The organism is Actinoplanes rectilineatus (assembly GCF_000962825.1).
Taxonomy (GTDB): Bacteria; Actinomycetota; Actinomycetes; order Mycobacteriales; family Micromonosporaceae; genus Actinoplanes; species Actinoplanes rectilineatus.
Genome location: NZ_JZKF01000057.1, coordinates 1 through 57,671, shown reverse-complemented (window position 1 = coordinate 57,671; position 57,671 = coordinate 1). Strand labels below are relative to the sequence as shown.

Genomic DNA, 57,671 nt, shown 5'->3' with positions numbered 1-57,671 from the left:
ACGCCCGGTACCTGGTACTCGGCGAGCACCTCCAGGATCTCCGGGGTGTACTCCGACGACGGCCCGTCGTCGAAGGTCAGCACGATCTGCTTGTCGCCCGGGCTGACCGTGGCCGTGGAGTCCCCGTCGGTCTGGATGATCGGCCCGCCGCTGAGCGCCGCGTCCGGCACCTGATCGACGTCGCTTGTCGACTCGACCGCGCCGTCCTGGGCGAACTCGCCCTGCACCACACCGTTGACGACGAGGATCCCGGCGAACAGCAGCAGCACCACACCGAGCACGATCCAGCGCGGCCGGGGCACGGGAATCCGCCGCCGTACGGGTGCGTCGACGGACACCTGACTCTCCCTCGCCGATGGGTGCTCATCGTCACCATCGGCCGCGCCCCGGCTTCGCTGAGTCAGCGAAAAGGCCTGTTCGGGAGTGCGATAGTGCCTGGGTGCGCCCGATACACCGCCGGTTCGCCGGCACCGCGTCCGTCGTGCTCCTGCTCGCCGCGACGGCGTGCAGCGGCAGTAGCGGCGACTCCGGAACGACCGCGGCCACCAGCACCCCGCAGACGACGTCGTCGGCGAGCCAGTCGATGCCGAGGGTCGCGCCGTACATCGACATCGTGAGCGGCACGGTCGACATCGCGGAGGCCGCCGAGAAGAGCGGCCAGGCCGACTACACGCTGGCGTTCCTGCTCGCCGACAGCTCCGGCGAGTGCACCCCCACGTGGGGCGGCACCAAGAGCCTGGAGGACGACACCGTCCAGTCCGAGATCGAGAAGATCAAGGCGGCGAACGGCGACGTGATCGTCTCCACCGGCGGGGCGACCGGTACCTATCTGGAGAACGTCTGCACCGCCGAGAAGCTGGCCGAGGCCTACTCCTCCGCCCTCGACGCGGCCGGCAGCAACTATCTCGACGTGGACATCGAGCAGACGGTCACCCCCGGCACGGTGACCGCGGCCCTGAAGACCCTGCAGACCGACCGGGGCGCCGCGGTCTCGCTGACCGTGCCGGTGGGCGGGAGTGTGCTCGGCCTCACCGACACGACGATCGCCCTGCTGCAGAGCGCGAAGGACGCCGGCCTGGAGATCACCGTCAACGCGATGACGATGAACTTCTCTCAGGAGAGCTCCTGGGGTGACGACATGGTCAGTGCCACCCGGGCGGTCCAGGCCGACCTGGCCGACATCTGGACCGACGCCGACGACGAGGAGCTCTGGGCGATGCTGGGAGTGACCCCGATGATCGGCGTCAACGACACCGGTCCGGTGACCCGGGCGTCCGACGCGCAGACCCTGCTCGACTTCGCCGGGGACAAGAACCTGGGATACGTCCGGTTCTGGTCGGTCAATCGCGACAACGGCGGTTGCACCGACGGCACGGTGCAGAGCACCTGCAGCGGCCTGACCCAGTCCGACTACGAATTCACGAAACTGTTCACGAATTTCGACGGATAAATGGTTCAGGAAGACGTGGTGGAACTGGAGGCCGACGCCGTGGCGGTCGCCGTCGCGGTGGTCGACAGCGAGGCCTTCGTGGTGAGGCCGGCGTCCGCGGCCTGCACCACACTGGCGCCGACCACGCCGATGTACAGGGCCGCGAACAGGGCGACGAAGAAGCCGACGACCGCCAGCAGACGCTTGCGACGGCCGGTCCCGTCGACGAAGACCTGAACGCCGGCGACCTCTTCGGACATGGTGGCACTGCGGATCATCTGTTGATTCCCTTCGCGACGCCGCGCACGGATCCCCTACGGATATGCGCGACTCCCACGACATTAGGAATCGACCCTACGAATCTCCTTAGCGAACTCCGCACGGAGCCTGTGTGGTCGCGGGATCACGGAAGGTCACCACGGATGATCCGGGCCAGGTACGACTCGCTGTGCATCTCGTGCGGTTCGTACTTGAAACGCAGCTTGTGGGCGAACGAGCCGTCCAGGATCGTCCGGTAGGCCACCGGGTCGTACGGCTGCAACATCACCGACTGCAACGCGTGCGGCGGCCGGGAACCCCGGCGCAGGCCCGCGTCCCACTCGGCACGGAACCGCTCGTCGAGGTGGTGCAGCATCTCGAACACGTGGTGCATCAGGAAGTAGTCGATCAGTTCGCCGCGCCGCTCCCACCAGAGGAAGCAGGCAGCCCGCCACAGATGCACCGGATAGCTGCCGGGACGGGCCGCCAGGAACCAGCTGGAGATGTACGGCCCGGTGTAGTTGAAGGCGAACAGGCTGCTCCGCTCCAGCGCCGCCGTGACGTGCGGCCGCAGCGGCTCGGTGACCAGGCAGGTGCTGTCCACCCAGACGCCGCCGAACTTCTCCAGCAGCAGCAACCGCAGCAGGTCGGAGAAGTGCGTCCGGTCGCCGCCGAGCGCCTCCGGCAGACCGTCGGGGACGTCCACGTAGCTGCCGACGTTCGCGTCGCTGAGCTCGTGCACCCGGCTGTCCGGGTTGCGGTCCCGCAGCGCCGCCAGGCAGGCCCGCACCACCGGCGGGGCACTGTCGAAACCCTGCCCCCAGTACACGAAGATCGGCTGGTCGAAGCCGCTGGTCACCGGCCGGGCCAGGCGCTGATCGGCCTGCCTGCGGATCTGGTCCAGGTGCTCGGCGACGAACAGGCCCAGTTCGCGGCGGGCGCCGTAGCACTTGACGTCCATGCCCAGCACCGCCGGACCGTCGAAGGGCAGACCGGTGTCGTACGCCAGCGCGGCCGCCGTGGCCCGCCGGCTGTCGTCGCGCCGCTTCAACTTGTCGTAGGCGAACGCCAGGGCGTACCCCCGTTCGACCGCGTCCGGCCGTTTCGCCACCGCGCCGCGCAGCAGTTTCTCGGCGGCCGGCCAGCGGTGCTCGGCCAGGGCGATCCGGCCCAGCTCGTACGCGGCCGCGCCGTCCGGATCGCCGTCGCGGGTCACCCGCCGCAGCGCGCGGATCCCGGCGTCCTGGTCGCCCAGGGCCAGCGCCACCCGGGCCGCGGTGATCCGGTCCCCGGGTACCAGCGACCGCAGCAGGGCCGCCTCCTCGGCCGCGCCGGAGGCCGCCAGGCGTACCGCCTCCGCCCCGATCGCGGCCGGGTCCGCCGACGGCCGGGTCCGGAGCCGCCGGGTCGACGGCGACGCGTCCGGTTCGCCGTTCCACGCGTACGTGTGGAAGAAATCGTCCGGTGTGGAGCCGTCGAAATGCTCGGCCGTCACCGCGGTCTCGATGAGCGAGTAGTCGTAGAAGTGCACGACGCCGCCGCCCTGGGCCATCCCGGCGACGAGCCGGATCCCGGCGCCGCGGGCCTGTTCCGGCACCGTGAAGGTGACGCTGATCCGGTGGTGGCCGCACTCGTTGCGGGCCGGCGCCGACCGGGCCAGGATCCGCGTCGTGCCGTCGGCGACGGCGACCGGCGTCAGGCTCAGAGCCGCCGGGTGCAGTGCGCCGGTCAGCGGCTCGGCCAGGTGGACCGAGACGCTCGCGGTGTAGGTGCGGCCGGGTCGCATGCCGAGCCGGAACTCGCCGGAGGCGGTGCGCCCGCCCGGCGCGATGTGTGTGTCGTTGCCGGTGGACACGCCCTCGACCCGGGCTCCGGTGGTGCCGGGCCGGCCGGGCACCTCGGTGAAATCGCAGGAGCAGTGCGGGCTCACGAACACCCCGCCGGTCTCGAGCGGCCGGTCCGGTGCGCCCCGGAATCCGGGGTCGGGCACCAGGTTGACCAGGGCCGGCGCGACCGGCGGCGCCGGCGGGTGCAGGCGTCCGGTCACGGCCGTCCGCACCCGGGCCAGCCGGGACCGGAGCGTGGCGATCGGCGTCATCGGGTCCTCCACAAGACACGTTAAGGGAATTTCGGTGGTTTACCGGTCAGATCGGGAGGACTACTGCGGATGGTCGGCCGGAGACACAGGTGACGCTCATCCGGTACCGGCTCAACCGCCCGGCGAAGACCACCGACGGCGCCAGCGACGGCCCCGGATCGACGCGTTGCACGGTGAACCCGGAGGCCGGTTCCCAGGCCAGCAGTTCGGCTCCGCCGTCCGCGCAGCGGGCCAGTACCGAACCGCCGGGTGAACTCAGGACGGTGCCCTCCGGCGCCGGGGAGGTGGGCGTGACGCTGACCGTGACGCTCGGTTCGGGCGCCACCGAGGAGACACCGGCCGACGGTTCCGGCGGCAGCGCTCCGGACGACTCGGCGGGCTCCGGGATCGGCACCGCCGCGAACGACGGGAACCCCGAGGCTCCGGCGGCTGCCGACGGCGTCCGGCCGGGACGGGTCGCGGCCTCGGTGGGCCGGCTGCCGACCGGAGCGACGGCCTCGGTCTCCCGCACCCACGGGGACACCACCGGCGGCGCGGCGATCCCCGGCTCGGCACCGGATCTCCCACCGCCACCGGCCATGAGCAGGGGAAGGGCGGCGATCAGGGCCGCGGTCAGGGCGCCGGCCAAAAGTTTGGCACGCTTCGATCGCAGGGGTACGCGCAAGGCCCGCCAACCGGAACCGGCCCGTCCCGTGGTGGCCGCGCCGCCGCCGGGCGCCGTGGCGGGCGCTCCGCGTGCCCGTCCCGTGGCGGCCCCGCCCTCGGACCGGCCCCGGACCGACGCCATGCTCTCCCGGACCAGGGCCACGTCGTCGGCGCCCTCACCCGTCACGGCCACCCCGTCGACCGGCGGCGGGAAGAGGGGCGCCGTCGGATCGGCGACCGGCTGCTCCGCCTCGGGATCCGGGACGGTCGCCGCCCGGGATCCGCGGTCGTCACCGCGTACCCCCGGTGCCCGGAAAGCGCTCGCGGCCTCGGCCGCGTCACCCAGCAGGCCCGCCACCTCGTCCGCGCCCGGCCGGTCGGTGGGTTCCTTGGCCAGGCAGCGGGCCACCAGGTCGACCACCTCGGACGGCACACCGGGCAGCCGGGGCAGCGGCGCCGGCTCGATGTGGACGTGGGCGGTGAGCATCTGCGTGGTGGTCTCGACCGTCCACGGGGAGGTCCCGGCCAGCAGCCGGTAGAGCAGCACCCCGAGCGCGTAGACGTCGGAGGCGGGCTCGATCGTGCCGCCGGTGAGACGTTCCGGTGCGAGGTACGCCGGCGTTCCGAGCAGCGCGTCCTCCGGCGACGCCGGGCCGGCCACCGCCGCGATGCCGAAGTCCACCACCTTGGCGCCGGCCGGGGTGACCATGACATTGGCGAGTTTGATATCGCGGTGCACGAGTCCGTCGTCGTGTGCGGCGGCCAGCGCGGAGGCGATCTCGCCGCAGATCCGGAACACCGTCCGCGGCGGTATCCGGCCGCGCGCGACCCGTTGTTGCAATGTCGGCCCGTTGATCAATTCCATGACGACATAGGGAACCGTCCGGCCGTGTTCCGACGACTCCCCGAAGTCGTAGACCTGCGCGATGTTGGGATGCGAGAGGGTCGCCGCCGCCCGCGCCTCGTGCAGGATCCGGGCCCGGAAACGCGGGTCACCCACATATCTCCCGGCCAGTAGCTTCACCGCGACCGGCCGGTTGAGCACCTCGTCGACCGCCCGCCACACCACCGCCATGCCGCCCCGGCCGAGTTCCTTCTCCAACCGGTACCGGCCGCCGAGTTTCCGCTCCTCCTCCACTTGAGGCAGTCTGCCGAAAGCCGCGCCGATTCGCACATCCGAGAACACTCGAACGACATTCACCTCTCACATTTCATGTCCCTTTTCTACGCCATTCGATGAATTGACACGACCGCCCTTCATGATCGATTCAAGGAGCCCGGCGATCGCCTGCCCGCCTTGATCACCGGGTGCCGCGGGGAACCCCGTGCCGCCCGGCCGTAGGGTCTGCCCATGACGGAAAGCTGGCGGCACCTCCCCGCACCCGCCCGGCCGGTGGCGGCCTCGACCACAGCCGCCGTCACGGCGCTCCGGAAGGGTGACACCGCGGCCTTCGCCGCCGCGGGCGAACGGCTGGCCGGGCTCGACCCCACGCAGACCGGCCTGATCCTGGGCACCGTGGTCCGGCTGCTGCTCGAGGACGGTCACCCGGACGGGCTCACCGCCGACGACGTGCGGGCCACCCTGGCCGGATGCGTGCGCTCCTGGCCGGACGCCGACCCGCAGGTGACGCTCTGGCTGTTGGCCGGCGCGCTGGGCGTGCTGGACGAGGACGGCGCCGCGGCCCCGAAGCCGGACGCGCTGGTCCACAACGCGATCTTCCTGATCACCGATCTGCTCACCGGGCGTCCGGTGGCGCCGTGGCTTACCGCCGCGCTCGGCGAGATCGAGCACACACAACTCAACGATTAAAACTTTGCAGTCTCTGCAAGTTTCTGCGTAGCCTCCTGGAGTGACCCCGGAGAACACGCAACGCCCCGGCGTGCGCGAAACCAAGCGCAGGCAGACCCGCCTGGCCCTGATCGGCGCCGCCCTGCGCCTCGCCGACACCCACGGCGCCGACCGGGTGACCGTCGACGCCATCAGCGCCGACGCCGGGGTCTCGCCGCGCACGTTCTTCAACTACTTCGCCACCAGGGACGACGCCCTCGTCGGCGACCCCCTGGAGGGCTGCCCCAACCCCGGCGAGGAACTCCGTGCCGTACCCGCCGACAGGTCCGTACCGGACGCCCTGCTGGAGGTCTTCACCCCCGGCCTGGCCCGGATCGAAGAGGACCGGGACCTCTGGCTGCTGCGGATGCGGGTCTTCGAGAAGAACCCGCAACTGCTCCCGCTGCTCGCCGCCGCCGGCATGACCGCCGAGCAGGAGATGGCCGACGCCATCGGGCAACGCACCGGCACCGGCCCGGACTCGGCGTACCCGGCCGTCGTCGCCGCGGCCGCCGGCGCCGCCCTACGGGTCGCGCTGTGCCGCTGGGCCGCGCCCGACAACACCGCATCCTTCCTCGACCACTTCCGCGAAGCCGTCGGCGTGCTCGCCGCCGGCCTCTCCCACCCTCCTTCCGAGAAAGCGCAGTCATGACAGCCACCGCACCCCCCGACAAACCCGAGACCGCCGGCCGGATGACGCAACGCGAGGTGGTGCAGGCTCTCTCCGGCCTGCTGATCGGCATGTTCGTGAGCATCCTCGCCTCCACCGTGGTGGCGAACGCGCTGCCCCGGATCATCGCCGACCTCAACGGCAGTCAGTCGGTCTACACCTGGATCGTCACCGCCGAACTCCTCGCCATGACGGCCACCGTCCCGCTCTGGGGCAAGATGGCCGACCTCTACAGCAAGAAGCTGCTGATCCAGCTCTCCCTCGGCCTGTTCGTGGCCGGCTCGCTGGTCGCCGGCTTCACCCCGAACGTGGAGATCCTGCTGGTCAGCCGGGTCATCCAGGGCGTCGGCGCGGGTGGCATGACCGCTCTGTCGATGATCGTGATGGCCGCGATGATCCCGCCCCGCGAACTCGGCCGGTACTCCGGCATGTTCGGCGCGGTCTTCGGCGTCGGCACCATCGCCGGACCGCTGATCGGCGGCGTCCTGGTGGACACCTCCTGGCTGGGCTGGCGCTGGTGCTTCCTGGTCGGCGTGCCGTTCTCGCTGATCGCCATCGCGCTGCTGCAGAAGACCCTGCACCTGCCTGTGGTCAAGCGCGAGGTGAAGATCGACTGGCTGGGCGCGCTGCTCATCACCGGCGGCGTCAGCACCCTGCTGATCTGGTCCACGCTGGCCGGTGACAAGTTCGACTGGGCGTCCTGGCAGACCGCCGCCATGGTGGCCGGTGGCCTGGCCCTGCTCGCGCTCGCGGTGTGGGCCGAATCCAAGGCCGCCGAGCCGATCATCCCGCTCGGCATCTTCCGGCACCGCACGGTCACCCTGACCATCGTCGCCAGCATCCTGGTCGGCGTGGCGATGTTCGGCGGGACCGTGTTCCTGTCGCAGTACTTCCAGATCTCGCTCGGCAAGACGCCGACCGTCGCCGGTCTGATGGGTCTGCCGATGGTCTTCGGCCTGCTCGTCTCCTCCACGGTGGCCGGCGCCCTGATCACCAAGTACGGCCGGTGGAAGGCCTACCTGGTGGCCGGCGCGGTGGTGATGACCACCGGAATGCTGCTGCTCAGCACGATCGGCGCGGACACGAGCGTGGTGCTGCTCTCGGTGTACATGGCGGTGCTCGGCATCGGCGTCGGCCTGCTGATGCAGAACCTGGTGCTGGCCGCGCAGAACGAGGTGCCCGCCACCGAACTGGGCGCCACCACCTCGGCGCTGACGTTCTTCCGCAGCATGGGCGGTTCCATCGGGGTCAGCGCGCTCGGCGCGGTCCTCTCCCACCGGGTCAGCACGCTGTTCGCCGAGCGGTTCGGCACGCCCGACTCGGGCGGCTCCACCGAGGTCCCGGACATCAGCACGCTGCCGCCCGAGGTGCTCACGGTGGTCCAGGACATCTACGGCACCGCCACGTCCGACCTGTTCCTGGTCGGGGCGCCGATCGCGTTCCTCGCGGTGATCGCGGTGCTGTTCATCAAGGAGAAGCCGCTCTCCGAGCTGTCCGGCGAGGAGCGTGCCGCGCGGGAGCAGGCCGCGGCCTCCGCACACTGACCTCGCGACTCTGACCTCGGGGCTCTGCCCTCCGGCCCGGTTCAGGGACGGGAGCTACACGAACGGCCCGGTTCTCGTCACGAGAGCCGGGCCGGTCGTCGGTCAGGAGGGTCGCAGGCCCACCGAGGTCCGCGGCGACGGCGGCTCGGCGCACCCGAGCAGGCCGACCAGGCCGGAGACCCAGAGCTGGCGGTAGACCGTGGCGCTGGGGTGACTGACCACCAGCTTGACGCCGCTCGCCGCGGCAGTGTGGAAACAGGCGACCAGAATGCCGATCCCGATGCTGTCGATCAGCATCACGCGTTGCAGATCCAGACAGATGCGACTCGGCGTCATGCTGGTCAGGACCTCGTTGACCGCGTCCCGCATGACGTGTGCGTTGTCGAGATCGATCTCACCGCTCGGAGCGACCTCGACAGTGCCGTCGGCCAGCTGGCGGGTCGTGATCGGCAGATACACAGCTGCCCTCTTCCTGGCGTGCAGCCGGAGCTGAACGCCGACTTTCCGCGGGACACGATGCGCCGGCCGTGGAACAGAGCCGGACGCGAGCAGCGCTCGCTGGGGGACGCCGGAAACGCAAACCCGCGTTCCTACAACAATCCGCTGGTGTGCAAGTTACGCCACGTAGGCGCGGAACGCCAGAGTAGTTCATATGGCCGGAATGTGCTGGATCGGTCAGTGCATGGCGGGCCGCGTTGACTGTCCACAGCATCGGAAAGAATACTCACCGTATGCGATGGAGCGCCGGGCGGAATGGTTGACGCCCTGCCCGGAGAGACGCCGGCACCGGGCTTCGGCCCCTACCACGACGGCGTCGCCGACCAGGGGCGGGAGATTCTGAATCGTTTCTACGACCCGGTGTCGGTGACCACCCCCGACGGCGCGGATCCCGAGGTCGACGGGGATGTGATCCAACTCGGACCGCTCACCGTCGGTCATCTCACTTTCGCCGGATCGGTGACAGTCGTCGCACCGAAAGCCGACGCGTACCACCTGAATCTGCCGACCGCCGGGCGTGTCCGGGCCGTCCGCGACGGCCGGGAGGTCACCGCGACACCGGCCGCCGCGGTCACGTTCCGGCCCGGCGACCAGGTCCACCTGCGGCACGAGGCGCAGTCGGCCGGCATCGACGTGCGGATCGAACCGTGGGCCCTGGAATCCGAACTGGCGACGCTGCTCGGCCACCCGGTGGACGGCCCGATCGACCTGCCCCCGGCCTTCGACCTGACCACCGGCCCGGCACAGAGCTGGAGCCGCCTGGTCCGGCTCCTGCACGAGGAACTCGACCACGAGAGCAGCCTGATCCACCAGCCGCTCATCGCCGAACAGCTCTGCAGCAGCGTCCTCAGCGGCCTGCTGCTGAGCGTGCCGCACCCGTACCACGAGGAACTGGTCACCCCGGGCGGCACCGGTCCACCCCGGGCCATCCGGCGGGCCCTGACCGCGATCGGCGACGAGCCGGAACGCTCCTTCGCCGTCAGTGACCTGGCCGCCGTCGCCGGCATCAGCGTGCGGTCCCTGCAGGAGGGCTTCCGGCGGCACGTCGGGTGCACTCCGATGGCGTACCTGCAGCAGGTCCGGCTGGACCGGTCGCACGAGGCGCTGCGTCAGGGCGGGCCGGCCCGGCTCACCGTCGCCGAGGTGGCCAACCGGTGGGGTTTCGCCCACCTGGGGCGGTTCGCCTCTGCGTACCGGGCCCGGTTCGGCGAATCACCATCGGAGACGCTGCGCTCCTCGTCCGGGTGACCCCGAGAGTCACCCGGACGGGTCGTTCACCGGCTGCACGTCATCGCGACCCGTGATCACCCGGGCGGGTCGTTCACCGGCCGTGAGTCGCCGCGAACCGTGAGATCACCCGGACGGGGTCATGCACCGGCCGCACGTCGGCACGGGGCGCGGACCGGGACTCACGGGTGGCGCGGACGCCGGTTCACTCTCCCGGGTCGCAGCGGCGCGGCCGCGGGATGCCGTCGGTCCGGCGCGGCGCCGTCGCGGTTCCGCCGAAGATCCGGCCCCGGGTCGGCGACCAGTCCCGCCACGGTCCCAGCCGCGGTGGCACCGCGACCTGCTCACCGTCGTCCCCGGCGGCGCGCTGCCGCCGCAGGTACGCCACCACCCGCTCAGCCGCCGATTCGCCGTCCTCCGCCAGGTTCAGCAGCATGCGGCGGCTCACCTCGTCCCGTGCCGCGTCTCCGGGCGTCTCGCCGGCCGGCTCGTGGTCGCGCAGCAGGGCCGCCAGCCCGGCCAGCGCCCGCGCCACCTCGTGCGCGTCCCGCTCGGCGTCCCACAGGCCGGTCACGGCCCTGTCTCCTGCTCTGCGGTGCGGTCGGTCATGTGGTGCATCCCCCTCACCCCTCACGTGCCGGGGGCGGCTCCGCCGGCCCGGCGTGACCTCCGCCGGGCAGTCCACCCCGGTGCACGTGACAAGCCGAAAATGTATTCGGCTCGCTACTTTCCGTCCATCCGTAACGCGCAGGTTCTGTCCAGTTAGCGCTCAGTTCGACTTCCACCCCGGTTACCCGCAGTGGACGCGAGTAACCGGGCGACCGCCGAACCCGGTCGCCGGAGCGCACCAGCAGGGACACCCGGCACCCCGTCTGCCCGCGGGAACCCGGGACAGACCCGGCCTCAGCGGGATTCGTCCAGGCGGACACGGACACCGTCGCGGGCCGAGAGTTCGGCGGCGGCCAGGACCGCGGTCACGGTGGCGCCGAATCGCGCGTCGCACTCCGGCCCCGGACCGCCCGCCGCCGCGCGCAGCAACTGGTCCAGGGCCGTACCCAGGGCCACGTCCGGCTTCCAGAGGGCCGGCGGCACCGCGCGCACCCCGGCCTCCCCGGCGAAGACCGCCTCCTCGCGTGCGGCCGCGGGCGGCGCGTCCACCGACAGCGTCAGACGGCTGGTGGCGCCACTGCCGTGCCGCAGCAGCAGGTACGTCAGATCGCGCTCGCCGGACATCGCGGTCACCTCGGCCACCGGCCCGAGCACCGGCAGCACCAGGGCCAGCGCGTGCGGGCCGACGTCCCAGAGGCCGCCGCGTTCCCGCCGCCACGGGGAGGCGCCGAACGGGTTGTCCGGTGTGAAGATCGAGCCGAGGTGGTCGACGCGGGCCTCGCTCCAGCCGCCGATCGCCACCACGTCGTCCAGGAAGCCGGCGATCTCCGGGGCGAACCGGCGTGTGAAGAACACCACCGACGCGACGTCGTGGTCCTCGACCGCCTGGGCGATCTCCGCAGCCTCGGTGGCGACCGTCGCGACCGGCTTGTCCAGCAGCAGGTGCCGTCCGGCGCGGGCGGCCCGCAGCGCGATCGGCGCCTGCACGTCCGGCGGCAGCGCCACCGCGACCGCGTCCACCTCGGCGATCAGCTCGTCGACATCGGAGTACGCCCGCGCGCCGTACTCCGCGGCGAGCCCGGCCGCCCGTCCGGCGTCACGTCCCCAGACGCCGGCGAATTCCACCTCCGGATGTGCCGCCAGCGCCGGCGCGTGCGCCAGGTGTGCCCAAGGTCCCGTTCCGAATAGTCCGAAGCGCACCTGATCGCCCATCCTCGTGTCGACCGATCTCCGGGCCGGAAGTTACCAGCACAGCGACGGATCAGTAACCTTTCCCGGGTGAACGGTCCCCTGTCGGTGACGACCATCGTCGTCTCGCTCGTCCTCGCGGCGTGGTACCTCCTGCGGTCCGCGCTGAACCGCGCTCCCAGCCGCGCCGACCTGATCGCCGTCGGTCTGCTCAGCGCCCTCGTCACGGTGCTGCTCGGAGTCGCGGTCGCCGGCCTGCTGACCGGGGAGCAGCCGTCCGACACCACGACCTACATCGGCTACATGATCACCACCATCGGGTTCGGGCCGACCGCCCTGGTGCTGGCCAAGATGGAGCCCACCCGTTTCGGCAGTCTGATCCTCGGGATCGGCTGCCTCGTCCTACCCGTTCTCGTGCTGCGTCTGCAGCAGATCGCGTCGGTGACCGGTGCCTGATACCGCCCCCGTCAAGTCCGCCCGCCCCGGCGACGCCGCCCTCGGCACCGGCCTCGGCCGGGTCCTGCTGCTGGTCTACGGCATCTTCGCGCTCTCCGCGAGCGCCCGTGCCCTGGTCCAGATCAGCACCAAGTTCAGCGAGGCGCCCCTCGCCTACCTGCTGTCCGCGCTGGCCGGCGCGATCTACATCGCGGCCACCGCCGGGCTCGCCGTGGGCGGCACGCGCGGCCGGCTGATCGCCCTGGTCAGCTGCACCCTGGAGCTGATCGGCGTGCTGGTGATCGGCACGCTCAGCGTCGTCGACAGCGTCGCGTTCCCGCACGACACCGTGTGGTCGCACTTCGGCAGCGGTTACGGATACGTCCCGCTGGTCCTGCCGTTCGTCGGCCTCTGGTGGATCTGGCGCCACCGCCCGGCGGCCTGATCCCCGGTCAGCCGGCCTCGATGGTGTGCGGCACGAAGTTGCAGGAGTCCCGGGTGACCAGGCCCTCCGTGCCGACGCCCTCGCGGATGCCCATGCCCGCCGGCTCACCGTCGATCAGCCACGAACCGATCACCGGGTGCGCGGTGCCCTCCAGCGACTCGAAGGCCGGCAGCTCGCACAGCTCCTGGACGATGTAGCGCCCGTCCGAGCCGTACTCCGAGGGGTTGGCGACGAGCGGCACACCGTCACGGACCAGGGTCACCGAGCCGCCCTCACGACCCCAGACCGGCTTCTTCGCGTACGACGTGAGCGCCGCCGCCTTCGAGGATTCCGCGAAGTAGGACGGCAGCAGGTACCGGCCCCGCTCCGGGTCGTCGCCGAACAGTCTCCACAGCACCGGCAGCAGCGCCTTGTTGCCGAGCAGCGCGGCCTTGTACGGCGGCTCGATCCAGACCGTGCCGCGTTTCTGCGGGTCGGCCATGTTCCGGAAGAAGGCCTTGCCGCCCTCCTCGTGCCAGAACCACTCCCACGGGTAGAGCATGAAGATCACGTCGATCGGTTCGGCGCGGTGTTCCTGTCCGGGGGCCGGGACGAACAGCACACGGTCGCCGGCCACGTCCCAGCCGATCTGGCTCATCGCGATCAGTTCGACCGGATAGCCGGCCTCCTCCGCGGTGGCCATCAGGTAGGCGACGTTCATCCGGTCCTCACCGGACGTCTCGGCCGTCTCGTACGCGAAGAAGATCTTGGGTTTCTCCGGGAGCCAGGTCCGTGCCTCGCGCAGCTTGCCGATGTTGCGCCGCCAGGCGCCCGGGTTGGCCGGCTCACCGTCGGCGGCCTCCCAGCCGACCAGGCGTTCGTGGATCGAGTTCCACTGCCGCCAGGGGTGCCGGGTGACGCCGGTCTGGTCCATCCAGTGCCACTGGATGACGGCGGCCTCGACCAGTGACGTCGGGGTCTGCGCGTTGAACTCGAGCAGCCGCGGGGTGCTGCCGGCGCCGTTGTACCAGAGGTCGAAGCGACCGTAAACGGTCGGCGACCAGTCCGGCGTCTGCATCGGCAGGCGCATGTCCGGGTCCTTGTCGTGGTGTGTCCACGTCTCCGCGTCGCCGTCGAACCAGGTCCGGATGATCTGCTCGTGGGTGTACTCGGGGATGCCGATCCGGGACAGGAAACACGTCTCGTCGTTGCAGACCGACGTGAAGAAGCCCTGTTTACGACCCTCGGCGGTGCGTCGCGGGCACTGCTGCACCATCCAGTCGCCGGCTTCGAGGCACATCGCGTAGAGGGTCGAGGTCGCGGTCTCCAACTCCTCGATCTCGGCGGCGGTGAAGTCGTAGTGCGGCCCCTCCTGCCAGTACGACCGCATCGTGCCGTCCGGCAGTTCGGTGTCGTTGTACGTCAGCCCGAGACTGAAATTGGTCAGCTGCCAGCCGTCCCGTACCGGCCCGTACGCGATCCGCCGCATCGTCATCCACCCGATTTCGTGCCGGAGCCGGACCGGCTGGTGCCGCTACCGCCCTTGCCGACCACACTGGTCTTCACCGTGCCGTTGGAGATCTTCCCGCTGCTGGGCAGGCCGAACTTCGTCCGCGACGAGGTGTCGTTGTATGCGAACTTGCTGCCCCCGGCCGGCAGTCTGCTGCCGACCGGGTAGCCCTTCTTGTATCCGGACGAGTGCCAGATGAAGAAACCGCCGCCGCCGCTCCCGCCCCGGTCGTCGTCGCAGTAGTCCTCGTCGACGACGACACCGTTGGCGTCCGCGCAGTAGAAACCCTCGTCCACGTACTGGTTGCCGCCGCCGTTGTCGCAGGCGGCCGCACCGCCCGCGGCCAGCAGGAGGAACGTGCTGGTCAACGACACGCTTCGGGAGCTCATGCGTCGGTTCATGATTTCTTTGTAAACCTTCTCGGCAAGGTGCCAGTGTCAGTCCCGCGGACCACCGGCGACATAGACGACCTGGCCCGAGACGAACCCCGCGCCTTCGCTGACCAGGAACGATACGGTGTTCGCCACATCTTCGGGTCGACCGGCCCGGCCGACCGGGATCTGACTCACTGTCGCCTTCTCGAAATCGCCGAAATCGACACCCATCCGGGCCGCGGTGGCACGGGTCATGTCGGTCACGATGAAGCCCGGGGCCACCGCGTTGGCGGTGATCCCGAACTTACCGAGTTCGATGGCCAGGGTCTTGGTGAAACCCTGCAGGCCGGCCTTCGCCGCGGCGTAGTTCGCCTGCCCGCGGTTGCCGAGCGCGGACGTGCTGGACAGGCTGACGATCCGCCCGAACCCCGCGTCGACCATGTGTTTCTGCACGGCCCGGGAGAACAGGAACGCGCCCCGCAGGTGGACCGCCAGCACGGTGTCCCAGTCGTCCTCGGTCATCTTGAAGAGCAGGTTGTCCCGCAGCACACCGGCGTTGTTGACCAGTACGGTCGGCGGCCCCAGCTCGGCGACGATGCGTTCGACGGCCGCCGAGACCTGGGCCGGATCGGACACGTCCGCGCCGATCGCGACGGCCGTGCCACCCGCGTCGTGGATGGCGGTGACCGTGCTGGCACACCCGCCCTCCTCGAGATCGACGACCGCGACCGCGAGGCCGTCGGCGGCGAGCTTGAGGGCGATCGCCTCGCCGATACCGCGGGCGGCACCGGTCACTACCGCCACTCTGCTGTTCTCTGACATATCGCCTCCGGTGTGATCTTCGCTACCACGCGACCTTAGAAGGTTCTGCGCATTCTGATCCACCGGTAGCCGTAGCCCTCGACCCTGATCTTGCTGAGGTCGCCGGGTTCCGGGTACTCCTGGTCGGCGAGCACGTCGTTCGGGAACTCGGTCTCCTCGGCCAGGCTGCTGAGGTCGATCTCGCCGGCCTCCTTGCACAGGTTGTGCACGAACAGCATGGTCCCGGTCCGCGCGTCGGCCCGGTGCACCAGCACGCCCCGCGGCGCCGGCAGGTCGACGTGCGTGCAACTCCCCGAGCCGATCTCCGGGGACTCCTTCAGCGTACGGATCATCCGCTCGAACCAGGACAGCAGCGACTGGGTGTCGTGCCGCTGCCGGGTGACGTTGACCTGCTCATATCCGTACTCGCCGTCGTCGATCACCGGGCGCACCAGGTCGGCCGGATCCGCCGAGGAGAAGCCGCCGTTCGGCAGCACCGACCACTGCATCGGGGTACGGATCGCGCCGCGCCCGTCCAGCGCCAGGTCGTCCCCCATCCCGATCTCCTCGCCGTACCGCAGCACCGGCGTGCCGCGCAGGCTGAACTGCAGCGCGTACGCCAGTTCCAGGCGGCGGCGGTCGTTGCCCAGCATCGGTGCCAGACGACGGCGGATGCCCCGCCCGTACACCTGCATGCGCTCGTCCGGTCCGAACTGTTCGAACACCTCCTGGCGCTGCTCGGCGGTCAGGCGCGACAGGTCGATCTCGTCGTGGTTGCGCAGGAACGTGGCCCACTGACCGCCGTCCGGAAGCGTCGGGGTGTCCCGCAACGCGTCGATGATCTGTTCCGGGTCCTGCCGGGCCAGGGCGAGCACCAGCTTGGCGTTGAGCAGGAAGTCGAACAGCATGTGGATCCGGTTGCCGGAGCCGTTGCCGTCGCCGAAGAACTTGGGCAGCTCGGCGGGCTCCACATTGGCCTCGGCCAGCAGCACCGCGTCACCCTTGCGCCACTGCACGAACTGCCGCAGCTCGGTGAGGAACTCCATGTCCTTCGGCGAGTTCGGGTTGCCCGGCTCGGTCTGCTCGATGATGAACGGCACCGCGTCCATCCGGAAGCCGGCCACCCCGAGCTGCAGCCAGAACGCGCAGATCTTCTTGATCTCGGCGCGGACGGCCGGGTTGTTGATGTTCAGGTCCGGCTGGAACTTGTAGAACCGGTGGTAGTACCAGAGTTTCGCGGTCCGGTCGTAGGTCCACGTCTCGTTCTGCTCACCCGGGAAGACCATGCCCTGCTTGCGGTCGGACGGCTCGGTCTCGCTCCAGACGAACCAGTCGCGGTACGGGGAGTCCGCCGACTTCCGTGCCGACTGGAACCACGGATGCTGGTCGGAGGTGTGGTTGACCACCAGGTCGATGATCACCTTGATGCCGCGGTTCTCCGCCTGGTGCAGCAGTTCGGCGAAGTCGCCGAGCGTGCCGAACCGCGGGTCCACGGCGTAGAAGTCGGTGACGTCGTAACCGTCGTCGCGGTCCGGCGTCGGGTGGATCGGGTGCAGCCACAGACAGTTGATCCCCAGCCTGGCCAGGTAGTCCAGCCTCCCGATCAGGCCCTGGATGTCACCGACACCGTCGCCGTTCGCGTCGGCGAAAGTGTCGATGTCCAGGCAGTAGACGACTGCATTCTCGTACCACCGGTCACTCATGCCCCTCTAAGTGACCGCGTCCCCAGCCGTCAAAACGTCACTCCCCCGGGAGTACGCCGGACGGCTGCCCTGCGTAGTCACGGCGGAAGTCGTCCGGTATGCGGAACGCGGTTCACCGGTGACGATCGGGGTAGGAGGAACGGTCAAGGGGAGGGATATGCATGGCGGAAAGTGATCTCAGCAGTGCCGGTGGGCTGACCGGGTGGGTCGCCTCGGTGATCGACTCGTTCGGGGAGGTCGGGGTCGGCCTGCTGGTCGCCCTGGAGAACCTGATCCCGCCGATTCCCAGCGAGATCGTGCTGTCGATGGCGGGCTATCTGGCCAGCGAGGGCAGGGTCGGCCTGGTGCTGGTCTGGATCACCGCGACGCTGGGTGCGCTGGGCGGCGCACTGCTGCTCTACTGGCTGGGCCGGGGTCTCGGTGAGGACCGGTTGCGCCGCTGGCTGGACCGGCTGCCGCTGGTCGACCTGGACGACCTGGACAAGGCGGACCGCTGGTTCGAACGGCACGAGCGCGCCGCGGTCCTCTTCGGACGCTGCGCGCCGGTGGTCCGCAGCCTGGTCTCCATCCCGGCCGGCGCCAACGCGATGCCGATCGGGCAGTTCGCCCTCTTCACCGCGATCGGCAGCGGCGTGTGGAACGCGCTGTTCATCGGGGGTGGCTACGCGCTCGGTTCCCGCTGGCAGGACGTGGAGAAGTACAGCCACTGGTTCGACTACGCGATCTGGGCGTTCTTCGCCTTCATGATCGGTTCGTGGGTGGTCCGGAAGGTCCGTAAACGCCGGGGCGCGGCCGCCCGGGTGGACGACCGCGCCTGAGAACCGTGCGTCAGAAACCGGCGCTGACCCGGGTGAACGCCCAGGTGTCCTGCGCGATGCCGGAGCAGTCGCTGACCACGCCGCCACCGGCGCAGCCGCGGTCCCGGTTGACCGCCCAGAAGGTGAACCGGGCCAGCCCGTTGTTCTTCGCGTAGTCCCGGATGCGGGTCCAGGTCTCCACCGTGGTGACCTCCTGCTGGTCGGAGAGACCGTTCATGCCGGAGATGCCGATGTGCGCGTACGCCTGCGCGTCGGTGTACCCGAAGGTGGTCTTCAGCGTGTTCTTCAGGCCTTCGGTGGCGCCGACGGTGGAGGCGTACATGTCCGCGCCGCCACTGAAGTCGAACGGCATCTGGGTGAAGATGTCGATGTTCGCGTTCAGCGCCTTGGCCTGCTGGATCAGCCGGGTGCCGAAGTAGTTCGGGCCGGTCGTCGAGGTGCCGAAGGTGAGGATCGTCTTCACCCCCGGGTTGTTCTGCTTGATGATCTTCAGGGCGCCGAGGATCCGGTCCTGGACCACGGTGTTCTCGAACTCGTCGGAGTTCTCGATGTCCACGTCGATGGCCGTCAGGGCGAAAGCGTCGATCACCTTCTGGTACGCCCCGGCGAGCGCCTCCGCCGACGCGCAGTTCGGGCCGAGCTTGTTGCCGCTCCAGCCGCCGATCGACGGGACCACGTCGGCCCCCGCCGCCCGGATGGCCGCGATGGTGCTCGCGTGGACGCCGCCGGTCAGGCCGGTCTCGCCGTCCCACGCCGGGTTGCAGCCGTTGTTCGCCAGCACGAACGCCATGGTGAACGCCCGGATGCCGGTGGCGTTGACGACCGTAGCCGGCGCCGGCGGGTTGCCCCAGCCCGGATAGATGTAGGGCGCGGACGCCATCTTCGTGCCGGTCGACGGGGGTGTCGTCGGCGGGGTGGTCGGCGAAGTGGTGGGCGGAGTGGTCGGGTCGGTGCCACCGCCACAGGCACCGTTGTCGATCCAGACGTCCCACTGCCCGCTGTGGGTGGCGGGCGCCTCGTTCTGCGTCCACCACTTCGCCGTGTAGTTGTGGCCGTTCTGCGAGGCCACGTTGTCCTTGACGTACACCGCCGTCGACGTCCAGGCGCCCGCGCAGGCGGTGGCCGCGTTCGAGACGGACATCGGGAGGATCGCGGCGAAGGCTCCGGTCGCCGCGACCGCCGCGACGACGGCGATCTTTCTGCTGAGTTTCACGGGGAACGCTCCAGGGGGATTCAGGGAAGGGTGCCGAGGTGGGGGTAGATCGTGTTCGCCCTGCCGTCGCCGTTGCCGACGTCCCAGTTGATGGACCAGGTCATCGCGCAGCCGCGGCGTCCCCCGCCACCCAGGTCGCGGCCGTCCCGGTCGGCAGGGCGGTGAGGGTGGTCAGGATCACCGATCGGGAGAGCCTCATGACAGTCAATCTTTAAGACTGTTAACAGTTCCTGTAAAGAGGCTGAACCTTAAACATCCTTAAATATAAAAAAGGGACTATGACCGCAGGTCAGCGGCCATAGTCCCGGTAGTGACCGGTTACCGGCGGAACTGGAACCAGTTGAGATTGACGAAGTCGGCGGACTGCCCGGACGTGAAGGTCACGAACACCGTGTGCTTACCGGACACATTGGACATATTGCCCGGAATCGACTGCCAGGTCTGCCAGCCGCCGGTGCCGCCGAGCGCGAAACTGCCGATCGGCGCGTTGCTCCGGCTGTCGATCCGCACCTCGACCAGCCCACTCACGCCGGTCGCCGCACCGGAGGCCACCCGGGCCACGAAGTCCTTCACCCCGCCGGTGCCGAAGTCGACGTTGTCGTACTGCAGCCAGTCGCCGTTCGCGATGTAGCTGACGTTCTGGCCGCCCTCGGAACTGGTCTCCAGCGAGACACCGGAGGCCGCGTTGTACGACTCCGCCTCGATCACCGAGTAGGCGTCCCGCCCGGTCCCGCTCGGCGGCGGCGTGGTCGGCGACGAACCGGACGACTGGTAGACCGCCACGTAGTCGACCAGCATCGGCACGCCGGACTGGGTCGCCGCGGTGGGACCGCCACCGAACGCCGCCGGGAACCCGCCGCCCATCGCCACGTTCAGGATCACGAAGAACCCGTGGTGCGTCGCGTTGTTCCAGGTGGTGGCGTCCACGACGGTCGAGTTCAGGGTGAAGTAGTTGACCCCGTCGAGGTACCAGCGCAGCTGCTCCGGCGAGGTGCTGCGGTCGTACTCGATCGCGTACGTGTGGAAGTTGCCGAGGCAGCCGGTGCAGGCCCGCTCGCCGCTGCCCAGACCGGTGGACTCGTTGCACGGGCCGCCGGGGTTCGTGCCGCAGTGCAGGGCCGCGAACACGCTCGGCCGCCCGTTGACGTTCTCCAGGATGTCCAGTTCGCCGATGCTCGGCCAGTTGGTCGCGCCGACCGGCCGGGCCGCGTCGCCCAGTGCCCAGAAGGCCGGCCAGTATCCGGCGGCGGCCGCCCCGGTCACGTTGGGCTGCGAGATCCGGCTCTCGATGCGCATCCTGCCGCCGGCCGGGGCGGCGAAGTCGGTGCGCTGGGTCTCGATGCGGCCGGAGGTCCAGTTGCCGGCCGCGTCCCGGATCGGCTTGATGGCCAGGTTGCCGGTGCCGTCCTGGTAGACGTTCGCGGTCGAGCTGGTCATCGTCTCGATCTCGCCGGTGCCCCAGTTGGCGGCGCCGCCGGGATATCCGGTGCCGGTGCTGTACCGCCAGTTGGTGGTGTTGACGCCGGTGCCGGACGCACCGGTGAAGTCGTCGCTGAAGACGGTGGTCATGCCGGCCGGGGCGGTGGGGACGGCCGCGTCGGCACGGGTGACGACGGTGATCGAGGCGGCGGTCGCGAGCATCGCGGCCATCGCGACGGCCGCCCGCCGCACGGTTCTACGGGGATCAGACATGGGGGATTCGCCTTTCTCAGCAGAGAGAGCGCTCTCCCGAAAGTTTCACGCCGGTTTCGCATCGTTGTCAATATGGATCAATACCTATCTTTTCGCAGGTCGCGGCGCGGTTTCCGGGGAAAACGCTCCGGGTAAGCACGAGCCATGGACACAGCGACCGAGGGAACGGTGATCTCCGAGGAGCTCGCCGCGAGAGCCGCACGCAACGACCTGCTGACCCTCGGGATCGAGGAGGAGTACCTACTCGTCGACGCCGTGGAACCGCGCGCGGTGGAGGCCGTCGAGGAGACCTTCGCGGAGCTGCCGGACCACCTGCGTGACAGCGTGCAGCACGAGTACTACCGGACCCAGATCGAGGTGGCCAGCCCACCGGAGCTGGAACTGGGCGAGCTGACCACCGCCATGCGCGGGCTGCGGTCCGGACTGGCCGACGCCGCCGGACGGGCCGGCGCACGCCTGCTCGCCGTCGGCACCGGACCTGCGCCCGGCCCGAACGCCCGCCTGGTCGACAACCCGCGGTACCACCGGATGCGCGACTTCTACGGCGACCTCTCCCCCGGACCGGGCATGTGCGGCACCCACGTGCACGTCAGCATCCCGGACCCGGAGACCGGCGTCCAAGTGCTCAACCACCTGCGCCCGTGGCTGCCCACCCTGCAGGCGGCCACCGCGAACTCCCCGCTGTTCGGCGGCCGCGACACCGGGTACGCCAGCTGGCGCTCGATGATGTGGGAGCGCTGGCCCACCGTGGGGCCCACGCCGTACCTGCACTCGCACGAGCACTACCTGACGCTCATCTCCGACCTGCAGGCGAGTGGGGCGATGCTCGACGAGGGGATGCTCTACTGGTACGCCCGGCTCTCCGCGACGTATCCCACCGTCGAGATCCGGATGGGTGACGTCTCGCCGACCCTGGACGACGCGATGCTTCTCGCCGCGCTCACCCGGGCCCTGGTCGCCACCCTGGTCCGCGAGGTACAGGCGGGCGCCGAGGCCCCGGACGTCCCGCACCCGCTGCTGATGGCCGCGCACTGGCGGGCCGCGCACGACGGCCTGGAGGGCATGAACATCGACATGGCCACCCGGGAGGCCCGGCCGGCCTGGCGACTGATGCGCCAGCTCTTCGACTACGTACGCCCGGAACTCGAGCGACACGGCGATCTGGAGACGGTCACCGCACTGATGGAGCGGCTGCGGGAGCGGGGCACCGGCGCGGCCCGCCAGCGGGCGATGCTCGCCCGGGGTGCCACGGTCGGCGACGTGGTCGACGCGATGGCACTCGCCACCCGCGGTGGAGAATGAGTGGGAGCGATCCCACGAATACCATTACCCAGAGCCACCTATAAAGAGACTTGCATCAATGCACTAAGGGTCGGGATCACAGGAAACACAAATCTTTCCCACCCGTCGTGACATGCAGATATCTCTCTGTGTAATGCGACGGTGACCGATTTGGTATCGCGCTCGATCTTGCGGCACGGTAGCAATGACGGATGCCGCCGCACAGAAGTCCACACTCATCGCCGCGAGTCGGCGACGAAAACACCCCGATCGGGCGGCACCGGCGACCGGATTCACTGGCTGACTACACCACGGTCGCCGGGCTCGCCGACACGAAAACCCGGCCGGTTCCGCTCCCGCGGCAACCGGCCGACCCCGACGCCACGGCGTACGTCTCTCGCGCCGCGCGTCACCGTTCCGAGAACCGCAGGGGCGGGAACACCGGTCCGCGCTGGCAGCCACAGCCGACCGACCGCCCCGGCACCTACCGGTCCTCGAGCGGAGCCCATCGCGCCCCCTCGGCCCGCCGATTCGACGGACTGCTGAAGAGCGCGAAGAACAAACCGCAGCTGCTGCTCGCGACCCTCGTCGCGGCCGGCCTGCTGCTCACCGCCATGCCGTTCCAGCAGAAGGACGGCGAGAGCACCAGCGTGATGAACGCGGCGGCCCAGGCCGTCGCGGAGCGGATCAGCGGCCAGCCGGCGAAGAAACCGGCGACCGTCCCCGCGGAGAAAGAGGTCCCGGACGCGGTCCCGGCTCAGCCGGCCGCCACCGAGGCCCCGAGCCCGCCCGCCCCCGAGCCGTCCCGCAGCGCCGAACGTCCGGCGACGTCCGAGACGGCGAAGGTGAGCGTCCCGGCAGGGGACGGACCACACGACTCGCTGAAGACCACCGGATCCTCGGTGGTGGCGCTGACCTTCGACGACGGCCCCGACCCGGAGCAGACGCCGAAGATCCTGAAGATGCTGGACACGTACCAGTTGAAGGCGGTCTTCTGCCTGGTCGGCACCCAGGCGCAGCGGCACCCGGACCTGGTCCGGCAGATCGTGGACGAGGGCCACGTGCTGTGCAACCACACGTGGAACCACGACCTGAGCATCGGTAAGAAGAAGGCCGCGAACATCACCGCGGACCTGCAGAAGACCGACGCCGCGATCCGCGCCGCCGTGCCGGACGCGGAGATCCCGTTCTTCCGCGCCCCGGGCGGCAACTTCACCGACCGTCTGGTGAAGACGGCGTACGCCAACGGGCAGACCTCGCTCTACTGGGAGGTCGACCCGCGCGACTGGGACCACCCGGACGGCGAGAGCGACGCCCAGCGGATCAAGCGGATCATCTCGATCGTCAAGAAGGAGACCCGGCAGGGGTCGATCGTGCTCTCGCACGACTTCAACCAGCCGGGGACCATCAAGGCGTACGAGAAGCTGCTCCCGTGGCTGGCCGCCAACTTCGAGATCGGCATCCCCGGCGAACAGCAGAGCGGCGAGACCCCGGAGACGCCCGCGTCCCCGGAGCCGAGCACGCCGAGCACCTCGCCCGGCACCGTGGCACCGAGCCCGAGCGGGTCGGCGTCACCGGTCACGACGGACGGGACGACCCTCCAGGTCTCCACGCCCTGAGTCACCTCTGGTGAAAGGGCCGTGGCTGTCTCAGCCGCGGCCCTTTCTCGTCGGCGGCTCCGGCTGGCAGGTCGCGCACCAGTAGATGTTGCGGCCGGCCATCTCGCCCGTCGTCACCGGCGTGCCGCAGACCAGGCAGGGCTGCCCGGAGCGGCGGTAGACATAGACCTCGCCGCCGTGCCGGTCCACCCGCGGCGCCCGCCGCATCGCCTCCGGCGTGTGCTCGGTGTGCACCGTGTCGATGCGCCCGCGCACCACGCCCTCCTTCATCAGCGCCCGCAGGTCGTCCCAGATCGCCGTCCAGCGCGCCCGGTCGAGCGCGGTGCCCGGGGTCCGCGGCGACAGGCCGGCCCGGAACAACACCTCGTTGGCGTAGATGAGGCCGCAACCCGCCACGATGGACTGGTCCATCAGCAGCGCCGGCAGCGGCTTGGTGCTCGACCGCAGACGGGGGAAGGCCCGCTCCGGATCCGCGTCGTCGCGCAGCGGGTCGGCGCCCAGCCGGGAACGCAGCGCGTCCACCGCGGGCGGCTCCAGCACCTCGCAGGCGGTCGGCCCACGCAGATCCAGCCAGTGCCCGGCGCCGGACATCCGCATCCGGACCTGCCCGACCGGGTCCGGCAGCGGCGGGGTCCCCTCCGCGAACTTGCCGTAGAGACCCAGATGGACGTGCAGGGTCCGGTCGTCGTCGAAGTGGTGCAGCAGATGCTTGCCGTAGGCCTCGGTGTCGCGCAGCACACGGCCGTCGATCAGCGCGGCGCCCGCGGCGAAACGCCCCTGCGGGCTGCTCACCGCCACCGGGTGTCCGGCGAAGATCTCGCGATGGCGGGCGGCCAGGCGGTGAATGGTATGTCCCTCGGGCACGCGACAAAGCTATCCGCCGGCCGGGGCGCCGCCGATTCGGCGTGATCAGCGCCACTGGGGTGGCATTCTGCCCTCAGCGGATTCGCCCTGAGGGGAATCACTGGGATCCTGCGCTCCGCTGGGAGAGGGTGGAGCAGTTGTACCGCGGAATGCGAGAGGGTGGGCACATGACTTCTGAACCGACCATGCGTGGTGGCGGGGCCACCTTCGACGACCAGGTGTTCGAGCGGCTCCTGCGGGAGCGGATCATCTTCCTCGGCAGCGAGGTCAACGACGAGGTGACCAACCGCATCTGCGCCCAGATGCTCCTGCTCGCCTCCGAGGACTCGGAGAAGGACATCTCCCTGTACATCAACTCGCCCGGCGGCTCGATCAGCGCCGGCATGGCGGTGTACGACACGATGCAGTACATCAAGAACGACGTGGCCACGATCGCGATGGGCATGGCCGCCTCGATGGGGCAGTTCCTGCTCTGCGCCGGCACCCCCGGCAAGCGTTACGCACTGCCGCACGCCCGCGTGATGATGCACCAGCTCTCCGGCGGCATCGGCGGCACCGCGGCCGACATCGCCATCCAGGCCGAGAGCATGCTGCACATCAAGACGGTGATGAACGAGCGGATCGCCTTCCACTCCGGGCACACGCCGGAGGAGATCGAGCGCGACTCCGACCGTGACCGCTGGTTCACCGCCCAGCAGGCCAAGGAGTACGGCCTGGTCGACCACGTGATCGCGCGGACGAGCGACGTGCACGTGGGCTCGATCGTCTAGATCACCTCGGAGACGACACGAAGGGCGATCCCGCCCTTCGTGTCGTTTCTGCTTTCCGGGGGTATAGGAAGCGACGTCCCCCGAGAATGCGTGATCAAACCCCCGCCAAGGAGGTTCCGACGTGAGGATTCCTACCTTCTCCCGCCCGGGCACGGCCGACAGCCCCACCGCCGACGAGCGGCCCACGGCGGTCACCACCAAGCCCGGCGAGCGCCCCACCGCCGTCACCACCAAGCCCGAGGATCGTCCGGCGGTCACCCCGCGCCGCGACGACACGAAGACGACGACCACCATCCCGCCGGTTCGCACCGAGCGCGAGCGCGCCGCCGCCGTCACCGAGCGCGAGCGCGCCACAGCCGTCACCGACCGCCCGGCAGCCCCGCCCACCCCGGTCGCCGACCGCAAGCCGCGGGCCAGCCTGCTCGCCACCGTCAGCCTGGTGCTGGCCGTGGCCGGTGCCCTGCTGGTGCTCTCCGGACCGCTGATCGGCTATGGCATCGGGGTCGCCTCGGCCGCCCTGATCCTGTCGGTGACCGGCCTGTACGCCACCCGCAAGCGGCACGTCGCCGGCAAGACCGACGCGCTGGTCGCCATGGTGCTCGCGATCGCCGCGATCGTCGTCGGCGTGCTGGCCCTGACCGGCCAACTCTACTGGCTCGGCACCGACACGAACTCCGCGACGACGGTGCGTGAGTGGCTCGACGCACAGTTTGAAAACCGAATCTGACGGGTATGTGACATACAGCCGCGGCGATACGCTGACGGCCCACCCCTCGGAACCGGGGCGACGAGAGTCGGCCCGCCCCGAAATTGCTCCGGCGGTTCGCCGGAAGTCACCCTGGCACTCGGGGGGACGGCGGTTCGCCGTCCCCCCGATGGCTGTGCAACGAATCGTCGTGAGCTGCGGCTATCACGCAACGATCAGCCACCCGACGCATGGTTGATCGGGGGTCCCCGCAACTGGATCACGCCTACGTTTTCTTTCATGACGTTCACGCGCCGATACCTGATGTGCCGGCCCACCCACTTCGCGGTCACCTACCGGATCAATCCGTGGATGGACCCGACGGCGCCTTACGACAACGCGCTGGCCGTCAGCCAGTGGGAGAACCTGCGCCGCGTCTTCGTCGACCTGGGACACACCGTCGACGAGATCGAGCCGCTTCCCGGACTGCCCGACATGGTCTTCGCCGCCAACGGCGCGACCGTGGTCGACGGCCGGGTGCTGGGGGTGCAGTTCCGCGACGCGGAACGGGCCGACGAGGCCCCGGCGTACGCCTCGTGGTTCCGGGAACGGGGCTTCGAGGTCCACGACCCCAAGCACACCAACGAGGGCGAGGGCGACATCCTGCTCGCCGGGGACGTCCTGCTCGCCGGCACCGGGTTCCGCACCTCACACGCGGCCCACGCCGAGACCCAGGAGATCCTGGAACGTCCGGTGATCACCCTGCAGCTGGTCGACCCGGCGTACTACCACCTGGACACCGCGCTGTGTGTGCTGGACGAGACCAATGTGGCGTACCTGCCCGCGGCCTTCTCCCCGGGTTCGCAATCCGTACTCCGCCGCCTCTTCCCGAATGCGATCATCGCAACGCCGGAGGACGCGGCCGTTCTCGGCCTCAACGCGGTCAGCGACGGCCGCACCGTCGTCCTGCCCGAGCAGGCCGTCACCCTCGCCGCCGACCTGCGCCGCGCCGGTTACAAGCCGGTCGGCGTCGACCTGTCCGAACTGCGCAAGGCAGGCGGCGGACCCAAGTGCTGCACTCTGGAGGTGCGTTCGTGACGACCGTGGAATTCCGCACTGCCGGTGCGCTGGAAGACGCCGAGAAGTGGACGGCGCACAACTACCACCCGCTGCCGGTGGTCGTCGCGTCCGGCGAGGGCGCCTGGGTCACCGACGTCGACGGCCGGCGCTACCTGGACTGCCTGGCCGGATACTCGGCCCTCAACTTCGGTCACCGGCACCCGGGACTGATCGCCGCCGCGCACGCCCAGCTCGACCGGATCACGCTGACCAGCCGGGCGTTCGTGCACGACCGGTTCGCCGAGTTCTGCCAGGGCCTGGCCGAACTGTGTGGCAAGGACCTGGTGCTGCCGATGAACACCGGCGCCGAAGCCGTGGAGACCGCGATCAAGGTGGCCCGCAAGTGGGGTTACCGGGTCAAGGGCGTCCCGGACGGCCAGGCCGAGATCATCGTGGCGGCGGGCAACTTCCACGGGCGTACCACCACGATCGTCAGTTTCTCCACCGATCCGGATGCACATGCCGATTTCGGTCCGTACACGCCCGGCTTCGTAGTGGTCCCCTACGGTGATCCGGCGGCGCTGGCCGCGGCGATCACCCCGAACACGGTGGCGGTACTGCTCGAGCCCATCCAGGGCGAGGCGGGCGTTCTGGTGCCGCCGGCCGGGTACTTCGGCGAGGTCCGCGAACTGTGCACCCTCCAGAACGTGCTGCTGATCGCCGACGAGATCCAGTCCGGCCTCGGGCGGACCGGCCGCACCTTCGCGATCGAGCACGAGAACGTCACCCCCGACATGTATGTTCTCGGCAAGGCGCTCGGCGGCGGCATCGTGCCGGTCTCCGCCGTCGCCGCCGACCGCGACGTGCTCGGGGTGCTCAAGCCCGGCGAGCACGGATCGACGTTCGGCGGCAACCCGCTGGCCTGCGCGGTCGGCGCCGAGGTGGTCGCCCTGCTGCGCACCGGCGAGTTCCAGGAACGCTCCGCCGCGCTCGGCGAACGCCTGATCAGCGGTCTCGAGGCACTGATCGGCGAGGGCGTGGTGGCGGTCCGCGGACGGGGCCTCTGGGCGGGCGTCGACATCGACCCGGCCCTGATGACCGGCCGGCAGGCCTGCGAACGGCTGGCCGCCCGCGGCATCCTGGCCAAGGACACGCACGGCTCCACGATCCGTCTCGCCCCGCCGCTGGTCATCACCGAGGCCGACCTGGATCACGCATTGACGGAGTTCGCCGCCGTCCTCGCCGGAAACTGACCCGCTCCGCGTGCAACCCGGCGGATCGTGAATCCGTCTTCGAGGCGTGAAAGACCATCGAGGCTCCGAGAGATCCGAGCGCGAGACCGAATACCACGAGCTGGTGACCCGCCGGCGGCCCGGCATGCTGCGTACCGCAGTACTGCTGGCCGCCGGCGATTCGCATCTGGCCGAGGATCTCGTGCAGACCACACTCACCCGGCTGTACCTCAACTGGACCGCCTTCCGGCGCGCCGGCAACGCTGACGCGTACATCCGCCGATCACTGGTCAACGCGCTGATCGACGAACGCCGCCGGGTCTGGCGCCGCCGTGAGCAGCCCGTCGCGGACATCCCCGACCGGGCACCCGCCGAGACCGCCGCCGACCCGGCCGGCCAGGCGATCCGGCAGGCCCTGCGCGAACTGCCGCCCCGGATGCGGGCCGCCGTCGTCTTCCGCTACTTCCACGACCTCGACGTCGCCGAGACGGCGCACGCCCTCGGCTGCTCGGAGGGCACGGTCAAGAGTCAGACCTCGCGCGGGCTCGACCGCCTGCGCACCGCCCTCGAATCCACCGTCACACCCATCCCCGAAGGAGCGAAATCATGATGGATCTGCGTAGTCATCTCGAGGAGATCGCCGGCCCGGTCGTACCGGTCGCCGACGGCCAGGTCGACGAGGACATCCTGCGCGGGCGCCACGCGAAGCGCCAGCGGCGTACCGTCCAGGCGACCCTCGGTGCGGTGTTCGGAGCCGCCGCGCTGGTCGCCGCGTTCACGGTGCCGGGCGGCGGGGTCGGCGCCGGGCCGCAGGGTCCGACCGCTGCCGCGCCGCCGGCCGCGGTGACGGCGGTGGACCTGGTCGCCTACCAGGGCACCCAGCCGAAGGGCTTCACCATCGACAAGGTGCCGGCCGGCTGGTTCATCGAGTCCCAAGACGATCACGGCCTGGTCATGGCCCCGGAGCGGGCGAAGGGGATCAGCCCGTCCACCGACGCGGCGCACGCCGTCCCCCGCATCCTGATCATGCTGGAGTCGAAGGACCAGAACGGCCCGTCCCGGCCGGGCACCGAGGTCACCATCGGCGACCGCACCGGCCTCCTCCTCAAGAGTCTGCCCGCCATGATCCCGGGACAGCCCGCCGCGGATCCGGACGGGGACACCGGCTGGGCGGTGTGGCTCGAGCAGCCGTCCGGAATCTGGCTGATCGTGCAGTTCGACGCGGGACTCGGCATGGGCCAGGACCGGATGGTCGAGCTGACCAGCGGCGTCCACGTCCACCCGGGAGCCCTCCAGGGCGTCGGCTGAAGATCTTTTCGCTGGTACGCCCACACCCACCACAGGAGCAGACCGGGCCGTTCACCGGCTCGCGGCGCCCGGCCGGGTGCGGCTTCCGGCCGCACCCGGCCGGCGGCTCATGCCTGTGGTCAAGACACGGAAGCACCGGATCCGTAGGACTGCTCCGGGACGGATCCGGTGCTTCTGAAGGGGGTGTGGGCGTACCCCCGAAGGAAGGTTCTAGGGTCTGCCGACCGGCCGGAAGGCCATGGTCGGAGCCTCGCCCATCACCGACTCGGGCTGGACGACGCCGCCGGACGCCCACAGGTGCGAGCGGCCCACCAGCACGTCCGCGTAAAGCTCGACCAGGTCCTCCTGAGCGAGGGCACGGGCCTCGTTCTGCTTCAGGTGGATGCGGTGGTTGTCGTCGAAGGTGCCGGGGCGGATGCCGGTGCCGTTGGTGCTGATGTCCTTGACCACGATCTCGCCGTTGCGCAGGGTGAGGCGCGCGTGGCCGCGGCTGATCCACTTGCGGGCGTCGTCGGTCAGCCACTGGCCCAGCATGACGTTGCCCTCGCCGTCCGGAGCCCGGCCGATGATCGTCGGCTTGTCCTCGGAGACCACGAAACGCTGACGGATCACGCCGTCGATCCGCACCGAGAAGACCTCGGTCGCCGGACGCGGGCCGGCGTCGCGCAGACGGTCGCCGTGCCGCGGGCAGCTCGGCGTGCCGGAGCGCAGCGTGGGCGGCGGCTGGGAGACCGGGCTGGTGTAGGTGCGCATGTCGGCGAACGGGCTGTCCGGGTCGCCGCCGCTGCCGTAGACGTTGCAGTTCGGCGCGGGGCAGCTCCACACCCGGGAGAGCAGGCGCTCACCGAGCGGGGACCGGGGTGCGGGCGGGACCAGCTCACCGCGGCCGACCCGGGCGACCAGGGTCGGCCCGCCCTGGGCGGAGACCAGCGCGAGGAGACGGCCGGGCTCGGACACCCATGGGCGGCGGGCCCGGTGGCGGTCCTCGCGGTCGCGGGTGAGCACCGGCAGGCCGAGCAGTTCAGCCACCTCGAGAACCCGGTCCTCGATCTGCGGAACCACCTCGATCTTGCCGTCGTCGGCCCAGCGGCGCACGACCATGCGCTCGTTGGAGGTGAGGTCGGTGTCCGAGATCAGGCTTCGCGGGGTTATCACGTAGACCGGGACGTTCTCCTCGGAGACGTAGCGGCCGAGCGCGTCGACCAGCAGGCCGAGGCGCACGAGGCTCGCCGGGCGGCCGCCGTCGAGATCGGCGTAACGGACGACTTCCGACAAGTCGACCACGGCCCGGGCGAGTGCCGGGTCGGTGGTGAGCCGGACCTCAATGGCATCGAGGACCTTGCTGACCTCGAATCTCACGAGTCCTCCCCCTGGTTTCGCGCGCTGTTGCCTGGCCATCATGCCCCGGACATGATCGGCACGGAAACCCGGGCGGCGGCCATCCGTCCGTTTGCCCCGAGTGTCCGTTTACTAATTCCCTCTCCCGGGAACTCCAGTCGATCGACCGGCGTCACCCCCAGCCGCCGGCGCCTGCAGGAGGGACCAACATGCGCACACCTCGACTCGCCGGACTCGGCCTCGCGGTGGCGACGGCCGCGTTCGCTGTGGCGGGATGCTCCACCGACGGCACCGCCGAGCCCGCGACCAGCACGTCCGCCGCCGGCCCGTCCACCGGGACCGGACCGGCGCCCAGTTCGTCGGCAGCCGACCCGGAGGCGGTCAAGGCACTCTCCAACGCGACCGCGGCCCTCGGCACCACCAGTTTCAAGCTGACCACCACGGCCGGCGCCGGGTTCAAGCTGACCGCGGCGATCGACGCCCCGAACAGCAAGGGCACCGCGGACATCAGCGCCACCGGCGCGAACACCGACCTCACCGTGAAGTCCCTGCTGATCGGCCAGGACCTGTACGCACAGATCCCCGGCATCACCAAGGACGCCACCTGGACGCACCTGGACATGAGCCGGCTGCCGGACGGCGCCAACGTCGGCCTGCGCCCGGGGCGGATCGACCCGGTGGCCACCGCCGACCTGCTCGGCTCCAGCACCGACGTGCACGCCGCCGGTGTCCGCGAGTACGCCGGAACCGTCGACCTGACCTCGGTGACCAACGTCGCCGGCCTGGACAGCGTGACCATCGACGGCTACGGCCCGGCCGCGCAGCGGGTGCCGTTCACCGCCGGTCTCGACGACCAGGGCCGTCTGTCCGTGCTGACGCTGCGGCTGCCCGCCGTGGAGGGCCGTCAGGCCGAGCCGATCGAGGCGTTGTACACCGGGTACGGCGACCCGGTGACCGCCGAGCGTCCGGCCGCGTCGGCGATCGTCGAGGCGCCGGAGAACGTCTACACCGCGCTGGGCGGCTGACGCCTGCTCCACAACGGACGGGGTGCCGGCCGATTCTCGTCGATCCAGGCGTCGATCTCGGCCCACCAGGCGTAGAGCCAGTCGATGCGCTCCTGCTCACCGGCCGGCACCTCCTCCGGAGGCACACTCCAGAACCGCATCACCAGTTTCTTGTCCATCGGCAGCTCGCGCCAGACGTCGGCGACGGTCACCATCCGGTCCAGACCGGTGTGCGCCACGAAGATGACTCCGGCGTCCGGCGCGGCGTCGATCGCGGCCAGCAGCCCGCCCGGTTTCGGCGGCAGCAGGTTGCGCAGGTTCTCCGCCTTCACCGCGAGATCGTGCAGGCCACGGCCGCGCAGCCGGGCGATGGCGCTGACCCGGCGGCGCGGCGTGAAGTTACCGCCCTCCGGAAAGATCACGAAGGCGTCGTTGTGGTCGAGTCCGGTGGCCAGCTCGCCGATCTGCTCCTCGAGCGTGTCGGTGGTGGTCCGCCCCGGCGAGATGAAGCGGTTGGGCAGCCGGTTGAGCAGCACGTCCACCGCCGGATCCCACTGCAGGGCGGCCTTCAGCACGATCCGCGGCTCCCGCTCGAACCAGTTGACCAGCGAATGGATCAGCGTGAACGAGTCGCCCGGACCGGCGTGGCGGCTCACCACGATCTCCGGACGCCCGGGTGCCGCGGTGTCCGGATCGGTGCCGACCACCTCGATCTCCAGGTGCAGCGACCAGCGGGCGAACCAGAACAGCGTGCGCAGGAACCAGCCGGTCAGCACGTAGTGGGCCCGCTGGAACCCCGGGCCGCGGATCCGGCTGCCGAACCCGGACGCCACCCAGAGGACGGCGAGCGCGACCAGCGCCACCGCGTCCCACACCAGGTAGACGATGACCAGAAAGACCAGCCGGGGTACGCGTAGACGGCCGGGCATCAGCGGTGACACCGCCAGTGCGATCAGCAGCCAGATCGGCAGGGTGGTCAGCAGCAGGACGGCGAGCACGATCACGAGCGGGGCGATGACCAGGCGGCGGACCGCGACCGGGGGCAGCCCCATCAGCGCGCGTCCGGCCGGGGCAGCGGATGGACATTGGCACTCAGGTAGCGGCGGGACGCGGTGTAGGCACGGCTGATCCGGCGCCCCACCGACGCCATGTCCCGGTACGCCCAGGGCGAGTCGTCGCGGCCCTCGCCGCCGCCGCTGGGCAGCACGTGCACCCGTACGCCGTCGGGCAGTGACGCGAGTTCCCGGGCGAACCGGTGCCGCCGGGCGATCTCGAACGCCACCTGCGCCACCTCCCACGGCCGCCGGGGCACCGCCAGCGGACGCTCCACCCGGCCCACCTGCAGCACGAACACCATCGTGGCGCCGAGACGGACCGCCTCGCCGATCGGGATCGAGTTGACGATCCCGCCGTCCACGTAATGCTCGCCGTTGATCTCCATCGGGGGCAGCAGGCCGGGCACCGCCGACGAGGCGAGCACCGCGTCCACCAGCGGTCCACTGTCGAACCAGTGCTCGGCGGCCCGTTCGATGCTCGCCGCGCAGCAGTGGAACGGGACCTTCAGATCACTGAACGAGATGCCCTCACCCAGCTCGCTCTCCAGCAGCCGCCGCAGCGGCCGGGGCGAGTGCAGGTGGGTCCGGGCCGCGAACCGGCGCACCTGGCGCCCGATCGAGTCGCCGTAGACCGCCGCCGCCTCCGGTGACGTCCAGAGCCGGACCAGCCGGTCGGTGACCCCCTCACTGGGATCCGCGGCGACCAGTGCGCCGTTGACCGCGCCGATCGACGTGCCGACCACGACGTCCGGGCGGAACCCGGCCCGGAACAGCGCCCGCAGCATGCCGACCTCGACCGCGCCGAGGACGCCCCCGCCACCGAGCACGAACGCCACCGGACCGTCGACCATGCGGCCCATCGTCGCACGCCCCGGCCAGGCCTAGTCCAGCTCGGGCATGGCCACCGGCTGCGGGCGGGGACGGCACGAGCCGCACTGCACCGCGTCCTCGACGACGAGCGCCTCAGCCCGGTCCCGCTGGACCGACCGGGTCACCTCCAACAGGTACGGGCCGAACCGGGCGTGCTCGGCGCACACCCCGCGTCCACAGAACCGGCAGACGGCACGGGCACCCTCAGCGCAGAACCAGCACAGCATCCCTCAATTGGACGGGGCGATCGGCGCTCCCGCAACGGCGGAACCCGATGCGGTCTCGTCATCGGCCGGTTCGGAACTCTCCTCCGGGGTCGGCGTCACGCTGGGCTGGGCCGACGTCGGTTGCGGGGACGTCGCGCTGGGCCGGGTGGGCACCACGATCGTGGGTCGCGTCGTCGGCGGCGTCGTCGGGCGGGTGGTGGTCTCGGTCTGCTCGTCCTCGGTGGGTTCCGGGTCGTCGTCCGGCTCGGTGGTGGCCGACGTGGTGCTGGTCGCGGGCGCCGACGTCGGGCTCGCCGACGCCGACGCGGACGGGGAGACCGACGCGCTGGGCTCGGCGGGAAAGGACTCCTCGACCGGCGGGGCGGTCGGCTCCGCGGACGCGGGCGGGTCGACCACCACGCCGTCACCGCAGCTCAGGTCGCTGCCGGCGGGCGGGCTGGCGGTGCCGGCAACGGACACCGTGCCGGACGAGACGACCACCGCGGACGGGTCGACCGCGAACCAGGCGCCGCCGGTGCTGACCACGTCACCCTGGGCCTGCGTGACGGTCAGCGCCAGTGGCTGGAACGCGCCGCTCGGGCTGTTCGTGTCGGCGAGCACCCGGCCGGTCTCCAGTCTCAGCCGGCCGGACACCGCCGAGTCGCGGGCGCTCCGCACGGTGACCGTGCCGACCTCGGCCCGGGAACCGGCGCAGATCAGCACCACCGCGCCGCCGGGGTAGGTGAGCCGGGCCGAACCGCCGGCCGGCACCTCCACCCCGGATCCGGCGGTCAGATAGCGGCTGTCCCCCGCCGTCAGCGCCGCGGTCTCGTCGCCGATCCGGGCGGCGACACGGCCCTGGTCGACCGAGAGCAGGGTCCGTTCGCCGGGCATCTCCGCCCACGCCGGGCCGGCCTGCAGGTTGAGGGCCACGCTGCCGGCCGCGAACAGCAGCAGGGCGCAGACGAAACCCCACATCCGGCGTTCGAAGTGGTGGTCCACGTCGTACTGCTCGGAGCCGTCGGGCGGCCCGGGCGGCACGGCCAGCGGCGGATGGGTGGCGCCGGGCCGGGCCGGGGAGGGGGTGCTGGGCCGGACCGTGGGCATCGTGGTGCCCGGCCCGTACGCCCCGACCAGCGGCGGCAGGCTCGACGCGTCCGGGATGATCCACAGCCGGACCGGGGTCCGGGTCTGTGCCACCATGCCCGGGCTGCCCTCGCCGACCGGGCCGACGAGGGTGCCGCGGCGCAGTTCGATGCCGTCCGGCATGGCGATGACGCCGGCCTCGACGACCACCGCGTGGGTCGGCCCGTGCAGCACCACCGGCGCGCCGGCGTCCAGGTCGGCGGGGTGGGCGGTGGCGATCAGGGCGAGACGCTGGTCCTCCTCCAGGCCGGCCAGTGCCGGGGTGTCGGCGAACAGCGCCTCGGCCTCGGCCAGTTCCTGCGGGGGCGGACCGGGCATCGGCCCGACCACGGTGGCGACCGTCGAGGTGGGCAGGGCGAGCAGGACCGCGCCCGCGGTGTGCCAGTCGAGCTGGGCGGCGCGGCCGGTGAGCGCGCCGGCCAGGCCGACCATCCCACCGGGTCCGACGTGGTGCCGGATGGTGCCGCCCGGGTCGCCGGGGCGGCGGCCGTGCAGGGCGCCCTCGACCACCAGGTAGACCGCGGACGGTGTCTCACCGGCCGGGATCAGGTGCCGGCCGGTCGGCGGATGCGTCCAGCGGGCCCGGGCCGCGAGGTTCTCCAGGGCCTGTTCGGGCAGACCGCCGACCTCGGAGGCGCGCAGCGCGGCCAGCCGGCGCGGCAGGTCGGCCTCCCGGTTGCGTTCGGCGGCCATCTGCCGCCAGCGGCGCCAGGTCCGCCCGAACCGGCCGAGCAGGAAGTAGAGCGGCGGGGCGACGACGCCCGCGACGATCACCAGGAGCAGCAGCTGCGAGGCGATGCCCTGATGCCACAGGCCGACCACGACGCCGTGCACCCGGTCGGTCCAGAGGCGGTGGCCGAGGCCCGCGGCGACGACCAGCCAGAGCAGGGCGAGGACGCCGTAGAGCGCGACCAGACGGCCCTCGCGGTCCAGTCTGCGCCAGCGGGCGCCGCGGCGGCGCAGGCGGCCGGAGAGCCAGGACAGACCGCGGGCCCGCAGATCCGGGATCTCCAGCCAGTCCATCAGCAGGTAGTGCCCGTCCAGCGGCAGCAGCGGGCTCAGGTTGAAGAACGTGTGCAGGTAGAAGAGGAAGGCCAGCTTGAACGCGATCGGCTGGGCGGCGGGCAGGGCCAGACCGGTGACCATCGCCAGACCGGCCAGGCCGGCCGCGGTGGCCGGGCCGGCCAGGGTGACCGCGATCCGGGCGCGGCGGCCGGCCATCCAGACGTCGGTGGTGTCCACGAAGACCGACGGGATGCCGAACCGCAGCATCAGCCCGGCGACCGGGACCTCACGGCCGACACGCTTGGCGGCCAGTGCGTGACCGCACTCGTGCAACGCCAGAACGACCACGTTGAGTGACACGAGGACGATTGCACCGAGTAGATACGAGTCACCCACCAGAAAGAGTGATGCACTCCCCTGCTGCCACGTGATAGCGAAAAGCACCAGGCCGGCCAGCGACAACAGCACGCCGACCCCGAATCCGACGCGGCTGAACAGCACCCGGCCGAGCGTGCGATAGAGCGCGGTCACCACCCCGTCGACCGGGACGGAGAGCATCCGGCGGCCGCGGGCCGCGGCGGCGATCGACTCGCCCACCCGTTTCGGCAGCGGCTCGCGGACCATCTCGCGCAGCGGCCGGAACGCGTCGGTCGGCAGTTCCTCGAGCATCCGGTTGGCCGCCAGGTCGGCGACCACCCGGCGCACCTGATCGGGGGCGAGCCGGCCGGCGATCCGGGCGAACTCGGCCACCAGGCGGGCCACCGTGGTGACACCGTCCATCATCAGGGCGAGCTGGTATTCGTCCGGGGTCAGCCGCAGGTACGCCGAACGGCCGCCGTCGTCCGGCGAGCGAAGCATGACGTACCGCCCGCCACGGACCGACGCCCGGTGACGGACCTCGATGCCGGGCCGCAGGATCGGGCGGGCACTGCCCGGATTGAGCCGATCGGCGACCGTGTGCCAGAGCCCGGCGTCCGCGGGTCCGGACGGGACTCCGGGAGCCCGGCCGGCAAGGGCTTCCCAGACACTGGTCCGGGTCTCGACATAGGTCAACTCAGGGGGCCTTTCACTCCGCCGAAGCGAAACAAGACGACCGCCGGATGGTTCGCCCGCGGCGAATGGAGATTAGGCGGTCGCCTGGGCAAACGCGAGACCCGTACGGCAAAAGCTGCCTGTTGGTCGTGAAGGTCCAGAATCGCGGCATAGATAGGAATACGGCGGGTGACGTGCCCACCCCCGGGCCACGTCACCCGCCGTACAGCGGAGGGTTGTGCTGGTGAAGCTCGCTTTACTGGGCCTCTTGCAGGGTGACGTCGACGGTCTGCTCGGCGCCGTTGCGGGTGAAGGTGAGCGTCATCTTCTGGCCCACGGTGCCCGCCTGCACGGCCGCCACCAGATCGTCCGACTCGTCGATGGCCTTGCCGTCCACCTTGGTCACCACGTCGCCCTGCTGCAGGCCGGCCTTGGCGGCGGCGCTGCTCTCGGTGACCTCGCGGACCAGGGCCCCGCCGTTCTCCGCGTCGGCGACGCTGACGCCGAGAGCCGGGTGGCTGACCTTCTTGCCCTGCATGAGCGCCTCGGCGACCTGCTTGGCCTTGTTGCTCGGGATGGCGAAGCCGAGGCCGATGTTGCCGGAGCTGGAGCCGGAGGTGGCGATCGCCGAGTTGATGCCGATCACCTCGCCATTGGTGTTGACCAGGGCACCGCCGGAGTTGCCCGGGTTGATCGGCGCGTCGGTCTGCAGCAGGCCGGTCATCGTGGTGCTGCTCGACTGCTGCTGTTGCTGCTGGCTGCCGAACGGACTCTGCTGCTCCTGCTGCTGCTCCTCCTCGCTGCTGGACTGGATGGTGCGGTCCTTGGCGCTGATGATGCCGGCGGTGACCGAGCCCTCCAGGCCGAGCGGGCTGCCCAGGGCGAGCACGGTGTCGCCGACCTGGGTCTGCGAGCTGTCGCCGAAGGTGGCGGCCTGCAGGTCCGAGACGCCGGTCGCCTTGACGACCGCGAGGTCGGTGCGGGCGTCGGTGCCGACGACGGTGGCGGTCGTCTTGGTGCCGTCCGCGAAGATGATGTTGACGGTGTCGCCCGTCGCCGAGGAGACCACATGGTTGTTGGTCACGATGTAGCCGTCGGCGGAGAGCACCACGCCGGAGCCCTCACCGGAGTCGGTGGTGATCGAGACGACGCTGTCCTGCACGGCGGCGGCGATCTGGGCCAGCGAGGAACGGTCGACCACCCGGGTGACCGAGGAGTTGCCGGTCAGCACGCTGGCGGGGGAGCCGCCGTCGTTGAGGGCGATCGCGGTCGCGGCGCCGACGCCACCGGCGGTCAGCGCGAGCACCAGGGCGGCCGCACCGGCCAGCAGGATCTTGCGGCCGCGACGGTTGCCGTTGCCGGGCGGGGGCGGACCGAAGGCCGGCGGGCCGAGTGGGGGCTGCTGACCGCCGCCGCCGGCTGCCTGCCAGGCGCCGTAGGCCGTCTGCGAGTAGTCGGCCGGGTAGCCCTGCCCGTAACCCTGCGGGGCCTGGTAACCCTGGTGCGGGTGACCGTAGGGCAGCTGCTGCTGGGCGGTGTAGTCAGGCTGAGCGGAGACCGGCTGCTGCGGCCAGGCCGGAACGGCGGACTGGACCGGCGGGGTGGGCTGCTGCGGGGCCCAGGGGCTCTGCGGGGCCGCGGGGTGGGCGACCGGCGCGTGCGGGGCCGAGGGGTGTTCGGCGCCCGCCTGTCGGGGTGCCGCGGACTGGGGAGCGGCGGACTGCGGGGCAACCGGCGGCTGCTGAAGAGTCGCCTGCTCAGACTCCACCCGCTCCGCGCTGGTGAACTCAGCGGCGGCGTCCGCGGGCCGCGGGTTGGTCTCGTTCTCGTTCATGTAGGTAACTCTGCCCCGTCGCACTCGTACCGAACTGTGTTAGTCCTGGACGTTTTCTGTGAACCCTTTATCCACTTTTACGGTGGGTAGCGTGACTCGGAAGGTCGCACCCCGGCCGGAATCGCTCAGCACCTCGACGGAGCCGTTGTGCGACCGCACGATCGCGGCGACGATGGCCAGTCCCAACCCGGTACCCGTCGCCTCCCGCTCGGTGTTGCGGGTTCGCGCGCCGTCCACCCGATAGAACCGTTCGAAGACGTGCTGGGACTGCTCCGGACTGAGACCCGGCCCCTTGTCCTCCACCTCGACCACGGCGGTGTCACCGGTCCCGGCGTGCACCCGCAACGTCACGGCCGCGCCGGGCGGGGTGTGCACCAGGGCATTGGTCATCAGGTTGCCGATCACCTGGCGCAGCCGGGCGTCGTCGCCATACGCCACCAGCCGCTCCGGTTCGTCCCGGACGTCCAGGGTGATCTCGCGGTCCGGGGCGGTCGCCTGCGCGGCCTGCACCGCGTCCATGGCCAGCACCGGCAGCTCCACCGGTGCCAGCACGATCGGGCGTTCCCGGTCGAGGCGGGCCAGTAGCAGCAGGTCCTCGACGAGCAGACCCATCCGGGCCGCCTCGTCCTCGATCCGCCGGACCAGCCGGGCCACGTCGGCCGGGTCGGAGACCGCACCCTGCCGGTAGAGCTCGGCGAAGCCGCGGATGGTGGTCAGCGGGGTACGCAGCTCGTGCGAGGCGTCCGCGACGAACTGCCGCATCTTGCCCTCGGACTGCACCGCGCGCGCCTCGGAGCGCTGCGCCGACTCGGCCGCGTCGCGGGCCGCCCGCTCGGAGTAGGCGCGGGCGATGAAAGCCGTCTCGATCTGGGTGAGCATCGCGTTCAGCGCGCTGGAGAGCCGGCCCAGCTCGGTGGTCGGCTCGCCGCCGTCCTCCTCCGGGTCGGGCACCCGCTGCGCCAGGTCGCCGGCCGCGATCCGGGCCGCGGTGCGCTCGATCTGCATCAGCGGGATCAGGCTCTGCCGGACCAGGGCCGCGCCGATGGTGGCGAGCGCGACCAGCACGCCCACGCCGACCAGGACGTCCACCCAGATCAGCCGGGCGATCACCGCGTCGATGCCGGTCATCCGCTGGCCGACGTGCATGACCGTGTCGTCGGAGAGGCGGACGACGAGCATCCGCCACATGTACTTGCCGTCCTGGCCGCGTGCCGAATACGGCTTGCCGAGGTGCGACTCGATCGTCTCGACCCCGCTGAGCAGACTCGGCACCTCCTCGCTCTCCACGCCGGCACCCGGGGTGATCACCCCGGCGGCGCCACTGACCGCGGAGAAGGCGATGACGTAGTCCGGTGGGGTGAAGACCGGGCGGAAGGTCCGGCGGGCGAGCTTGTCCTCGGCGTGCTGGGCCATCGCGACCAGCTGCGAGTCGAGCCGGGTCAGCATGTAGTTGTGCAGGAAATAGGTGCTGGCCGCGCTGATCAGGGCCAGGGCCGCCAGCACGAGCACCAGGACCGAGGCGACCAGCTTGGTCTGCAGCGAGATCTTGCGCAGGCTGTGTTGACGCGGAAGCGATCCTCGCACCCGCTCGGCAAGAGTCACGGCGGGCCTAGACGGCTGGTTTGCGCAGCACGTAACCCACACCGCGGAGGGTATGGATCAGCCGGGGCTGCACGTTGTCGACCTTTCGCCGCAGATACGAGATGTACGACTCGACGATGTTGTCGTCACCGCGGAAATCGTATTTCCACACGTGGTCGAGGATCTGCGCCTTGGAGAGCACCCGGTTGGCGTTGAGCATCAGGTAGCGCAGGAGTTTGAACTCGGTCGGCGAGAGCTGCACCCGGCTGCCGGCCCGGTAGACCTCGTGCGTCTCCTCGTCGAGCTCCAGGTCGGCGAAGACGAGCCGGGAGGGCTGCTCGTCGCTCGCGCTGGTGCGGCGCAGCACCGCCCGGATCCGGGCGGTGAGTTCCTCCAGGCTGAACGGCTTCGTCACGTAGTCGTCGCCGCCGAGCGTCAGGCCCCGGATCTTGTCGTCGGTGCCGTCCCGGGCGGTCAGGAACACCACCGGTGTCCGCTGGCCCCCCTCACGCATCAGCCGGATGACCTCGAAGCCGTCCAGGTCGGGCAGCATCACGTCGAGGACGACCAGATCGGGGGCGGAACTGCGCGCGGCGCTGACAGCGGCGCTGCCGCTGGTCGCCGTCGTGACGTCGAACCCGGCGAAGCGCAGGCTGGCGGAGAGCAACTCGAGGATGTTCGCGTCGTCCTCCACGACGAGAAGCTTCGCCTCGCTCTGCTTGGGCTGGGTTTGAGCGACCATGCCGCCATTGTTGCCCCACCCGCTGCAGCTCGCCTGCGCAGTTCCTGAAAATTGTCTGTGAGGTCACGCTGCCAGGCGATACCCGCTCTCCCCCAGACTGGCCTGCGCCGCCCGGGCCAGCACCCGCCGGTCCGCCCCCGGTTCCGGGCGCAGCGCCGGGGCCGCGACCAGCGTGATCGTCAACTGCCGGATCCGGGCGATGCGCAGCACCGAACTCCACAGAGTGTCCTCACCGATGAAGCAGGCCTCGGCCGAGTCGTACCGGATGGAGACCGGCACCACCGGAGCGCCCGCGTCGATCGCCGACTGGAAGAAGGCCGGCCGGAAGCGCCCGTGCTCGGCGCCGCAGAAGGTGGTGCCCTCCGGGAAGACCACCACCGAACGACGGTCCCGCAGGACACCGGCCGCCTCGGCCACCGTGCCGGGCAGCGTCCGCGGACGGGTCCGGTCCACGAACATCGAGCCGATCCGGCCGGCGAACGCGCCGATCACCGGCCACGACCGCACGTCGTGCTTGGCCACCAGGCGTACCGGCAGGATCGCGGTCAGGGCCACGATGTCCAGCCAGGAGACGTGGTTGGCGACCAGCAGGCTGCCCGGTCGCGGCCGGGGACCGCGCCAGAGCATCCGGACCCCGAGGACCGCGAGCAGGGCGCGGCACAGGCCACGCAGGGCGGCGCCACGCAGGAGCGCCGCCGGAAGGACACCGCCGAGGAGTACGCCGAGAAGCGCCGTCACCCGCACCAGGACGGTCACCCGGGCCGCGGCGGGGAGACCGCCGGGCCGGCAGCGGTCGTCGCACCCCGAGGCGGGCTGCCAGAGCACCGCCGTCACCGCGTCGCGCCCAGGAAGTGCCGGCGGTACCGCGGGTCCAGCCGGTCCATCGAGAACAGCACGTAGAAGTCGGCGCAGTCGAACGCCGGGTCGTAGGCCGGGTCGCCGCAGACCCAGCTGCCCAGTCGCAGGTATCCGCGCAGCAGTGGCGGCACGGTCACCTTCGGGTCGGCGACGACGCCGGCCGGCGCCTCCCACGGACGGCGCGGGCGGACCCGCAGCGCCGGCGGCGACAGGTGCTTGGCCCGCACCCGGGCCCGGACGCCGGCGGCCAGGTGACCGCCGTCGGCGAGCGGCACCGACGCGCACCCGCCGAGCCAGCGCAGGTTGTTGAGGTGCAGGTACCGGGCGATGCCGGCCCACATCAGGTTGACCACGGCGCCGGAGCGGTGGTCCGGGTGCACGCACGACCGGCCGATCTCGACCAGGTGGTCGCGCAGCGGGCGCAGCGCGCTCAGGTCGAACTCGGTGTCGGCGTACCGGCGGCCGGCCAGTTCGGCGGCGCGGGGCGGGAGCATCCGGTACGTGCCGACGACCGCGCCGGTGGCGTCGTCCCGGACGATCAGGTGGTCGCAGTACTGGTCGAACTCGTCGGCGTCCAGGCCGGCCGGGGCGCCGGTCAGGTCGGCACCGAGTTCGCCGGCGAAGACGTCGTGGCGCAGTCGCTGCGCGTCCTCGACGAGAGCGGAGTCGTCGGCGAGGAGGAGGGAGTAGCCGCTGGTCCCGGTGGGTGCGGCGGCGGTCATCAGAACAGCCATGGGATTTTTGTAAGGGCGACACCTGCCGATGGGATGTCGTGGCAGGTGGCGATGTGTGACAGCTGAATGAACGGCGTGTGCGAGGGCCCTGTGGGAAGGTCGGTGGATGCGGATTCCGGCTCGCTTCAACGGACCTCCCGGCAGCGGCAACGGCGGCTGGTGCGCGGGCGCCTTCGCGGTCGCGGCGGGCGCCGGCCCCGGTGGCCCGCCCTATCAGGTGACGCTGCGGGTACCACCGCCGCTGGACACCGTGCTCGAGCTGCGCGACAGCGCGGTCTACGCCGGCGACCGGCTGGTCGCCGAGGTGGCGCCGACGGCGACGGCTGGCGACGGGGTGCCCCCGGTGACGCGCGCGGAGGCGGACGCCGCCTCGCAACGGTTCCCCGGATTCACCCGGCACCCGTTCCCCGGCTGCTACGTGTGCGGTCCGGAGCGGGCCGAGGGGGACGGTCTGCGGATCTTCCCGGGCCCGCTGCCGGACGGGCGGGCCGCGGCGCCGTGGACGGTCCCGAACCAGGTGTCCGCCGAGACGATGTGGGCCGCCCTGGACTGCCCCGGCGGCTGGGCGGCGATGTCCGACGGCCGGACGTTCGTGCTCGGCCGGATCGCCGCCGAGATCGACGCGCTGCCCGCTCCCGGCTCGTCCTGCCTGGTCGTCGGCGCGTTGTCGAAGGTCGACGGCCGTAAGGCCACGGTCGGCACCGCCCTGTACGACGAGTCCGGCCGGCGGCTCGCGGTCGCCCGGGCCACATGGTTGGCGGTGGTCTAGTAGGTTGATCGCTTCCAGTAGACGCTGAAAGTACTTTCAGTGTCTTCAGCCGAGTTCGAGGGGCCGAGACGATGAGCGGAGCGGACTCGGCGGAAATCGTCGTTGAGCGCCTCACCAAGCAGTACAGACAGCTCAAGGCGGTCGACGACCTCTCCTTCTCGGTGCGGTCCGGCCGGGTGACCGGCTTCCTCGGCCCGAACGGCGCCGGCAAGACCACCACGCTGCGCATGCTGCTCGGGCTGGTCGCCCCGACGGCCGGCACGGCCACCTTCGGCGGCCGCCGCTACGTCGACCTCACCGACCCGGTCCGCCAGGTCGGCGCCGTCCTGGAGGCGTCCAGCGCGCACCGCGGGCGCACCGGCCGCAATCACCTGCGGGTGGTCTGCGCCGCGGCCGGCCTGCCGCAGAGCCGCGTCGACGAGGTGCTGAAACTGGTCGGTCTGGAGCCCGCCGCCACGCGCAAGTTCAAGGGTTACTCGCTCGGCATGCGCCAGCGTCTCGGCATCGCCACCGCGATGCTCGGCGACCCGCGGGTGCTGATCCTCGACGAGCCGGCCAACGGCCTCGACCCGGAGGGCATCCGCTGGATGCGCGACCTGCTCAAGGGCCTGGCCGCCGAGGGCCGCACGGTGCTGGTCTCCAGCCACCTGCTGGGCGAGATGCAGCTGCTCGCCGACGACGTGGTGATCGTCGCGGCCGGCCGGCTGATCCAGCAGGGCCCGGTGGAGGCCGTGCTCGGCGGCGCGGGCACGGCACGGGTCCGGGTGCGCACGCCGCAGCCGGCCGAGTTGACCGCCGCCCTGGCCGCGCTGAACGCCGGCGTCCAGCCGGAGAGCGACGGCTCGCTGATGGTGACCGGGGTGGAGCCGGCGCAGGTCGGCAACGCGGCCTTCCGGGCCGGGGTCGAGCTGCACGAGCTGACCGGTGAGCGCGCCGACCTGGAGAAGGTCTTCCTGGAACTGACCGCGGGGAAGGCGGACATCCGATGAACCTGGTACGCGCCGAACTGTTGAAGATCCGGACCACCTCGCTCTGGTGGATCTTCGGGATCGTCCTGCTGCCGCTCTGGGCCCTCTCCCTGGCGTTCAACTGGTTCCAGTACCGCGGGAGCTCGCCGGCCGGCGGCGACATCGTCGATGACGCCGCGACCCCGGTGGCCGTCGCCTCCGATCTCTACACCACCGGCCAGTTCTTCGGGATCCTGATGGTGCTGCTGATCGGCGCCATCCTGATGACCAACGAGTTCTTCCACCTGACCGCGACCAGCACCTTCCTCACCAGCCCTCGTCGCGGGCAGGTGATCCTGGCCAAGTACGCGGCGGCCGCGATCGCCGGCGCGGTGGTCTGGGTGGTGCTCACCGCGCTGAACCTGATCCTGGTCCCGCTGCTGCTCGACGCGATGGAGCTGGGCTCGCAGCTGGACGAGACGGCGGTGTGGCGGGCGATCGCCCTGAACCTGCTCGCCTTCCTGCTCTGGGCGGTGCTCGGCGTCGGGTGCGGGGTACTGCTCCGCAGCCAGATGGCCGCCGCTCTGACCCTGTCGCTGCTGTACGTGATCGGCACCCAGGCGATCACGCTGGTCTTCTTCCTGCTGACCCAGAACGTCGCCGAGTGGATCGGCAACCTTCAGGTGCTGGTGCCGGTGACCGCGTCCCAGCTGATGATCTCCGGCACGGATCTGCCGGGCAGCCCGCCGCAGTGGGTCGGCGCCGTCGTGCTGATCGGCTACGCGGTGGTGACCGGCCTGGTCGGGACCTTGATCACCAAGAGCCGCGACATCTCCTGAGCGGTCCACCCCGTACCCCGGCGGGACCGGGGCCTGAGCCGTATGTTCGCCACAGAGCGGACGTCCGGACGGAGAGCGCTCGTGCACGGCGTAGCCTGGACACCGATTCCTACTCGTCCCGCGTGACGAAGCAGTCACGTGATGACAAACACGGTGAAAGAGGCGAACGCGGCAGTGTCGACGCAGCAGACTTCGCAGGACAATCCGCTCGCGGACTTCGGTCCCAACGAGTGGATCGTCGATGAGATGTACCAGCGATACCTGGCCGACCCGACCAGCGTCGACCCCGCCTGGCACGATTTCTTCGCCGACTACAAGCCGGCGATGGCCAAGGGCTCGATCGCTACACCGGACGAGGCCAAGGCAGCCACGGCGACCGCGAGCGCCGCCAAGGCCGGCACGGACGCGCCCGCCGCGTCCACCGTGGCCCCGCCCAAGCCGGTGACGCCGCCGCCCGCCGCCCCCAAGCCGGCCCCGGCCAAGCCCGCCGCCGCCCCCGCGGCCAAGGCGACCCCCGCCGCCAAGCCCGCCGAGAACGGCGCCAAGGTCACCACCCTGCGCGGCGTCGCGGCCAAGATCGTGCAGAACATGTCGGCCTCGCTCGAGGTGCCCACCGCCACGTCGGTGCGCTCGGTCCCGGCCAAGCTGATGGTCGACAACCGCATCGTCGTCAACAACCACCTCTCCCGCGGTCGCGGCGGCAAGGTCAGCTTCACCCACCTCATCGGCTGGGCGCTGATCCAGGCGGTCCGCAAGCACCCGGAGATGAACAACTCCTTCGCCGAGATCGACGGCAAGCCCGCACTCGTCGCGCCGGAGCACATCAACCTCGGCATCGCCATCGACCTCGCGAAGAAGGACGGCTCCCGCACGCTGGTCGTGCCGTCCATCAAGAACACCGAGACGATGGACTTCCGTCAGTTCTGGCAGGCGTACGAGGACGTCGTCAGGCGCGCCCGCCGCAACGAGCTGACCATGGACGACTACTCCGGCACCACCATCTCGCTGACCAACCCCGGCGGCATCGGCACCGTCCACTCCATCCCCCGCCTGATGAACGGGCAGAGCGCGATCATCGGCGTCGGCGCGATGGAGTACCCCGCTCCCTGGTCCGGCATGAGCGACGAGACGCTGACCGAGCACGGCGTCAGCAAGGTCACCACGCTGACCAGCACGTACGACCACCGGGTCATCCAGGGCGCGCAGTCCGGCGAGTTCCTCAAGGTGATGCACGAGCTGCTGCTCGGCGAGCACGGCTTCTACGACGAGATCTTCACGTCGCTGCGCATCCCGTACGAGCCGGTCCGCTGGGTGCGCGACGTGGTCCGGACCTCCGAGGGCCAGATCGACAAGGCGGCCCGGGTCGTCGAGCTGATCCACGCGTACCGCGTCCGCGGCCACCTGATGGCCGACACCGACCCGCTCGAGTTCACCATCCGCAAGCACCCCGACCTGGACGTCCTCCAGCACGGGCTGACCCTGTGGGACCTGGACCGCAGCTTCCCGGTCGGCGGCTTCGCCGGCAAGCAGAAGATGAAGCTGCGCGACGTGCTCGGCGTGCTGCGCGACAGCTACTGCCGCCGGGTCGGCATCGAGTACATGCACATCCAGGACCCCGAGGAGCGCCACTGGCTCCAGGAGCGGGTCGAGGTCAAGTACACCAAGCCGGACGCCGACGAGCAGAAGCACATCCTGCACCGGCTCAACGCGGCCGAGGCGTTCGAGACCTTCCTGCAGACGAAGTACGTCGGGCAGAAGCGGTTCTCGCTCGAGGGCGGCGAGTCGCTGATCCCGCTGCTCGACGTGGTTCTCCAGTCGTCCGCCGAGGCGGGGCTGGACGAGATGGTGATCGGCATGGCGCACCGCGGCCGGCTGAACGTGCTCACCAACATCGTCGGCAAGCCGTACGAGAAGATCTTCAACGAGTTCGAGGGCTGGATGGACCCCAAGTCCGCCCACGGCTCCGGCGACGTGAAGTACCACCTCGGCCAGACCGGCAAATACACCACGCCGGACGGCGAGCACGCCACCACGGTCAGCGTCGTCGCCAACCCGTCGCACCTGGAGGCGGTGGACCCGGTGCTCGAGGGCATCGTCCGCGCCAAGCAGGACCGCCTCGACCTGGGCCTGCACGGATACACCGTGCTCCCGGTCCTGGTGCACGGTGACGCCGCGTTCGCCGGCCAGGGTGTGGTCGCCGAGACGCTCAACCTGTCGCAGCTGCGCGGTTACCGCACCGGCGGCACGGTCCACATCATCGTCAACAACCAGGTCGGCTTCACCACCGCCCCGGAGTACAGCCGGTCGACGATGTACTCGACCGACGTCGCCCGGATGGTCGAGGCGCCGATCTTCCACGTCAACGGTGACGACCCCGAGGCCGTGGTCCGGGTCGCCAAGCTGGCCTTCGAGTACCGCCAGACGTTCAACAAGGACGTCGTCATCGACATGATCTGCTACCGCCGCCGCGGTCACAACGAGGGCGACGACCCCTCGATGACCAACCCGCGGATGTACCAGATCATCGACACCAAGCGCAGCGTCCGCAAGCTCTACACCGAGGAGCTGATCGGCCGTGGGGACATCACCGTGAAGGAGGCCGAGGAGCAGCTGCGCGACTACCAGGGCCGCCTCGAGGACGTCTTCAAGGCCACCCGCGACTCGGCGGGCTCCCCGCCCCGGCCGCGGATCATCTCCGAGGAGCCGGAGCCCGGCGCGCAGACCGCCGTCGACGCGGCCGCCGTCCGCGCGGTCGGCCAGGCGCACGTCGAGCTGCCCGAGGGCTTCACCCCGCACAAGCGGGTCCAGCAGCTGCTCGACAAGCGCGCCAAGATGTCCTCCGACGGCGGCATCGACTGGGGCTTCGGCGAGCTGATCGCCTTCGGCACCCTGCTCAACGAGGGCGTCACGGTCCGGCTCGCCGGCCAGGACTCCCGCCGTGGCACGTTCGTCTCCCGGCACGCCGCGATCGTGGACGCCAAGACCGGCAAGGACTTCCTGCCGATCTCCACGCTGGCCACCGGCAAGGCCCGGTTCTTCGTGCACGACTCGCTGCTCAGCGAGTACGCGGCGATGGGCTTCGAGTACGGCTACTCGGTGGAGAACCCGGACGCGCTGGTCCTCTGGGAGGCCCAGTTCGGCGACTTCGTCAACGGCGCCCAGTCCATCGTCGACGAGTTCATCTCGTCCGGCGAGGTCAAGTGGGGTCAGCAGTCGTCGCTGGTGCTGCTCCTGCCGCACGGCATGGAGGGCCAGGGACCGGACCACTCGTCCGGCCGTCCCGAGCGTTTCCTGCAGCTCTGCGCCCAGGACAACATGCGGGTGGCGAACCCGACCACCCCGGCGAACTACTTCCACCTGCTGCGCCGCCAGGGCCTGAGCCCGAAGCGCAAGCCGCTGATCGTCTTCTCGCCGAAGTCCCTGCTGCGCCACAAGCTCGCGGTCTCCCCCGTCGAGGACTTCACCACGGGCACCTTCCAGCCGATCCTCGGCGACGCCGGGATCAACGGCCAGCCGCTGGACGCCGGCGCCGTCAAGCGGGTCCTGCTCTGCTCCGGCAAGGTCTACTACGACCTGTTCCAGGCCCGGGCCGACCGTGGTGTCACCGACACCGCGATCATCCGGATGGAGCAGATCTACCCGCTGCCGGTGGAGGAGCTCAAGGCGGTCCTCGCGCAGTACCCGAACGCCGAGGACTTCGCCTGGGTGCAGGAGGAGCCGGCCAACCAGGGCGCCTGGTCGTTCGTGGCGCTCAACCTGCTCGAGCACCTGGAGGGCGTGCGGCTGCGCCGCATCTCCCGCCCGGCGGCGGCCGCTCCCGCGGTCGGCTCGGTCAAGATGCACGATGCCGAGCAGCAGGCCCTGATCGAGGCGTCGCTGCCGCGCCAGTGACGATCTGTTCCTAGAGGGGGTGCTCCGCTGCGGCGGGGCGCCCCCTCTTAGTATCCGGGCATGTACTTCACCGATCGTGGCATCGAAGAGCTGATCGAGCGGCGCGGCGAGGAGACCGTGACCCTCGAGTGGCTGGCCGACCAGCTCCGCACCTTCGTCGACGCCAACCCGGAGTTCGAGACTCCGATCGAGCGTTTCGCCACCTGGCTGGCCCGCGACGACGAGGACGAGGAGTAACCACTCCCCGCGGGCGTTGCGCTGGACGACCGGCCGCGGCGGGCCGCGCTGACCAGGGTCGGCCGCGGAGATGCGGGTAGCCGGTTCGCCCGTTCGGGTGTCGTACCCCACAAAACGAAACGGCCCGGTGTCCGCCGCCGGCAGGAACCAGCGACGGACCCGAGCCGGACCGAAAGTGGTCAGAAAGCCTCGGTGAGTCCCGCGACCCCGCCCGCCGACGCGTCCGCCGGCATCTTCGCCTTGGCGGCCTCGTCGCCGTAGAGCGTCCAGCGCCAGAAGTCGGTGGTCGTCGATGCCACCACCGCGGGCTGGTCGCGGTGCGGCAGGTGGGTTCCCTTCGGGATCTCCAGGAAGGCCTTCGGCCAGGTGACCTGGTTGTACGCCCCGTAGGCCTCCTCGTAGGTGACCGTCTCGTCGAGCTTGCCCTGGACGAACAGCAGTGGCGCGGGAGTGCCGGAGAACGGCGCCGGCGACGGCATCTGCCGGCCGGCGATCAGCACGCCGGCCTTGAGGCGCTCGTCGCGGCTGCTGGTGAAGAGACCGACCGTGGTGATCGCGCCCGCCGAGTGCCCCGCCGCGGCGATCTTCTCGGTGTTGATCGCGGCCGGCAACGCCTTCAGCACCTCGGTGATCACGAACTGCCCGTCGGCGGGCTGGTTGACCACGTCGTCGGCGTTGTAGACAGTCGCCTGGTTCCAGGTGTGCGGATATTTCGGGGCGGCGATCACGAATCCGGCCTGGGCCCAGGCGTTCAGCAGGTCGGCGTAGTCGTCAGGCTGGGAGGTCAGCCCGTGGCTGAAATAGATCATCGGGAACTGGCCGTCGCCGACCGGCTGCCAGATCTTGGTGGGCAGCGGCCGGTCGGTGCCGCGGCTGAGCTGCAACTCCTGGGTCGTGACCTGATAGGTCTGCTGGGGCGCGCCGGTGGCCGGCGCGGGCGACGAGGTGCCGGCCGTCGCGGAGGTGGCGTCGGTGTTCTCCGACTCCGTGGTGCAGGCACTCAGGCCGGCGACGGCGGCGATGGCGAGGGTGAGAACAGAACGACGATGCACCCGGACCATTCTGCCGCCTATTGATCAGAGGTTCCTGGTAGCGGCGGGTAGCCGACGTCACAGCGGGTCCGTCGAACAGGTGCCACGCGGTGGCCAAACCTTGAAACCCTTGGCTAGGGTCAGGCGCATGTCTGACAACGTCGACCCCGCTGGCAACACCGAAGCGTTCCGGGCCTTCACCCGGGACACCCCGGAGGCGAAGGCCCCGTCCAAGGCGCCCCTCATCATCGGCGGTGTGGTCGCCGCCGTCGTGGTGATCGCCGTGATCGCCTTCCTGGTCCTCTGAGCACGTCGACCGAAGGTTCCGTCCGTCATAGGTCGCTGCCGGGCAGACCAGCCCGCGAAGTGCCGCCGGAGTCACGGACGACAGTTCTGAGCAGGTGCTGAGAAGAGGCCGGTCAGAGCACCGCCCGCCGGGACTCCTCGGCGATCTCCAACTCCTCCTCGGTCGGCACCACGCAGACCGTGATCGGCGAGCCCTCCGGGGAGATGACCGTCTCGTTGCGCTGGTTGCGTTCCGGGTCGACCACGATCCCGAGCGCCTCCAGCCCGGCGAGCGCCGCCGCCCGCACGTGCCGCGAGTTCTCGCCCACCCCGCCGGTGAAGGTGATCGCGTCCACCCGGCCGAGCACGGTCAGGTACGACCCGATGTACTCCCGCAGCCGCCGGACGTAGACGGCGAAGGCCAGCTCGGCCTGTTCGTCCCCGGCCTCGTACCGCTCCTCGACCGTACGCATGTCGTTGTGGCCGGAGAGCCCGAGCATGCCGGACCGGCGGGTCAGCAGGTTCTCGATCTCGTCGAGCGGCAACCCCGCGACGCGGTGCAGGTGGAAGATCACGCTCGGGTCGACGTCGCCGGACCTGGTGCCCATGACCAGGCCGCTCAGCGGGGTCATGCCCATCGAGGTGGCCACGCTGCGGCCGCCCTGGACGGCTGTCGCGCTCGCCCCGTTGCCCAGGTGCAGGGTGATCACGTTGGTGTCGGCGACGTCCTTGCCGATCACCGCTGCGGTCTGCCGGGACACGTACGCGTGCGACGTCCCGTGGAATCCGTACCGCCGGATCCCCCACTGCTTCGCGGTCGGCAGGTCCAGCGCCCAGAGCACGCCCTCGTCGGGGATCGTCGAGTGGAACGCGGTGTCGAAGACCGCCACCTGCGGCACGTCGGGAAGCAGTTTGCGGGCCACCGTGATGCCGGTGAGCGCGGCCGGGTTGTGCAGCGGCGCAAGCGGGATCAACTCCTCGATCGCGGCCGCCACCTCATCGGTGATCACCGTCGAGGTGTTGAAACGCTCGCCGCCGTGGACCACCCGGTGGCCGACCGCGGTCAGATCGCTGAGGTCGACCTTCGCCATCAGGTCCCGCAGTGCCTCCTCGTGGTCGGCCGCGTCACCGCCGTCCTCGCCGATCCGCTGGATCAGGCCTTTCGCCAGGACCTGCGACCCGTCGAACAGCCGGTAGCGCACCGAGGACGAGCCGCAGTTCAGAACGAGTACCCGGCTCATCGTGCTCCTGCCTGAATGGCCGTGATCGCGACCGTGTTGATGATGTCCTTGACCGTGGCGCCGCGGGACAGGTCGTTGACCGGCCGCCGCAGGCCCTGCATGACCGGGCCGACCGCGACGGCGTTGGCCGACCGCTGCACGGCCTTGTACGTGTTGTTGCCCGTGTTCAAGTCGGGGAAGACGAAGACGGTGGCCTTGCCGGCGACCGCGCTGCCGGGCAGTTTGGCGGCGGCGACGGCCGGGTCGATCGCCGCGTCGTACTGGATCGGGCCCTCCACCGGCAGGTCGGGGCGGCGTTCCCGGACCAGGGCGGTGGCCGCGGCGACCTTGTCGACGTCGGCGCCGGAGCCGGAGCTGCCGGTCGAGTAGGACAGCATCGCCACCCGCGGTTCGATGCCGAACGCGGCCGCGGTCTGTGCTGAGGAGAGCGCGATGTCGGCCAGCTGCGCGGCGTCCGGGTCGGGGTTGACCGCGCAGTCGCCGTAGACCAGGACCCGGTCGGCGAGCAGCATGAAGAACACGCTCGACGCGACCGAGACGTCCGGAACCGTCTTGATGATCTCGAAGGCGGGACGGATGGTGGCGGCCGTGGTGTGGGTGGCGCCGGAGACCATGCCGTCGGCCAGTCCGGCGGCGACCATCAGGGTGCCGAAGTAGTTGACGTCGCGGACCACGTCGTACGCCAGGTCGAGGCTGACACCCCGGTGCTTGCGGATCTCCGCGTACCGGGCGGCGAAGTCCTCCCGCAGCGGGCTGGTGGCCGGGTCGACCAGCCGGGCGTCGCCGATCTCCACGCCCAGCTCACGGGCCCTCCGGTGGATCTCGTCCGGGTCGCCGAGCAGGGTCAGGTCGGTCACGCCGCGGCGCAGCAGCGTCTCGGTGGCCCGCAGGATGCGCTCCTCGGTGCCCTCCGGCAGGACCAGGTGCCGGCGGTCGGCGCGGGCCCGGTCGATCAGGTCGTTCTCGAACATCAGCGGGGTGACCCGGCTGGAGCGGGACACGTCCAGCAGGCGGATCAACTCGGCGGTGTCCACCGACTCCTCGAAGACACCGAGGGCCGCCTCCACCTTGCGGGGCGTGCTGAGCTGCGCCTCGATCTTGGCGGCGCCGGCGATCGTGTGGTAGCTGTCGGCCTTGGTGACCAGCATGGCCAGGCCGGTGTTGAGGCGTTCGATGACCCGGACCGCGCGTTCGTCGGCCGGCTCCCCGAGGGTCAGCACCAGGCCGGCCAGGGTGACGCTGCCGGCGGCGTGCGCGGCGCTGGCCGCCACCAGCAGGTCGGCGCGGTCGCCGGCGGTGATCAGCAGGGCGCCGTCGGTCAGGTGGTCCAGCACGGTCGGGACCTGCGCGGCGCCGACCACGTAGTCGAGGACGTCGCGTTCGAGCGCGGCCGGCGTCCCGTTGATCACGGTGGCGTCCAGAGCCTGGGCCACCTCGCCGACGGTCGGCGCGGCGATCATCGGCACGTCCGGGATCGCCCAGAACGGCACGGTCAGGCCCTCGGGCGCGGCGCTCTCGCCGTCCGTCACCCGGTTGGCGATCACCGCGACCACGGTCGCGCCGAGATCGGTCAGCGAGTGGTAGGCGCTGCGCGCGGTGGCGGCCAGCGCCTCCGCGGTGCGTCCCTCGCCGTTGACCACCGGGATCACCACGCTGCCGAACTCGGTCGCCAGCCGGGCGTTGAACGCCAGCTCACGGGGCAGCTCGCCGCGGCCCTCCTCGGGCTTGTCGGTGAAGTCGCTGCCGATCACCACGACGGCGCTGCTCTTCCGCTCGACCTCGCGGTAACGCTCCACGATCCGGCCGATCAGCTCCTCGCGACGGCCGTCGGCGACCAGCGCGGACGCCTCGGCGTGCGTGACGCCGTAGGAGTCGTCGTAATCGATCGTTCCGGGATAGCGCTCACGCAACAGCGTGAGCATCGGATCCTGCCCCGCTCCGGAGACCAGGGGCCGGAAGACGGCGACCCGGGCGACCTGACGGGACAGCAGCTCGACGATGCCGAGCGCCACGGTCCCCTTGCCGACGGACGGGGCCAACCCCGCCACGTAAACGCTGCGTGCCACGGCTTCAAACTACCGGCCGGGATGGGTGGAGACCGGGTCGAAAGTCCCGTTCGGCCGATGACCCGCATCACGGGATCTCCTCGCACGGCCGCCCGCACACAAACGTCTGTCGATCAATGGGGACCATTGTCCTCGCCCAGGGGTGAATCACGTTCCGGCCGGCGGCCCGGAACCCCCGGCTACCGGCCCGAGGAAGCGTGAGAATCACGCCTGATGGTCCACCGCGACCTTGCCGAAGACGTCACCGGAGGCGAGGCGGGCGAACGCCGACCCGACCTCGCTGAACGGGACGGTCGTGTCGATCACCGGGCGGACGCCGCGGGTGGCGCAGAGTTCGAGCAGGCCGGCGAGTTCGGCGGCCGTGCCCATGCTGCTGCCCAGGATCTCCAGTTGCATGGCGAAGACGCGGCGCAGGTCGATCTCGGCCCGGTGCCCGGCGGTGGCGCCGCAGACCACGATGCGGGCACCGGGCGCCGAGCACTTCATCGAGTGGTCGAAGGTGGGTGCGCCGACCGATTCGATGACGACGTCGACGCGTTCCGCCAGGCGCGCACCGGGTTCGACAGCGGTGGCGCCGAGGGCCGCGATCCGCTCGCGTTTCCCGGCGTCCCGGCTGGTGGCGTAGACCCGCTTGCCGAGGGCCGCGGCCAGCACGACCGCGGCCGTGGAGACGCCACCGCCCGCGCCCTGGACCAGCACCGCCGAGGCGTCCGCGATCCGGCCCCGGGTGACCAGCATGTGGTACGCGGTCAGCCAGGCCGTCGGCAGGCAGGCCGCTTCCACGAAGGACAACTCGGGCGGTTTGGGGATCAGGTTCTCCCGGGGCGCGGCCAGGCGTTCCGCGATGGTGCCCGGGTGCCGTTCGGAGAAGAGCGAGTAGCCCCGCGGGTCGGCCTTGTCCTCGACCACCGGGAAGACGACGACCTCGGCGCCGTCCGGGTCCACGCCGGCGGCGTCGCAGCCGAGGATCATCGGGAGCCGGTCGGCGGGCAGGCCGACGCCGCGGAGCGACCAGAGGTCGTGGTGGTTGAGCGAGGAGGCCCGCACGTCGACCGGCACCCAGCCGTCCGGCACATGCGGTTCGGGCAGATCGGCGACGGTCAGCCCGCGCAGGGGCTCGTCCGGGTGCAGGGCGGAGGCGTAGGCGGCTCGCATCCTCCGACCCTAACGCCGTGATCCCCGCTGTCCGACCCTGATGAAAGGCCGGGCAGCGGGGGCAGATCGGATCAAGCGGGCAGGGGCTCCTGGGCCTGCGCCGGGACCGGGACGGTGGTCCGGCGGGCCACGCCGTCCTGCACCGCGGCCTCGGCGACGGCCGCGGCGACCGCCGGGCCGACCCGCGGGTCCAGCGGCGACGGCACGATCGCGTCGGGACGCAGGTCGTCGGCGACGATGGCGGCGATCGCGTCGGCGGCCGCCACCTTCATCCGGTCGGTGACGGTGCGGGCCCGCACGTCGAGCGCGCCGCGGAAGATGCCCGGGAACGCGAGCACGTTGTTGATCTGGTTGGGGAAGTCGCTGCGGCCGGTGGCCACGATCGCCGCGTACTTGTGGGCGATCACCGGCAGGACCTCCGGGGTGGGGTTGGCCAGCGCGAAGATGATCGCCTCGGGGGCCATCCCGGCCAGCGCGTCCTCGGCGATGCTGCCGCCGGAGACGCCGATGAGCACGTCCGCGCCGATCAGCGCCTCGGCGGTCCCGCCGGTGCGACCGGAGATGTTGGTGGTCGCGGCCAGCTCGGCCTTGACCGGGGTGAGGTCGGTGCGCTCGGCGTGGATGATGCCCCGCGAGTCACAGACGATCATGTTGGCGCCCTGGATGCCGGCCGCGATGAGGGTCTGCGTGATCGCGACACCGGCGGCACCGGCGCCGCTGACCACCACTCGCAGGTCGGCGAACCGGCGGCCCTGGAGGGCGGCCGCGTTGCGCAGCGCGGCGAGGGTGACCACCGCGGTGCCGTGCTGGTCGTCGTGGAAGACCGGGATGTCCAGCTCGGCGTCGAGCCGGCGCTCGATCTCGAAGCAGCGCGGGGCGCTGATGTCCTCGAGGTTGATGCCCCCGAAGGACGGCGCCACGGCCTTGACCGCGGCGATGATGCCTTCGACGTCCTGGGTGTCCAGGCAGATCGGGATCGAGTCGACCCCGCCGAACTGCTTGAACAGGACGGACTTGCCCTCCATCACCGGCATCGCCGCCTTGGGGCCGATGTTGCCCAGGCCGAGGACGGCCGAGCCGTCGGTGATCACGGCGACGGTGTTGGCCGTCCAGGTGTAATCGGGGTAGAGGGTCTCGTCCTCGGCGATCGCCTCGCAGACCCGGGCGACGCCGGGGGTGTAGGCGAGGGAGAGGTCGTCCCGGCTGGCGAGCGGGACGGTCGAGCTCATCGTCATCTTGCCGTGCCGATGCAGGTCGAAGACCGGATCGGCGGCGAGGGCGGGGTCGAGCTCGAAACTGAAGTAAGACACGGTGACTCCACACGGCATCGTCGTTGATACGTGGCACCCGCCACTACCTGGTCGCGAGTATGCGCCAGTGGGCGGTGCGAGCGGGGATCACCCGGGATAGCGACCGCAGCACGAGTGTGCGCTGGGGATACTGGAGCCTAACTTAGCTTCCAGGGACGCGGGTAGTAGCGGAACAACACCCGCCCAACGACGTCGGCGGGCCCGTAGACACGGGAGTCGTCCGAGGCGAACGTGTTGTCGCCCTCGACCCACCAGCCGCCGTCCTGCTCCCGGACCGCGCGTTTGACCACCAGGCGGGGCAGTCCGGAGAAACGCGCCACCACGATGTCGCCGGTCCTTACCCGTGGGGTGCGCAGCACCACGAGAGCGTCGCCGTGCCGGAGCGCCGGGACCATCGACGGACCCTCCACCGACACAGCGAACAGCGGTAATTGCCATCTCAAGGCATCAAGCCTCCGTCGCGTTACCCCATGGATGTAAGGGGTACTGTCAACCCGGATCATCGCAAATCTCATGGAGGAGTCCTGATGCGACTTCCGCGTTTCCTCACCCCGCGCACCGTGGTCAGCGCCCACTGCGACCTGCCGTGTGGCGTCTACGACCCGGCGCAGGCTCGGATCGAGGCCGAGTCGATCAAGGCCATCGCCGAGAAGTACCAGGCGAACACCGACCCCGAGTTCCGCACCCGGGCGATCCTGATCAAGGAGCAGCGC

54 protein-coding genes (1 of these 54 running past the window's edge) are annotated in these 57,671 nt (G+C 70.7%); 24 read left to right on the top strand and 30 right to left on the bottom strand.

Annotation, left to right across the window (positions count from 1 at the left end; all coding sequences use genetic code 11):
* Positions 1-338: part of a glycosyltransferase coding region (locus tag WH85_RS32220; RefSeq protein WP_045745837.1), annotated on the bottom strand (this coding region is incomplete at its 3' end). 1,300 nt of the annotated region lie to the left of the window's left edge; the window shows 338 of its 1,638 annotated nt.
* Positions 339-439: 101 nt separating this feature from the next.
* Here WH85_RS32220 and WH85_RS32215 point away from each other — a divergent pair.
* Complete coding sequence (locus WH85_RS32215; RefSeq protein WP_045745836.1) at positions 440-1,450, top strand: glycoside hydrolase family 18 protein; 1,011 nt, start codon at positions 440-442, stop codon at positions 1,448-1,450.
* Positions 1,451-1,455: 5 nt separating this feature from the next.
* Here the strand turns inward: WH85_RS32215 and WH85_RS32210 are convergent, their stop codons facing one another.
* From WH85_RS32210 to WH85_RS32200, 3 genes are all read right to left on the bottom strand, one after another.
* Positions 1,456-1,707 (bottom strand): hypothetical protein, encoded by a 252-nt coding sequence (locus tag WH85_RS32210; RefSeq protein ID WP_045745835.1) that lies wholly within the window; start codon positions 1,705-1,707, stop codon positions 1,456-1,458.
* 125 nt (positions 1,708-1,832) lie between these two features.
* The gene (locus tag WH85_RS32205) at positions 1,833-3,785 is read right to left on the bottom strand and encodes a capsular polysaccharide synthesis protein (RefSeq protein ID WP_157411345.1); all 1,953 of its coding nucleotides are present in this window, start codon (positions 3,783-3,785) and stop codon (positions 1,833-1,835) included.
* 46 nt (positions 3,786-3,831) lie between these two features.
* A complete protein-coding gene (locus tag WH85_RS32200; protein ID WP_045745833.1) occupies positions 3,832-5,568 on the bottom strand; it encodes a serine/threonine-protein kinase in 1,737 nt (578 codons plus the stop codon).
* Positions 5,569-5,781: 213 nt separating this feature from the next.
* Between WH85_RS32200 and WH85_RS32195 the strand changes: the two genes are divergently transcribed.
* From WH85_RS32195 to WH85_RS32185, 3 genes are read left to right on the top strand one after another with little or no spacing between them, the layout of a single operon-like run.
* Positions 5,782-6,240 (top strand): hypothetical protein, encoded by a 459-nt coding sequence (locus WH85_RS32195; protein ID WP_045745832.1) that lies wholly within the window; start codon positions 5,782-5,784, stop codon positions 6,238-6,240.
* A gap of 40 nt (positions 6,241-6,280) precedes the next feature.
* On the top strand, positions 6,281-6,910 hold the full coding sequence (locus WH85_RS32190) for a TetR/AcrR family transcriptional regulator (protein ID WP_045745831.1): 630 nt from the start codon (positions 6,281-6,283) through the stop codon (positions 6,908-6,910).
* Positions 6,907-8,472, top strand: a complete 1,566-nt coding sequence (locus tag WH85_RS32185; RefSeq protein ID WP_045745830.1) for an MDR family MFS transporter — start codon at positions 6,907-6,909, stop codon at positions 8,470-8,472. The genes WH85_RS32190 and WH85_RS32185 overlap by 4 nt, the downstream gene beginning before the upstream one ends.
* Positions 8,473-8,574: 102 nt before the next feature.
* On the opposite strand, the gene WH85_RS32180 is transcribed toward WH85_RS32185, so the two are convergent.
* Positions 8,575-8,931: an STAS domain-containing protein gene (locus WH85_RS32180; protein ID WP_045745829.1), complete on the bottom strand. Its 357-nt coding sequence runs from the start codon at positions 8,929-8,931 to the stop codon at positions 8,575-8,577.
* Positions 8,932-9,225: 294 nt separating this feature from the next.
* Between WH85_RS32180 and WH85_RS32175 the strand changes: the two genes are divergently transcribed.
* The gene (locus tag WH85_RS32175) at positions 9,226-10,218 is read left to right on the top strand and encodes an AraC family transcriptional regulator (RefSeq protein WP_045745828.1); all 993 of its coding nucleotides are present in this window, start codon (positions 9,226-9,228) and stop codon (positions 10,216-10,218) included.
* Between the two features lie 184 nt (positions 10,219-10,402).
* Here WH85_RS32175 and WH85_RS32170 read toward each other — a convergent pair whose 3' ends face one another.
* Both WH85_RS32170 and WH85_RS32165 read right to left on the bottom strand, forming a co-directional pair.
* Complete coding sequence (locus WH85_RS32170; RefSeq protein ID WP_045745827.1) at positions 10,403-10,771, bottom strand: hypothetical protein; 369 nt, start codon at positions 10,769-10,771, stop codon at positions 10,403-10,405.
* Between the two features lie 329 nt (positions 10,772-11,100).
* Positions 11,101-12,006, bottom strand: coding sequence for a Gfo/Idh/MocA family protein (locus tag WH85_RS32165; RefSeq protein WP_211275513.1), 906 nt, complete (start codon positions 12,004-12,006; stop codon positions 11,101-11,103).
* Between the two features lie 78 nt (positions 12,007-12,084).
* On the opposite strand from WH85_RS32165, the gene WH85_RS32160 reads away from it, so the two are divergent.
* Positions 12,085-12,450, top strand: a complete 366-nt coding sequence (locus WH85_RS32160; protein ID WP_052720968.1) for a hypothetical protein — start codon at positions 12,085-12,087, stop codon at positions 12,448-12,450.
* Positions 12,443-12,874 (top strand): hypothetical protein, encoded by a 432-nt coding sequence (locus WH85_RS32155; RefSeq protein ID WP_045745824.1) that lies wholly within the window; start codon positions 12,443-12,445, stop codon positions 12,872-12,874. Before WH85_RS32160 ends, WH85_RS32155 begins: the two co-directional genes overlap by 8 nt.
* Positions 12,875-12,881: 7 nt before the next feature.
* On the opposite strand, the gene WH85_RS32150 is transcribed toward WH85_RS32155, so the two are convergent.
* From WH85_RS32150 to WH85_RS32135, 4 genes are read right to left on the bottom strand one after another with little or no spacing between them, the layout of a single operon-like run.
* Positions 12,882-14,348 carry a glutathionylspermidine synthase family protein gene (locus WH85_RS32150; protein WP_245674184.1) on the bottom strand — a complete coding sequence of 489 codons (1,467 nt, stop codon included), beginning with the start codon at positions 14,346-14,348 and terminating at the stop codon, positions 12,882-12,884.
* Positions 14,345-14,752, bottom strand: a complete 408-nt coding sequence (locus tag WH85_RS32145) for a hypothetical protein (RefSeq protein WP_245674183.1) — start codon at positions 14,750-14,752, stop codon at positions 14,345-14,347. The genes WH85_RS32150 and WH85_RS32145 overlap by 4 nt, the downstream gene beginning before the upstream one ends.
* 48 nt (positions 14,753-14,800) lie before the next feature.
* Positions 14,801-15,559: a 3-oxoacyl-ACP reductase FabG gene (fabG, locus tag WH85_RS32140; RefSeq protein WP_045745821.1), complete on the bottom strand. Its 759-nt coding sequence runs from the start codon at positions 15,557-15,559 to the stop codon at positions 14,801-14,803.
* Between the two features lie 35 nt (positions 15,560-15,594).
* Positions 15,595-17,241: an alpha-amylase family protein gene (locus tag WH85_RS32135; protein ID WP_045745820.1), complete on the bottom strand. Its 1,647-nt coding sequence runs from the start codon at positions 17,239-17,241 to the stop codon at positions 15,595-15,597.
* Between the two features lie 161 nt (positions 17,242-17,402).
* Here WH85_RS32135 and WH85_RS32130 point away from each other — a divergent pair, with 161 nt between their 5' ends.
* The gene (locus tag WH85_RS32130) at positions 17,403-18,059 is read left to right on the top strand and encodes a DedA family protein (RefSeq protein WP_157411344.1); all 657 of its coding nucleotides are present in this window, start codon (positions 17,403-17,405) and stop codon (positions 18,057-18,059) included.
* A gap of 10 nt (positions 18,060-18,069) precedes the next feature.
* On the opposite strand, the gene WH85_RS32125 is transcribed toward WH85_RS32130, so the two are convergent.
* Together WH85_RS32125 and WH85_RS32120 are read right to left on the bottom strand one after the other, a co-directional pair.
* Entirely contained in the window at positions 18,070-19,272 is a 1,203-nt protein-coding gene (locus WH85_RS32125; protein ID WP_045745818.1) for a chitinase, read from the bottom strand.
* Between the two features lie 318 nt (positions 19,273-19,590).
* The gene (locus WH85_RS32120) at positions 19,591-20,964 is read right to left on the bottom strand and encodes a carbohydrate-binding protein (RefSeq protein WP_045745817.1); all 1,374 of its coding nucleotides are present in this window, start codon (positions 20,962-20,964) and stop codon (positions 19,591-19,593) included.
* A 144-nt stretch (positions 20,965-21,108) separates the two neighbouring features.
* Here WH85_RS32120 and WH85_RS32115 point away from each other — a divergent pair, with 144 nt between their 5' ends.
* Together WH85_RS32115 and WH85_RS49190 are read left to right on the top strand one after the other, a co-directional pair.
* Entirely contained in the window at positions 21,109-22,266 is a 1,158-nt protein-coding gene (locus WH85_RS32115) for a carboxylate-amine ligase (RefSeq protein ID WP_045745816.1), read from the top strand.
* A 191-nt stretch (positions 22,267-22,457) separates the two neighbouring features.
* Positions 22,458-23,864 (top strand): polysaccharide deacetylase family protein, encoded by a 1,407-nt coding sequence (locus WH85_RS49190; protein ID WP_063775563.1) that lies wholly within the window; start codon positions 22,458-22,460, stop codon positions 23,862-23,864.
* 30 nt (positions 23,865-23,894) lie between these two features.
* On the opposite strand, the gene WH85_RS32105 is transcribed toward WH85_RS49190, so the two are convergent.
* On the bottom strand, positions 23,895-24,728 hold the full coding sequence (locus WH85_RS32105) for an Fpg/Nei family DNA glycosylase (RefSeq protein ID WP_045745815.1): 834 nt from the start codon (positions 24,726-24,728) through the stop codon (positions 23,895-23,897).
* Between the two features lie 167 nt (positions 24,729-24,895).
* Here WH85_RS32105 and WH85_RS32100 point away from each other — a divergent pair, with 167 nt between their 5' ends.
* The 6 genes from WH85_RS32100 (at position 24,896) to WH85_RS32075 (ending at position 29,782) form a co-directional block, all read left to right on the top strand.
* Positions 24,896-25,498, top strand: coding sequence for an ATP-dependent Clp protease proteolytic subunit (locus WH85_RS32100; protein ID WP_045745814.1), 603 nt, complete (start codon positions 24,896-24,898; stop codon positions 25,496-25,498).
* Between the two features lie 121 nt (positions 25,499-25,619).
* A complete protein-coding gene (locus tag WH85_RS32095) occupies positions 25,620-26,225 on the top strand; it encodes a DUF4190 domain-containing protein (protein WP_052720967.1) in 606 nt (201 codons plus the stop codon).
* Between the two features lie 258 nt (positions 26,226-26,483).
* Positions 26,484-27,281 carry a dimethylargininase gene (gene ddaH / locus WH85_RS32090; protein WP_045745813.1) on the top strand — a complete coding sequence of 266 codons (798 nt, stop codon included), beginning with the start codon at positions 26,484-26,486 and terminating at the stop codon, positions 27,279-27,281.
* Entirely contained in the window at positions 27,278-28,495 is a 1,218-nt protein-coding gene (gene rocD, locus WH85_RS32085) for an ornithine--oxo-acid transaminase (RefSeq protein ID WP_045745812.1), read from the top strand. Before ddaH ends, rocD begins: the two co-directional genes overlap by 4 nt.
* 46 nt (positions 28,496-28,541) lie before the next feature.
* Complete coding sequence (locus WH85_RS32080; protein ID WP_083449410.1) at positions 28,542-29,084, top strand: SigE family RNA polymerase sigma factor; 543 nt, start codon at positions 28,542-28,544, stop codon at positions 29,082-29,084.
* Positions 29,081-29,782, top strand: coding sequence for a hypothetical protein (locus WH85_RS32075; RefSeq protein WP_157411343.1), 702 nt, complete (start codon positions 29,081-29,083; stop codon positions 29,780-29,782). Before WH85_RS32080 ends, WH85_RS32075 begins: the two co-directional genes overlap by 4 nt.
* A gap of 210 nt (positions 29,783-29,992) precedes the next feature.
* Here the strand turns inward: WH85_RS32075 and WH85_RS32070 are convergent, their stop codons facing one another.
* Positions 29,993-31,141, bottom strand: coding sequence for an FHA domain-containing protein (locus tag WH85_RS32070; RefSeq protein WP_045745810.1), 1,149 nt, complete (start codon positions 31,139-31,141; stop codon positions 29,993-29,995).
* A gap of 188 nt (positions 31,142-31,329) precedes the next feature.
* Here WH85_RS32070 and WH85_RS32065 point away from each other — a divergent pair, with 188 nt between their 5' ends.
* The gene (locus tag WH85_RS32065; protein WP_045745809.1) at positions 31,330-32,145 is read left to right on the top strand and encodes a hypothetical protein; all 816 of its coding nucleotides are present in this window, start codon (positions 31,330-31,332) and stop codon (positions 32,143-32,145) included.
* On the opposite strand, the gene WH85_RS32060 is transcribed toward WH85_RS32065, so the two are convergent.
* The 9 genes from WH85_RS32060 to WH85_RS32020 form a co-directional block, all read right to left on the bottom strand.
* On the bottom strand, positions 32,124-33,176 hold the full coding sequence (locus WH85_RS32060; RefSeq protein ID WP_045745808.1) for a 1-acyl-sn-glycerol-3-phosphate acyltransferase: 1,053 nt from the start codon (positions 33,174-33,176) through the stop codon (positions 32,124-32,126). The genes WH85_RS32065 and WH85_RS32060 overlap by 22 nt on opposite strands.
* Positions 33,176-34,030: a patatin-like phospholipase family protein gene (locus WH85_RS32055; RefSeq protein WP_045745807.1), complete on the bottom strand. Its 855-nt coding sequence runs from the start codon at positions 34,028-34,030 to the stop codon at positions 33,176-33,178. Before WH85_RS32055 ends, WH85_RS32060 begins: the two co-directional genes overlap by 1 nt.
* 30 nt (positions 34,031-34,060) lie before the next feature.
* Positions 34,061-34,276, bottom strand: coding sequence for a hypothetical protein (locus tag WH85_RS32050; protein ID WP_045745806.1), 216 nt, complete (start codon positions 34,274-34,276; stop codon positions 34,061-34,063).
* A gap of 3 nt (positions 34,277-34,279) precedes the next feature.
* Positions 34,280-37,459, bottom strand: a complete 3,180-nt coding sequence (locus tag WH85_RS32045; protein ID WP_052720966.1) for a cyclic nucleotide-binding protein — start codon at positions 37,457-37,459, stop codon at positions 34,280-34,282.
* A gap of 235 nt (positions 37,460-37,694) precedes the next feature.
* On the bottom strand, positions 37,695-39,272 hold the full coding sequence (locus WH85_RS32040; RefSeq protein ID WP_045745805.1) for a S1C family serine protease: 1,578 nt from the start codon (positions 39,270-39,272) through the stop codon (positions 37,695-37,697).
* Positions 39,273-39,311: 39 nt separating this feature from the next.
* Positions 39,312-40,856, bottom strand: coding sequence for a sensor histidine kinase (locus WH85_RS32035; protein ID WP_045745804.1), 1,545 nt, complete (start codon positions 40,854-40,856; stop codon positions 39,312-39,314).
* A gap of 25 nt (positions 40,857-40,881) precedes the next feature.
* Entirely contained in the window at positions 40,882-41,595 is a 714-nt protein-coding gene (locus WH85_RS32030) for a response regulator transcription factor (RefSeq protein ID WP_045745803.1), read from the bottom strand.
* A 63-nt stretch (positions 41,596-41,658) separates the two neighbouring features.
* Positions 41,659-42,420: a lysophospholipid acyltransferase family protein gene (locus WH85_RS32025; protein ID WP_245674181.1), complete on the bottom strand. Its 762-nt coding sequence runs from the start codon at positions 42,418-42,420 to the stop codon at positions 41,659-41,661.
* 5 nt (positions 42,421-42,425) lie between these two features.
* Positions 42,426-43,187, bottom strand: a complete 762-nt coding sequence (locus tag WH85_RS32020) for a GNAT family N-acetyltransferase (protein WP_045745801.1) — start codon at positions 43,185-43,187, stop codon at positions 42,426-42,428.
* Between the two features lie 106 nt (positions 43,188-43,293).
* Here WH85_RS32020 and WH85_RS32015 point away from each other — a divergent pair, with 106 nt between their 5' ends.
* From WH85_RS32015 to WH85_RS51805, 5 genes are all read left to right on the top strand, one after another.
* Positions 43,294-43,956 (top strand): hotdog family protein, encoded by a 663-nt coding sequence (locus tag WH85_RS32015; RefSeq protein ID WP_045745800.1) that lies wholly within the window; start codon positions 43,294-43,296, stop codon positions 43,954-43,956.
* Positions 43,957-44,027: 71 nt separating this feature from the next.
* Complete coding sequence (locus WH85_RS32010) at positions 44,028-44,945, top strand: ABC transporter ATP-binding protein (protein ID WP_045745799.1); 918 nt, start codon at positions 44,028-44,030, stop codon at positions 44,943-44,945.
* Complete coding sequence (locus tag WH85_RS32005; RefSeq protein ID WP_045745798.1) at positions 44,942-45,742, top strand: ABC transporter permease; 801 nt, start codon at positions 44,942-44,944, stop codon at positions 45,740-45,742. Before WH85_RS32010 ends, WH85_RS32005 begins: the two co-directional genes overlap by 4 nt.
* 174 nt (positions 45,743-45,916) lie before the next feature.
* Positions 45,917-49,633 carry a multifunctional oxoglutarate decarboxylase/oxoglutarate dehydrogenase thiamine pyrophosphate-binding subunit/dihydrolipoyllysine-residue succinyltransferase subunit gene (locus WH85_RS32000; protein ID WP_045745797.1) on the top strand — a complete coding sequence of 1,239 codons (3,717 nt, stop codon included), beginning with the start codon at positions 45,917-45,919 and terminating at the stop codon, positions 49,631-49,633.
* 60 nt (positions 49,634-49,693) lie between these two features.
* Entirely contained in the window at positions 49,694-49,870 is a 177-nt protein-coding gene (locus tag WH85_RS51805; protein ID WP_169792511.1) for a DUF6104 family protein, read from the top strand.
* Positions 49,871-50,049: 179 nt separating this feature from the next.
* On the opposite strand, the gene WH85_RS31995 is transcribed toward WH85_RS51805, so the two are convergent.
* The gene (locus WH85_RS31995; RefSeq protein WP_045745839.1) at positions 50,050-50,922 is read right to left on the bottom strand and encodes an alpha/beta hydrolase family protein; all 873 of its coding nucleotides are present in this window, start codon (positions 50,920-50,922) and stop codon (positions 50,050-50,052) included.
* A 127-nt stretch (positions 50,923-51,049) separates the two neighbouring features.
* On the opposite strand from WH85_RS31995, the gene WH85_RS51800 reads away from it, so the two are divergent.
* Complete coding sequence (locus tag WH85_RS51800; protein WP_169792510.1) at positions 51,050-51,208, top strand: hypothetical protein; 159 nt, start codon at positions 51,050-51,052, stop codon at positions 51,206-51,208.
* A 112-nt stretch (positions 51,209-51,320) separates the two neighbouring features.
* Here WH85_RS51800 and WH85_RS31990 read toward each other — a convergent pair whose 3' ends face one another.
* The 5 genes from WH85_RS31990 to WH85_RS31970 form a co-directional block, all read right to left on the bottom strand.
* A complete protein-coding gene (locus WH85_RS31990) occupies positions 51,321-52,427 on the bottom strand; it encodes an acetate/propionate family kinase (protein ID WP_045745796.1) in 1,107 nt (368 codons plus the stop codon).
* Positions 52,424-54,493 carry a phosphate acetyltransferase gene (gene pta, locus WH85_RS31985; RefSeq protein WP_045745795.1) on the bottom strand — a complete coding sequence of 690 codons (2,070 nt, stop codon included), beginning with the start codon at positions 54,491-54,493 and terminating at the stop codon, positions 52,424-52,426. The genes WH85_RS31990 and pta overlap by 4 nt, the downstream gene beginning before the upstream one ends.
* Before the next feature lie 204 nt (positions 54,494-54,697).
* The gene (locus WH85_RS31980; RefSeq protein ID WP_045745794.1) at positions 54,698-55,648 is read right to left on the bottom strand and encodes a zinc-binding dehydrogenase; all 951 of its coding nucleotides are present in this window, start codon (positions 55,646-55,648) and stop codon (positions 54,698-54,700) included.
* A 71-nt stretch (positions 55,649-55,719) separates the two neighbouring features.
* Positions 55,720-56,976, bottom strand: coding sequence for an NAD(P)-dependent malic enzyme (locus WH85_RS31975; RefSeq protein WP_045745793.1), 1,257 nt, complete (start codon positions 56,974-56,976; stop codon positions 55,720-55,722).
* Positions 56,977-57,095: 119 nt separating this feature from the next.
* Entirely contained in the window at positions 57,096-57,401 is a 306-nt protein-coding gene (locus tag WH85_RS31970; RefSeq protein WP_045745792.1) for a S24/S26 family peptidase, read from the bottom strand.
* A gap of 84 nt (positions 57,402-57,485) precedes the next feature.
* On the opposite strand from WH85_RS31970, the gene WH85_RS31965 reads away from it, so the two are divergent.
* Positions 57,486-57,671, top strand: a 186-nt coding sequence (locus WH85_RS31965; RefSeq protein ID WP_045745838.1) for a superoxide dismutase [Ni], incomplete at its 3' end; no start/stop codon positions are given.

Coding starts and splice junctions, on each gene's coding strand:
- WH85_RS32050 (WP_045745806.1), bottom strand. CDS start 34,276: ATGCTGTGCTGGTTCTGCGCTGAGGGTGCCCGTGCCGTCTGCCGGTTC.
- WH85_RS31980 (WP_045745794.1), bottom strand. CDS start 55,648: ATGCGAGCCGCCTACGCCTCCGCCCTGCACCCGGACGAGCCCCTGCGC.
- fabG (WP_045745821.1), bottom strand. CDS start 15,559: ATGTCAGAGAACAGCAGAGTGGCGGTAGTGACCGGTGCCGCCCGCGGT.
- WH85_RS49190 (WP_063775563.1), top strand. CDS start 22,458: ATGCCGCCGCACAGAAGTCCACACTCATCGCCGCGAGTCGGCGACGAA.
- WH85_RS32020 (WP_045745801.1), bottom strand. CDS start 43,187: ATGGCTGTTCTGATGACCGCCGCCGCACCCACCGGGACCAGCGGCTAC.
- WH85_RS51800 (WP_169792510.1), top strand. CDS start 51,050: ATGTCTGACAACGTCGACCCCGCTGGCAACACCGAAGCGTTCCGGGCC.
- WH85_RS32195 (WP_045745832.1), top strand. CDS start 5,782: ATGACGGAAAGCTGGCGGCACCTCCCCGCACCCGCCCGGCCGGTGGCG.
- WH85_RS32005 (WP_045745798.1), top strand. CDS start 44,942: ATGAACCTGGTACGCGCCGAACTGTTGAAGATCCGGACCACCTCGCTC.
- WH85_RS51805 (WP_169792511.1), top strand. CDS start 49,694: ATGTACTTCACCGATCGTGGCATCGAAGAGCTGATCGAGCGGCGCGGC.
- WH85_RS32175 (WP_045745828.1), top strand. CDS start 9,226: ATGGTTGACGCCCTGCCCGGAGAGACGCCGGCACCGGGCTTCGGCCCC.
- WH85_RS32145 (WP_245674183.1), bottom strand. CDS start 14,752: ATGAGCTCCCGAAGCGTGTCGTTGACCAGCACGTTCCTCCTGCTGGCC.
- WH85_RS32205 (WP_157411345.1), bottom strand. CDS start 3,785: ATGACGCCGATCGCCACGCTCCGGTCCCGGCTGGCCCGGGTGCGGACG.
- WH85_RS32210 (WP_045745835.1), bottom strand. CDS start 1,707: ATGATCCGCAGTGCCACCATGTCCGAAGAGGTCGCCGGCGTTCAGGTC.
- WH85_RS32010 (WP_045745799.1), top strand. CDS start 44,028: ATGAGCGGAGCGGACTCGGCGGAAATCGTCGTTGAGCGCCTCACCAAG.
- WH85_RS32130 (WP_157411344.1), top strand. CDS start 17,403: ATGGCGGAAAGTGATCTCAGCAGTGCCGGTGGGCTGACCGGGTGGGTC.
- WH85_RS32100 (WP_045745814.1), top strand. CDS start 24,896: ATGACTTCTGAACCGACCATGCGTGGTGGCGGGGCCACCTTCGACGAC.
- WH85_RS32030 (WP_045745803.1), bottom strand. CDS start 41,595: ATGGTCGCTCAAACCCAGCCCAAGCAGAGCGAGGCGAAGCTTCTCGTC.
- WH85_RS32135 (WP_045745820.1), bottom strand. CDS start 17,241: ATGAGTGACCGGTGGTACGAGAATGCAGTCGTCTACTGCCTGGACATC.
- WH85_RS32115 (WP_045745816.1), top strand. CDS start 21,109: ATGGACACAGCGACCGAGGGAACGGTGATCTCCGAGGAGCTCGCCGCG.
- WH85_RS32150 (WP_245674184.1), bottom strand. CDS start 14,348: ATGACGATGCGGCGGATCGCGTACGGGCCGGTACGGGACGGCTGGCAG.
- WH85_RS32055 (WP_045745807.1), bottom strand. CDS start 34,030: ATGGTCGACGGTCCGGTGGCGTTCGTGCTCGGTGGCGGGGGCGTCCTC.
- WH85_RS32015 (WP_045745800.1), top strand. CDS start 43,294: ATGCGGATTCCGGCTCGCTTCAACGGACCTCCCGGCAGCGGCAACGGC.
- ddaH (WP_045745813.1), top strand. CDS start 26,484: ATGACGTTCACGCGCCGATACCTGATGTGCCGGCCCACCCACTTCGCG.
- WH85_RS31975 (WP_045745793.1), bottom strand. CDS start 56,976: ATGCCGTGTGGAGTCACCGTGTCTTACTTCAGTTTCGAGCTCGACCCC.
- WH85_RS32120 (WP_045745817.1), bottom strand. CDS start 20,964: ATGTCTGATCCCCGTAGAACCGTGCGGCGGGCGGCCGTCGCGATGGCC.
- WH85_RS32185 (WP_045745830.1), top strand. CDS start 6,907: ATGACAGCCACCGCACCCCCCGACAAACCCGAGACCGCCGGCCGGATG.
- WH85_RS32060 (WP_045745808.1), bottom strand. CDS start 33,176: ATGGGGCTGCCCCCGGTCGCGGTCCGCCGCCTGGTCATCGCCCCGCTC.
- WH85_RS32075 (WP_157411343.1), top strand. CDS start 29,081: ATGATGGATCTGCGTAGTCATCTCGAGGAGATCGCCGGCCCGGTCGTA.
- WH85_RS31990 (WP_045745796.1), bottom strand. CDS start 52,427: ATGAGCCGGGTACTCGTTCTGAACTGCGGCTCGTCCTCGGTGCGCTAC.
- WH85_RS32065 (WP_045745809.1), top strand. CDS start 31,330: ATGCGCACACCTCGACTCGCCGGACTCGGCCTCGCGGTGGCGACGGCC.
- WH85_RS32040 (WP_045745805.1), bottom strand. CDS start 39,272: ATGAACGAGAACGAGACCAACCCGCGGCCCGCGGACGCCGCCGCTGAG.